At 40.3% G+C, this 57,671-nt stretch carries 42 protein-coding genes (2 of these 42 cut by a window edge); 17 read left to right on the top strand and 25 right to left on the bottom strand.

Going from position 1 to position 57,671, the window contains the following annotated elements; translation table 11 throughout:
- The 21 genes from AC59IL_RS03775 to AC59IL_RS03675 form a co-directional block, all read right to left on the bottom strand.
- Positions 1 to 405, bottom strand: the 5' end (the start) of a protein-coding gene (locus tag AC59IL_RS03775) for a DEAD/DEAH box helicase (RefSeq protein ID WP_496550746.1). It extends 2,463 nt beyond the left edge of the window; the window shows 405 of its 2,868 coding nt (coding positions 1-405); the start codon lies at positions 403 to 405; its stop codon lies beyond the left edge, outside the window.
- A gap of 102 nt (positions 406 to 507) precedes the next feature.
- On the bottom strand, positions 508 to 1,956 hold the full coding sequence (locus AC59IL_RS03770) for a TolC family protein (RefSeq protein ID WP_496550745.1): 1,449 nt from the start codon (positions 1,954 to 1,956) through the stop codon (positions 508 to 510).
- A 1-nt stretch (position 1,957) separates the two neighbouring features.
- Complete coding sequence (locus tag AC59IL_RS03765; RefSeq protein WP_496550744.1) at positions 1,958 to 5,002, bottom strand: efflux RND transporter permease subunit; 3,045 nt, start codon at positions 5,000 to 5,002, stop codon at positions 1,958 to 1,960.
- 42 nt (positions 5,003 to 5,044) lie between these two features.
- Positions 5,045 to 6,160: an efflux RND transporter periplasmic adaptor subunit gene (locus AC59IL_RS03760; RefSeq protein ID WP_496550743.1), complete on the bottom strand. Its 1,116-nt coding sequence runs from the start codon at positions 6,158 to 6,160 to the stop codon at positions 5,045 to 5,047.
- A gap of 2 nt (positions 6,161 to 6,162) precedes the next feature.
- Positions 6,163 to 8,052 (bottom strand): O-antigen ligase family protein, encoded by a 1,890-nt coding sequence (locus AC59IL_RS03755; RefSeq protein WP_496550742.1) that lies wholly within the window; start codon positions 8,050 to 8,052, stop codon positions 6,163 to 6,165.
- A 40-nt stretch (positions 8,053 to 8,092) separates the two neighbouring features.
- A complete protein-coding gene (locus tag AC59IL_RS03750; protein ID WP_496550741.1) occupies positions 8,093 to 8,497 on the bottom strand; it encodes a hypothetical protein in 405 nt (134 codons plus the stop codon).
- Between the two features lie 4 nt (positions 8,498 to 8,501).
- On the bottom strand, positions 8,502 to 9,590 hold the full coding sequence (locus AC59IL_RS03745) for a BF3164 family lipoprotein (protein ID WP_496550740.1): 1,089 nt from the start codon (positions 9,588 to 9,590) through the stop codon (positions 8,502 to 8,504).
- Positions 9,591 to 10,574: 984 nt separating this feature from the next.
- Positions 10,575 to 10,991 carry a hypothetical protein gene (locus AC59IL_RS03740; protein WP_496550739.1) on the bottom strand — a complete coding sequence of 139 codons (417 nt, stop codon included), beginning with the start codon at positions 10,989 to 10,991 and terminating at the stop codon, positions 10,575 to 10,577.
- Positions 10,988 to 11,953: a hypothetical protein gene (locus AC59IL_RS03735; protein WP_496550738.1), complete on the bottom strand. Its 966-nt coding sequence runs from the start codon at positions 11,951 to 11,953 to the stop codon at positions 10,988 to 10,990. Before AC59IL_RS03735 ends, AC59IL_RS03740 begins: the two co-directional genes overlap by 4 nt.
- A 675-nt stretch (positions 11,954 to 12,628) precedes the next feature.
- On the bottom strand, positions 12,629 to 12,877 hold the full coding sequence (locus tag AC59IL_RS03730; protein ID WP_496550737.1) for a hypothetical protein: 249 nt from the start codon (positions 12,875 to 12,877) through the stop codon (positions 12,629 to 12,631).
- A 32-nt stretch (positions 12,878 to 12,909) separates the two neighbouring features.
- Complete coding sequence (locus AC59IL_RS03725; protein WP_496550736.1) at positions 12,910 to 13,422, bottom strand: hypothetical protein; 513 nt, start codon at positions 13,420 to 13,422, stop codon at positions 12,910 to 12,912.
- A gap of 13 nt (positions 13,423 to 13,435) precedes the next feature.
- Positions 13,436 to 14,599 (bottom strand): DUF4221 family protein, encoded by a 1,164-nt coding sequence (locus AC59IL_RS03720; RefSeq protein WP_496550735.1) that lies wholly within the window; start codon positions 14,597 to 14,599, stop codon positions 13,436 to 13,438.
- 151 nt (positions 14,600 to 14,750) lie between these two features.
- Positions 14,751 to 14,975, bottom strand: a complete 225-nt coding sequence (locus AC59IL_RS03715; RefSeq protein ID WP_496550734.1) for a hypothetical protein — start codon at positions 14,973 to 14,975, stop codon at positions 14,751 to 14,753.
- A gap of 45 nt (positions 14,976 to 15,020) precedes the next feature.
- Positions 15,021 to 15,245 carry a hypothetical protein gene (locus tag AC59IL_RS03710; protein ID WP_496550733.1) on the bottom strand — a complete coding sequence of 75 codons (225 nt, stop codon included), beginning with the start codon at positions 15,243 to 15,245 and terminating at the stop codon, positions 15,021 to 15,023.
- Positions 15,246 to 15,531: 286 nt separating this feature from the next.
- Positions 15,532 to 16,236: a TlpA family protein disulfide reductase gene (locus tag AC59IL_RS03705; RefSeq protein ID WP_496550732.1), complete on the bottom strand. Its 705-nt coding sequence runs from the start codon at positions 16,234 to 16,236 to the stop codon at positions 15,532 to 15,534.
- A 174-nt stretch (positions 16,237 to 16,410) separates the two neighbouring features.
- Positions 16,411 to 16,635: a hypothetical protein gene (locus AC59IL_RS03700; RefSeq protein WP_496550731.1), complete on the bottom strand. Its 225-nt coding sequence runs from the start codon at positions 16,633 to 16,635 to the stop codon at positions 16,411 to 16,413.
- 113 nt (positions 16,636 to 16,748) lie between these two features.
- Positions 16,749 to 17,189, bottom strand: a complete 441-nt coding sequence (locus tag AC59IL_RS03695; RefSeq protein WP_496550730.1) for a hypothetical protein — start codon at positions 17,187 to 17,189, stop codon at positions 16,749 to 16,751.
- Complete coding sequence (locus AC59IL_RS03690) at positions 17,170 to 18,351, bottom strand: DUF4221 family protein (protein WP_496550729.1); 1,182 nt, start codon at positions 18,349 to 18,351, stop codon at positions 17,170 to 17,172. The genes AC59IL_RS03695 and AC59IL_RS03690 overlap by 20 nt, the downstream gene beginning before the upstream one ends.
- A 98-nt stretch (positions 18,352 to 18,449) precedes the next feature.
- Positions 18,450 to 18,668: a hypothetical protein gene (locus AC59IL_RS03685; RefSeq protein ID WP_496550728.1), complete on the bottom strand. Its 219-nt coding sequence runs from the start codon at positions 18,666 to 18,668 to the stop codon at positions 18,450 to 18,452.
- A 48-nt stretch (positions 18,669 to 18,716) separates the two neighbouring features.
- A complete protein-coding gene (locus tag AC59IL_RS03680; protein WP_496550727.1) occupies positions 18,717 to 18,938 on the bottom strand; it encodes a hypothetical protein in 222 nt (73 codons plus the stop codon).
- 165 nt (positions 18,939 to 19,103) lie between these two features.
- The gene (locus tag AC59IL_RS03675; RefSeq protein WP_496550726.1) at positions 19,104 to 21,845 is read right to left on the bottom strand and encodes a dienelactone hydrolase family protein; all 2,742 of its coding nucleotides are present in this window, start codon (positions 21,843 to 21,845) and stop codon (positions 19,104 to 19,106) included.
- Between the two features lie 178 nt (positions 21,846 to 22,023).
- On the opposite strand from AC59IL_RS03675, the gene AC59IL_RS03670 reads away from it, so the two are divergent.
- Entirely contained in the window at positions 22,024 to 25,188 is a 3,165-nt protein-coding gene (locus tag AC59IL_RS03670; RefSeq protein ID WP_496550725.1) for an efflux RND transporter permease subunit, read from the top strand.
- Positions 25,189 to 25,784: 596 nt separating this feature from the next.
- Positions 25,785 to 26,027 carry a helix-turn-helix domain-containing protein gene (locus AC59IL_RS03665; protein ID WP_496550724.1) on the top strand — a complete coding sequence of 81 codons (243 nt, stop codon included), beginning with the start codon at positions 25,785 to 25,787 and terminating at the stop codon, positions 26,025 to 26,027.
- A 10-nt stretch (positions 26,028 to 26,037) separates the two neighbouring features.
- On the opposite strand, the gene AC59IL_RS03660 is transcribed toward AC59IL_RS03665, so the two are convergent.
- A complete protein-coding gene (locus AC59IL_RS03660) occupies positions 26,038 to 27,072 on the bottom strand; it encodes a LacI family DNA-binding transcriptional regulator (RefSeq protein ID WP_496550723.1) in 1,035 nt (344 codons plus the stop codon).
- Between the two features lie 583 nt (positions 27,073 to 27,655).
- Between AC59IL_RS03660 and AC59IL_RS03655 the strand changes: the two genes are divergently transcribed.
- The 7 genes from AC59IL_RS03655 (at position 27,656) to AC59IL_RS03625 (ending at position 39,377) form a co-directional block, all read left to right on the top strand.
- Positions 27,656 to 28,705: a LacI family DNA-binding transcriptional regulator gene (locus tag AC59IL_RS03655; protein ID WP_496550722.1), complete on the top strand. Its 1,050-nt coding sequence runs from the start codon at positions 27,656 to 27,658 to the stop codon at positions 28,703 to 28,705.
- A gap of 101 nt (positions 28,706 to 28,806) precedes the next feature.
- Positions 28,807 to 31,626, top strand: coding sequence for an endo-acting ulvan lysase-like protein (locus tag AC59IL_RS03650; protein ID WP_496550721.1), 2,820 nt, complete (start codon positions 28,807 to 28,809; stop codon positions 31,624 to 31,626).
- Positions 31,627 to 31,711: 85 nt separating this feature from the next.
- Entirely contained in the window at positions 31,712 to 32,923 is a 1,212-nt protein-coding gene (locus tag AC59IL_RS03645; RefSeq protein ID WP_496550720.1) for a glycoside hydrolase family 88 protein, read from the top strand.
- Positions 32,910 to 34,835: a glycoside hydrolase family 97 protein gene (locus AC59IL_RS03640; RefSeq protein WP_496550719.1), complete on the top strand. Its 1,926-nt coding sequence runs from the start codon at positions 32,910 to 32,912 to the stop codon at positions 34,833 to 34,835. Before AC59IL_RS03645 ends, AC59IL_RS03640 begins: the two co-directional genes overlap by 14 nt.
- A 93-nt stretch (positions 34,836 to 34,928) precedes the next feature.
- Positions 34,929 to 36,335 carry a sugar porter family MFS transporter gene (locus AC59IL_RS03635; protein WP_496550718.1) on the top strand — a complete coding sequence of 469 codons (1,407 nt, stop codon included), beginning with the start codon at positions 34,929 to 34,931 and terminating at the stop codon, positions 36,333 to 36,335.
- A 235-nt stretch (positions 36,336 to 36,570) separates the two neighbouring features.
- Positions 36,571 to 37,971, top strand: coding sequence for a glycosyl hydrolase family 28 protein (locus AC59IL_RS03630; protein ID WP_496550717.1), 1,401 nt, complete (start codon positions 36,571 to 36,573; stop codon positions 37,969 to 37,971).
- A gap of 116 nt (positions 37,972 to 38,087) precedes the next feature.
- Positions 38,088 to 39,377, top strand: coding sequence for a DUF4861 domain-containing protein (locus AC59IL_RS03625; RefSeq protein ID WP_496550716.1), 1,290 nt, complete (start codon positions 38,088 to 38,090; stop codon positions 39,375 to 39,377).
- Between the two features lie 100 nt (positions 39,378 to 39,477).
- Here the strand turns inward: AC59IL_RS03625 and AC59IL_RS03620 are convergent, their stop codons facing one another.
- Both AC59IL_RS03620 and AC59IL_RS03615 read right to left on the bottom strand, forming a co-directional pair.
- On the bottom strand, positions 39,478 to 40,017 hold the full coding sequence (locus AC59IL_RS03620) for an STM3941 family protein (RefSeq protein WP_496550715.1): 540 nt from the start codon (positions 40,015 to 40,017) through the stop codon (positions 39,478 to 39,480).
- A 307-nt stretch (positions 40,018 to 40,324) separates the two neighbouring features.
- Positions 40,325 to 40,930, bottom strand: coding sequence for a hypothetical protein (locus AC59IL_RS03615; protein ID WP_496550714.1), 606 nt, complete (start codon positions 40,928 to 40,930; stop codon positions 40,325 to 40,327).
- 297 nt (positions 40,931 to 41,227) lie between these two features.
- Here AC59IL_RS03615 and AC59IL_RS03610 point away from each other — a divergent pair, with 297 nt between their 5' ends.
- From AC59IL_RS03610 to AC59IL_RS03575, 8 genes are all read left to right on the top strand, one after another.
- Entirely contained in the window at positions 41,228 to 41,800 is a 573-nt protein-coding gene (locus AC59IL_RS03610) for an RNA polymerase sigma factor (RefSeq protein WP_496550713.1), read from the top strand.
- A 63-nt stretch (positions 41,801 to 41,863) separates the two neighbouring features.
- Positions 41,864 to 42,811 (top strand): FecR family protein, encoded by a 948-nt coding sequence (locus tag AC59IL_RS03605; RefSeq protein WP_496550712.1) that lies wholly within the window; start codon positions 41,864 to 41,866, stop codon positions 42,809 to 42,811.
- 21 nt (positions 42,812 to 42,832) lie between these two features.
- Complete coding sequence (locus AC59IL_RS03600; protein ID WP_496550711.1) at positions 42,833 to 46,243, top strand: TonB-dependent receptor; 3,411 nt, start codon at positions 42,833 to 42,835, stop codon at positions 46,241 to 46,243.
- Positions 46,244 to 46,261: 18 nt separating this feature from the next.
- On the top strand, positions 46,262 to 47,779 hold the full coding sequence (locus AC59IL_RS03595; protein ID WP_496550710.1) for a RagB/SusD family nutrient uptake outer membrane protein: 1,518 nt from the start codon (positions 46,262 to 46,264) through the stop codon (positions 47,777 to 47,779).
- A gap of 298 nt (positions 47,780 to 48,077) precedes the next feature.
- Complete coding sequence (locus AC59IL_RS03590) at positions 48,078 to 49,976, top strand: alkaline phosphatase (protein ID WP_496550709.1); 1,899 nt, start codon at positions 48,078 to 48,080, stop codon at positions 49,974 to 49,976.
- A gap of 73 nt (positions 49,977 to 50,049) precedes the next feature.
- Positions 50,050 to 52,236 (top strand): alpha-N-acetylglucosaminidase, encoded by a 2,187-nt coding sequence (locus tag AC59IL_RS03585; protein WP_496550708.1) that lies wholly within the window; start codon positions 50,050 to 50,052, stop codon positions 52,234 to 52,236.
- A gap of 166 nt (positions 52,237 to 52,402) precedes the next feature.
- Positions 52,403 to 53,530 (top strand): acyltransferase family protein, encoded by a 1,128-nt coding sequence (locus AC59IL_RS03580; protein WP_496550707.1) that lies wholly within the window; start codon positions 52,403 to 52,405, stop codon positions 53,528 to 53,530.
- A 49-nt stretch (positions 53,531 to 53,579) separates the two neighbouring features.
- Positions 53,580 to 57,011: a GH92 family glycosyl hydrolase gene (locus AC59IL_RS03575; RefSeq protein ID WP_496550706.1), complete on the top strand. Its 3,432-nt coding sequence runs from the start codon at positions 53,580 to 53,582 to the stop codon at positions 57,009 to 57,011.
- A gap of 78 nt (positions 57,012 to 57,089) precedes the next feature.
- On the opposite strand, the gene AC59IL_RS03570 is transcribed toward AC59IL_RS03575, so the two are convergent.
- A protein-coding gene (locus AC59IL_RS03570; protein ID WP_496550705.1) for an FAD-binding protein crosses the window boundary here: on the bottom strand, positions 57,090 to 57,671 show its end. The gene runs 1,011 nt beyond the window's last position; 582 of the gene's 1,593 nt are visible here — the last part of the coding sequence; the start codon falls outside the window, past its right edge; its stop codon occupies positions 57,090 to 57,092.

Below are 57,671 nucleotides of genomic sequence, written 5' to 3'. Positions count from 1 at the left end.
AGCGGTTTTAAAATGACCCTTTTCGCCCGGTATTTTATGATACCATTTTACAAGGGCGGCAAATGGTTTCAGCCGTTCCATGCATTCGTGCAAACGGCGTGTGATGGCTGTTTTAAAATATACTTCGTACGAAACGCCGGCGCGTTGTAAAGTGAATTTTTTTTGAATATCATCCTTCATCACACCGATCTTTTCCTTGCTGAAACCCAGCAGGGAATCCTTTACTTCTTTGGGCAGTTTGGCAAAATTTTTATTGAGTTCCGAACTGGTCAGTTCGCTGTTCTCATATTTGGGAATACCGCCGGCTTTGGTAATTGTTAAACATTCAAGCAGGCAATGATCAGACAATAAACGATGGGGCTGTAACAATAACACATTTTTCTGCTCGTTTTTTGTGGATATCATTGATTTTTTATATGGGTAATGGACAAAAATAAGGGGGTAAGGGGTATTTGCCCGCAACAGGTTTTGCACAGGTGTGAATGACTTTTTTTGGGGCGCCTTTATTTATTGTATGGCAGTTAAAGAGGTGTTATTTTTAAAATCGTACAAAGTTATTCTTCTAAGCATGTAATAGCCATCCCAGTAAGCCCGAAGGGCGTCGATATAAGATCGGCGGGCATTGTCTTTTTCGGTTTGCGCCAGATTCAGATCGGTAACGCTCAGTTTTCCCACCTGGTACAAACTATTGGCAATAGTGAACCGTCTTTGAGCAACGGAATCGGTTTTTTGGGCAAGTGTGATATTCGATTGCAGCAATTCAATATTTTTCACGAGGGTAGTTATTTCCTGATATATGGTGGCTTCATCAAACTCATTGGTGGTTTGTGTAAGCTTTTCAATGGCTTTGGCGGTGTTGTACCTTGCTTTTCTTCTTCCCCAGTCAACTATCGGAACATTAAACCCGATACTGAATTGTTGCTGGTCGTTGGGGTGTTGATAAACGGCTCCTACATTGCTGCCAACATTATTTAAGCCGTAGCTTGCCACAAGGGTTACCTGTTGCTGGGCTGCTTTTGCCTGCGCTACATCTCTTTCGGCTTCCTGTTTTTTTCTTTCAAATGCAATAAATTCGGCCCGGTTATTTCGTGCCTGCTGAAGCGCATTGTCGAGGCTTATACTCATTACGGGAATTGATTCAGGAACAGAAAGTGAAATATCGCCATCGCCTTTAAGGCCGGTAAATGTTTTTAAAGCAAGTTGCGCTATCTGCAGATCGTATTTGGCTTTTTCGAGGTCCTGCCTGCTGCGCAGCGTTTGTAATTCGAGCTGTAATAATTTATCTTCTGTTGTGGTGCCAAGGTTTACTCTCTTTTGTTCTATTTGAAAATTGGCTTCGGTATTTTGCAAATTGCCCATTGCTATGTTCATATTACTCTGGGCCACCAGTACATCGAAATAATAACCTACGGTTTGCTGGGCAATCTGCTCCCTGTCGTGTACATATTGTTTCCGTGATTCTTCCAGTTTCAGCGGTTCAATTTTTTTCTGCCATTTTAATTCATTATAAGCAAAAAGGGGCTGGTTGAGATTTAAATACACCGGCGTTCCGCTGTACTGATGTGTTTTTTGTTTGAAGTCATCGAACCGGGTAAGTCCGGTATTGAGTGATAATTCGCCCCCGGTAAAAGGCAATTGCTGACTAAGGCTGATCCCGATATTACTGTTATGCTGACTGATGGCCTGGTATTTAATACTGCCATCGGGCTGGCGCACACTGTAATATTGCTTATTAAAAACAGGCGCACTGCCGTTTAGCGATATCTGCGGACGAAAGCCGCTTTTATAAGTAAGGTACTGGTAATAACTGATTTCTTTTTGTGTTTGCACCAGCTTTGATTTGGGCGACAGTGATTGCGCCAGCTCAATAATATCTTTCAGTGTATATGACTTTTTTTGTTGTGCTTTTACAATCAGGCAACTAACCATCAGGCAACAGATAGCAAAAGTTCTCATGTTATTTCTTTTTATTTCTCCATTTAGCCATGTACCAGTATGCTAATGGAATGAACCATGTAGTGAAAAAAGTTCCTATAGTTAAACCGCCTATGATTACAAGGGCCATGGGTTTTTGCAGGTCGTTACCTATTCCGCCCACAAAAAGCACCGGCACCAGGGCAATGCTTGTGGTTAATGAAACCATCAGCAGCGGTTTTAAACAAATATCTCCGGCTTCATGTATCATTTGTTCAAGTAGTTTTTCGTCGTGGGGTAAACCTTTTTTCCGATATTGTTTTTCGAGTCGGTTCAGTGTTTCTATTTTCAATATGGGGTCGTCGACGATCAAACCGAGAATGACAATAAAGCCAATGGCTGCCATTACGTCGAGCGTGCTTCCGGTTGCCCATAGTAAAAACATGCCACCGGTTATGCCCAGGGGAATGGTAAGCATTACAATGAACGGCTGAACAAGGCTTTCATATTGAATGGCCAGTATGAAATACAGTAAAAACAGCACGATCAGAAAAATAAAAGCCAGTTGTGTTAGTTGTTGCCTGTTTTCAAAATACTGGCCGGTAAAATCTACGCTGAAACCATAGGCTAAAGCCAGCGAAGCAATTTTGTGCTGCAGCTCATTTTCATTTTTAAAAGGTTTATCAAATGCAATTGATTTGTATTCGCCTGTTTTATCGGCCGTAATGAATTTCGGTTGTTGGCTGTTTTGAAAGGTAATAAAGTGTTTTAACGGGTAAGCAATACCCTCTCCCGTCATTATTGTGCTTTCAAGTTTTGATTCCAGTGTATTTTTATCGGTTTTTAACCTTATCACATTTAACTCTCCGAATCGCTTTATTTCAGATACGGTATATACGCCAAATTGCTGTTGCAACATATCTTCTATAGCCGATTGTTTGATGCCATACAAAGCCATTTTTTGATTATTTAATACAACTGCAATACCTGGTTCATTGATCAGGCCTGCTCCTAATGAGTAATCCTGGTATGGAATTCTTTTTAATATTTCATCTAATTTCTTCCAGCTGTTAACGGATTCAGCATCGTTAACAGGTTTGAAACGTGCTTCGAGATATGGCGTGGAAGTAGTGAATAATTGGGTAAACGCATTCGGGGCGTCTATTATCTGTAAACCAGCCTGCGGATATTGTTGTTTTATCCATTCTTTAACCCGTTGGTCTGTTGTATGTTTGGTTGCTTCGTTTTTACAGGCGAAATAAATTTCTGATTTCTGAATGGCGTTGTTATCCTGTTGTAATAAAAATTGTTTAATACCAATTTCAGCTTCTGTTACAATACAATTGCTCTGAATTGTTTTTTGAAGCGATTTCATTCGTCGCAGGTTTTCCTGCGCATCTATGGGATCATTCCAGTCAATGATCACCATGCTTTCTTTTTTTTCAATTTTGGGCAATGCACTTACCGGGATCATAGTGGCAAGCCATAAACCAGCTGGCATTAGAACAATGGTTGCCAGTAAATAAAACAATTTGTGCTTCAGAATGTGGTGGATCATCCTATGGTACCGGATGGAAAGCCACTTATAAAAAATGGTATCTTCCTTTAGTTTTTCAGGCGAAGTTTTCAGGAATAGTTTATAAAGCAAAGGGGATAATATAAATGCCACCAGCAGTGATACAGCAAGCGAAATGGTTAGTCCAATGCTTTGATCAAATACAAGCGCGCCTGCCATGCCACTTAATAAAACAAGCGGTGCATAAACAGCCACCGTAGTAAGTACCTGGCTGATCACGGGGGCTATCACTTCATTGGTGCCTTCAACGCTGCTGTCGTGCATATTCATTCCGCTTCGTCGCTTTCGCGTAATATTGTCTATTACCACAATGGAATTGTCGATCAGCATACCTATACCTAATGCCAGACCCGATAAGGAAATGATGTTAAACGAAATGCCAAACAGGTAAAAAAAAATGAAGGTAATAATAAGCGACAGCGGAATGCTGATGCTCATAAGGGTGGGGGAAGCCCAGTTACCCAGGAACATAAACAACAATATAATTGTGAGTATGCCGCCGTATATTAAATCCTGTTGCAGGTTGCCAATGCCCGCATCCAGTAAAAAAGTTTGATCCTGTGTAAGGGCAAACTGCAGTTTGGGATAATCTTTTTTAAAGAATGCAACTGCTTCTTTTACGCGTGGTACCAGCTCATTCATGCGACTTGAAGGCTGTTTTTGAATGGTAATTACCAGGCCCTCGCTACCATTATACAAATGATAACCGGTTGGTTTTTCCGGTTCCTGTTCCACTTTTGCGATGCTGCTGAGTGTGATTACTGATCCGTTTTTCAACCTTACTGGTAATTCTGCAATGGCTGATTCGTTTTCGAGAGTATTTAACAGTTTTACGAAGTAGCGGTATTGCCCGTCTTTTATGCTTAATCCTCCTAAGTCGCGATTGGCGCTTTGTATAGTTTGTATTATGATGCCGGCATCTAAACCCAGCGCCTGCAAAGCTGTGATATTTGGCGTAACTGTAATTATTCCCTGCTGTTTTCCATTGATATCAACAAGAGAAACACCTTCCAGCTGTTCAATTCTTTTTTTTAATACTTTTTCTGCAAGGGCACTCATCTGCAGATAACCTGTTCCATCTTTTGGTAAAACCTGTAATCTGATAACAGGAATGTCTGCTGTATTGATGCGCATTACCTGCGGGCGCTGCAGGTCGCGGGGTAAGGTATTGGTAAGACGATCGAGTTTTTCATTTACCTCAATATAAGCGAGATCCATTTTGGTTCCGTACTCAAATGTGAGGTAAAGCAGTCCTGTATGATTGGCCGAGCGGCTTTCAATATTTTTAAGGTTATTAATATTAACCAGGTTTTCCCGTATAGGCTTTATTACATTCTGCTCTAAAACAGTAGCAGGGGTATTAGGGTAATTAATGCGAACAACTATCTGTGGAACATCTACATTGGGTAATAATGAAACCGGTATTTTATCAATGAGAATAAACCCTGCAATGATAAGGGCTATAAAAGTCATTAAAACCGCAACCGGCCTTTGAATAAGATATTTCACCATATTTCTAAATGCCCCTTTTAAAGAGACGAACGCTACTGTTGTTTACTGATTGTTTTCTTTGTTCACTTCCTTTACCGGGGCATCATGCGCCAATTGCAGATTATTGGTTATAATAACTTTTTGCCCGGCTGTTATTCCTTCTCTGATCTCTACTTCTTTTCCGTTATCTTTTCCAACGGTAACGTAATTCCATTTTGCTTTGCCATCCTGAAGTGTAAACACTACGGCTTTACCGCTGCGCATTACTACTGCTTCTTTCGGAACAATCAACGTCAGGGATGCCGGTGCTTTGATCACTGACGTACAATTCATGCCGGGGAAAATAGCTGCGTTTTGTACGTGTGCTGTATGCGCTATTTTTAAATTTATTGTAACCATTCCGTTTTCATCTACGTAAGGATTTATATCAGCAACCAGTGCTTTATAAGTTGCATCATTCGAAACAGGCGAAACATCGGCCAATGTGCCGGGTTTTAACAGGGAAACATCAGCCTCCAGCACCTTTACTTCGAGTAATAAATTATTAGGATCATATATGCGGAATAATTGTTCAGCAGCCTTGACCTGTTGTCCCTGCTGTATTTTTACATCTGCCAATACTCCTGAAAAAGGAGCCTTAATAATCGTTTGTGTTAACTCGTAATTGGCTTCCTTAATATCCTGTTCGGCTCCGGCCAAACCGGTGCTGATTCTTAATTTTTGTTTTATATCTTCTGCTTCCTGTTGGTTTTTGCCTTTTAACAATGTTTCATATCCCAATAACTGGCTCTCGTATTCTTTTTCACTATTGAATCTGGTAAGACGGGCCCGCTCTAATTTATGCAGCACTGGTGTTGCATCCAGTTCGGCAATCAATGCTCCTTCTGAAAAAAAGGCGCTTGTGTGCGCTTTGCATACCAGCAACCTGCCTCCTGTTTCAGTAGTGATCAATTGTTCATGCAGCGATTTTATTTTTCCATTGCATTGAATGAGGTAATCAAAGGTTTTGTTCTTTGCCACTGCAGTAACTACCGGGGTAATGCTTTCAGGTGCAGGTTGAGTTGGTGTTTCAGATGCATTCTCCTTTGCTCCTGTGGCAGTGTTGCAGGACGCTATGATGCCTGCTATTAGCAGCAGACCGGTATAGTGATTTAATTTATAAGTAAGCTGTTGAATCATTTCTATTGTTCCTGTACGTTTAGCGCTTTTAAAACCAGCCGGGTGTTTTCTTTAATTTCAGAAACTTCATAAGATGGTATTTTAACCGGCATTGTTAAAATGATATTGGCAATTTGCCTGGTTTTTGCAAGGTTTCGGGATTGTTTATAAAGGTTAAGCAATTCATATTTTGCTCCAAAGCGGTTAGGCAAATAATAGCTTAGCCATTCAAAATTTTCTATTGCTTTAGGATAGTTATTGGTTCTTAAATAAGCATTTCCTGTTGCCTCTATGGTTTTTTTTGAAATAAAATAATTTTTAGCCATTTCCAATATTTCAATGGCTTTTACTGCATCGGTGCTGTCCTGTAAAAGATATTCCCCGTAGTCAGTTAAAAATTTTCCGTCGTATTGTAGTGTTGGATACAAATTGTTGTACCTGTCTTTTGTTTGTTCCGGGGTTAAAGAATATTTTTCCCGCAAATCATTCCATTCCTGTGCCGCACGCGCCTGCTTTAAACCCTTGTATGAGGTATAGCAGGAAAGAATAAATAAAAGAAAGATCAGTGGTTTAATTACAGGTATCCGATTAAAGGAAAAATGTTTAGTAGCCGGGGGTGTGTTTTCCCGAACAGTAACAGCAATGGCAAAACAAAATGCAAACAATAGCAAAAAAGGAGTTACATGCAATGGGTACGACGTAAATCCGCAGGCCAGAATTGTAACGACTGTTGCTTTTGCTGCGTTTAATAACTGTTTATGCGATGTTGATTTTGAATTGAAAAAATAAAAGAGTGCAATTGCAAACACAAAAAAACCAACAAAGCCGATTTCTTTAAATAACTGCAGGTATTCATTAAAAATTATGTAGGTTTCACCGGCACTAAGAAAAAAATCAGGGGGTGGGTTGGAATGTGTTTGAAAATACTGCGCCTGCCATTGGGGGTAGTACCATGTAAATCGCCCCAGGCCGGTGCCCAGCCAGAAATTATCTGAAATATGCTCCCATGCAACCTGCCACTTCATAACCCTGCCAATGGCTGAAAGTTTTTTCAGGTAAAACAGGTAATACGCTCCAACGACAGCCAGTGTTAAAACAATAAGCGCTATGACTGATAAAAAAGGTTTAGAAAGCGTTACTGCTTTTTTTCGTATAACATGGCCCCACTGATAAACGCAAAAAGTTAATAAAAAAGCCATCAGTGCTATAATGGCCGAACGGCTTTGAGTTTGATAAACCAGAAATAAAACCATCACTAACAACAATACAAAAAAGCCGGCTTTGCAATAAAATAATGCCCCCCGTTTAACCGGCGTTTGCATGGTTTGTTTAAATGATAAATAAAAAAAGGCATAGAGTACAAAAGGTAATTGTATTACCAGCCAGCATGCATAAATGCCGGAGTTTTGTAAATCGCCTTTAATCAGTAATGATGCGTTTTCTAAACCGGCAGCCTCAAAGTATTGTAATAATCCTGTTATTAATTGGTACAAAAACAACAGCAGGAATGATAAAATAATCGTTTTGAAAGGGAGCTGTTGGGAAAATAACACAGCTGTAGCTGACAATATAATAACTGTAGCAATGATGAAAAAGTGCTCATTGGAAAAAGAGTACCGCGACGAAAAACAGATCAATAAGAAAAAGAATAATAAAACCACATAAGCGAACAATGAACGCCAGGTAACAACTGGTGACTTTTGCAGAATGCCTGCCAGGATCATTAAAGAAAATAAAGGAAGTAACCAGGCTAAGGTGTATTGTCCGTTAAGCTCGGTTTCGAAATTGAATGAGAAAGGATATGTAAAAGTAAAATAGTATAGTAAGTAAAATGTAAGGCCAAAATAAAGGATACCGTTTGCAATCGACCCATTATTTGTAGCAATCTGTTCTTTCAGTCGAAGCCAAAGCATTCAATTCTTCTTAAATAAGTAAAAAAATATGGATTGGGAATTATGAGAAGCTTAGTGTTTCTCTGTCTTTTTTGACCACTGTAGCTTCGTTAAATTTTAAATACCGGTTATATTCATTGTTTTGTTCAATGACAATACACGATTTTATAGCAGCGCTTTTTATGTTATAGCGGAAATCGCCCGGATTATCAGTTTTGGCTATAAAAATTGCTTTCAGGTTCTTTCGTGCTTTCAGCTTCTTCTCTATTTCAATCAACTTCATAATGCAAAACGAACAATTGCCGTCGAAATAATAAACAACCAGATCGTTGTTTCTCAATTCGGGGCATTGTGCTGTAATATTATTATAAATCGATTCGTTGAGGAATGTTTTTGGTTTGTTTTTGCAACTAAAGAAAATAAGATTTATTGCTAAAAGTAAAAATGCTATTTTGATAGTTTTCATAATGCTACAGTTTGAATGTAACTATACTTCCTTCAATTTTATGTGTCAATCCATATAAAGTGCGCGTATTCCAGTCAATATCAAAAGCGAATATGGGGCTGTCTAATTTAAATATTGTTGCAGGTTTCAGATCTTTGTCAAAATGCAGCAGGCGGTCTACATGATAATCTTTTCGCTTAGCCGGGTTTCCATCGTATAATACCAACAATTCATCTTTCATTTTAGCCTGTCCGGTATATCCTAATTTAGCATTTTTCCCAAATCTCATTGCAGTTCCTCCGCTAACAGATTGTCTGAAAAGATCGGGGTCGAAATTATCAGGTCCCTGAATCCTTGTTAGCAAGTTGCCGGCAGTATCATATAAGTCTAACACATCGCATGTGTAGTAGTTAAGGATAATTTTCGATCCATCTGCTGATTGGCTCAGGCAACCCATAAAAACTTCATGTATTTCATAGGGCGCATATCTTTCTGAATGAGCGATTGTGGGATATTTTCCTTTGTAATACAAAAACTCCCCTTTCTGATTATAAAAGTTTAGTACTCCAATTGAGTCAATATTAAAGCTGGTGCGTATTTCAACAATTCGGTCGTTGTCGAGTATCAATGGTCTTCTTAAATAATTACTATATATTCCGATAGAACTAACAGGCAATGCTAAGGCAGATGTGTCTTTTAATGATTCTACAGAATAAGCAAATATCCTTTTTTTTCGAAGGTCTGAAATATATACGAGTTTTTCTTTGGCTTTGTATTGTAACGTGAGTGCAGTAAGTTGTTCTTTGGGTCCTTCCCCCTTTTTTACAAAATATTTCAGGAACCTAAGTGAATCCAACGTATAAGCTTTGGCAAGATAGTCACCTTTCATTTCTGTTATAATAAGAAGATTGTGTTCAGGGATAACCAATATGTTTGCAGGCATAATACTTTTTTCCAATGCTTTTGCATTTCCTGCAAGGGGTTTGTTTACCGGAAAGTCTTTTGCTGCAAATACTGTATGTGTTTTTGTCAGCTTGTCCTGTTCTTTACAGGAGGCTGTTAATATAATTATAAAAGTGATGGCTGTATATGAAAACGCAATATACTTTTTCATGTTAAGTTAAAATGAGAATAAAATAAGACATCTTCGAAATTACAGGCGTACGATGCACTATTTGTGCAGGGAAAAATTAAGGTGTGTTATTTCGGCTAATCAAAAACAAATGAATGCCAGGATGTATCTGGCCGCATGTATAACGTGTTGTGTATTGACCTTTACATTTTATTACCTGTTCACTTCAATTGCACAACACGTTATAATTTACAACTGTATGGGATTATTGCTTTCGCATTTGATGGCCCGTTTGTTAGCCCCTGTATCTGTAATAGCAAGTTATAGTTATGTGATTTCCATTATCATCATAACCTGAAAATTCGCAATTAAAGTTAGGGTTTTCGGAACAGGAAAAGCAGTCATAAGCACTAACATGTTCCTCGGAACCATCGGCAAAAGAAGAAAAACCTGCAAATGATAAAATTGCAATAACCGGCACAATGGCCCATTTTAATTTTCTTTTGATCATCTTTTAAAAATTATTTTTTAACAAGCTTAATTACCAGAGCCCCTTCTGTTAAGACAAATTATGACTGTGTGATTACCATTTTCGTCAACACCCGAAAATTCGCAAGTGTAATTAGGCCACATTGTACAGGTAATGCACATAGAAGAATCAACGGGCGTTTCGGAACCATCAGCAAATGAAGAGAACCCTGCAAATGCAACGGTTGCAAGCACGGGCACAATGGCCCATTTTAATTTTCTTTTGATCATTTTGTTAAGGTTAAAATTTAATAAAATAGGTATTTATTTCCCTTAAGCGCTATCGGGAAAATAGTACAACCGAAGATATCTTTGTTCGATGTACTATACATGCGGTGAACTGCTAACTGTTGATGTAGTGTTTATCGGAAATGAAAAAGGATGTGCTAAAAGCGACATCCTTTCGTAAGATAATAGTAAGCACAAAGAGGGGAGGTGTGTTCTTGTTCAACAGGCTTAAAAAAACTGCTGTGAGTCCGGCACGCCTCAATTTTTTATCTATTTAAGTGCCGTGATTTTATCAAATTTTCCTTTATCCAGTTCAAGCAAATAAGGCCCATATTTTGAACCTGTTTGGTTCGCTGCCCAGATATAAATAGTATTATTTTTTGTTAGTTTCCATACAAGATCTTTTGGTGCGATTTTTTTTAATGTTTCAAAGTTTTGAGAATTCGGATCCCCGAAAAATAAACCCAAAGCGGCATATCCTTTTTGGCTATTAATATTTCTAGCTATTTTGCTGATCAGGTAACCAGTACAACTTGAGCAATCGGTTTCACTTACAAGAAAAACCTTTGTTTTATTATTTTCAGAAGATGAAATATGGTTATCTGTAAGAAGATTGTCAACGTTATTGTTCCCTGACCTGCATGCAATAAAAGCTAACAGCACAATGCTCCAAAAAAATAGCTTCATATTTTTTTAAGTTTATAAACATAAAATACTTCACAGTCGGGGCGTTCAATATATAAGTTGTTCGTTACCCCAATGATATAATCAAGTGACTTAAAAACAGCAATTGAGTAAATGTCCTGAGGCAGTTCGATGTCGCCACCAATTTTTTTATACCCCTTAAAAATTTGTATAAAGTTCTTATTATATTTTTTAAAGTAGTTGGTATATTCTGTAGCTGATCTCATCTCATCATATTTAGCCGGTGGAATGCCTGTGCTATAACAGGTCATTATATAGTCGTCGAAAGCATTAACAGAATAATACTGGCTATTCACTCCTAATATTCGGTGTATATCTCCTGACTTCGAACTTTTAAAGGGCAATTTTTCACTTAAATTGAAATAATCTGGTTGAGTAGGTACAATAGTGTCTAAATGTACCCCTTGGTTTAGTGAATATACATACACATTATGATCAGGATTATAAAGCAGGTAAACAAGTTTTTTAGCAGAATCAACATCAAAATAATATAGGCGATTCGTATAATAATAATCAAACTTTTTGAGTACGCTACTATTTTCAAACCCAAATTCCCGGTGAGATTGTCCTTTATTCAAATTGAAAAGGGTCAACGCCTTAAATGTATTATAATATTCACGGCTGTTTCGTTGATTAAAGTCTGGGTCCTGAAAAGATGGTCTTACTGAAATCAAAAGATTTTCCGTTCCTTGTTTTAAAGGTTTAATTTTTAAAAACAATCCCGCGTTAAACGGCGCCGTTTGCTCAATCTTATTAATCAACGCGCCTTTCATTGTATAAAAGAAATAACCTTTGGGTGTAACTATTACAATCGAAGAATCTGAATAGTAACCAATATGATCAATTAGTTTTCCCATTTCTAACTCAAAATGGTCTTTCAATGAAAACTTATTTAACTTCTCTCCCTTCATCGTTACTTCAAGAACAGACAGGCTTTGTGGCATATAAACCAACAATGTGTTTTTTGTTTTATTACAATCTAAAATTGTTAGCCGTTCTGTTTCCTTTACTATTATTGAGTCAACTTTTTCTAAAGTAAATTCGGGTTTCGGATGAGCGATGTCCTGATTGGTTCTATCGCAGGAAATCAGGTAGATAGCTGTCCAAATGAGGATGTATATCAAATAATTGGAATGGTGAAACTTTAGCTTCTTGTACATCTGATTACTATCATTAAATGGCTTTCAATCAATGTTAATTTAATTAATATTAAAAGGGGGATGGATTTAAAGCTCCATTTATCCCCCCTTTATTATTTATATGCAATTGTACAGCTTCGTTTAAGGATTTGTACAACACTTTATATTCTTAAGATCATTTGGTGACGGGCAATATGTATTCTCTTGTCCATTATAAATAATCGAAAGGCCATCTTTACAAACATATCCCCAATAACACGTAGGACATTTACCTGACAGGTCTTCATCATCAGTTACATACGATGAGAGACTCACTAAAAAAATTGCAGCAACCAGGGGAACTGTATACCACCGAAGTTTTTTAAGCATAAATGTTTAATTTTTTATTAAAGTATTTGTTTCCATTTCTTAACCGGTATTAGAAATGTTATCGCAAGATTAAAACTTCATACTGCCATATTATGGCAGTATGAAAATATTTTAGTTATCTGTCGCTGAAATTGCTTTTTGAAAGCAAAAGTTAATTGAACCTTCTTCTTCATAATAATAACACTCCCTGTTTTTACAGTAAACAACAGGGGCGCCTAAGGAACGCATACAGTCGATCAGGCGAAACAAAGTTCTTTCTGAAATTTCCATTTTTTTTGCCAGCTGCCTCGGAGAGCCGGTGGCTTTAGTGCGGATCAGCCGGTCAAGGGTTTTCAGTCGGTCAAGGTGATATTTTGCCATGAGCAATGGTTAGGATTTGATTATTGATCTGACTACTTTCGTAACTCTTTATCTATATTGGAGGCATCAATAGAAACATTGTTAGTTATCATTTCATTTTTGACTTCGTATAAACGCGGCATGATGTCTGATAAACCAGAAAAAAAACACAGGTTGTTGGAGTCAATCAGAATATATTTATTACCGGTTGCAGGCAATTGGTTGTTAAAATACCAGGACAATTTCTGTAAAAATACTTTTGATGTTGAGGATGTGATTATTGATAAATAAGCCGGATCGTTTTTTTGCATGGCGAAATCGAGCGATTTTTTTATACAGCTCTCACATCCTGCATCGATAGGAATAATCAATATGTTATTCAGGCCTGCCAGCTGAATATGCTTATTGTTGGAATGGTTTAAAATTGTGAGTAAACTATCTGTTTTTTTTGTAAGCACTACATCACCCGGTGAGCTTTTGCCATTGATGCAACCTGTAAACATGACAGCGGCAACAATAAATGTGTAAATTGAGATATTTCTTTTGTGGAAAAAGTTGTTCTTCATAAAACAGGCATTATTAAAGGTTTTTCAGGGTAAATTTTTCAAATGTAAGCTGGTCTTCTTTTCCCGCTTTTCCAATAAACAAACCTTCGGCAGTAACAAAATATGAGAGGAATGAATTGGAATCAGAAATATCGGTTTCGCCTATTTTATTAAAAGATGAATCCAATATGATTAACGACTTGTTTTTCCACCATTTTCTGGCAGCATAATCAGCTTCTGAAAGAGGGGTTAAAGCAAACCTGTAATAAACATTTCTGTATTGATCAAATACGACTGGCCCGTATGAAGGATTGCGGATGTAAAATTTGGTGTATCCTTCAAAGTCCTCAGTAACTTTTGTCATAGGAGCAACTTTATCGAAATGTTTACTTCCTGCATAAAAAGTATCTACATCGTCTGTTACAGTATTATACTTATATATTAATGGATCGTTCTGAAAACTAAATACAAGGTTTGTTTTTTGATCAAAACAATTGTATGGCGTGGAATAATTCGGACCATAAATACCTTCGCGGTATAAATCAGATGGTTGTAGTTTGTATGTGTAGCTTCCTGTTCCCTTATCTAATTTCAATATGCATTGTTCATGTTTAAAATCTTTTGTTTTAAAAGCAGATAAATCCGGCGCGCAAGCTAAAAAAAAGTACTTGCCTTGTTGAAGAACGGGTTCGTTGTATTGTGAAAAATAAGGAAGTGCTGTAAACCGGTTAGATTGCTTTTTCGACATATCATACCTTCTTTTAACTATTCCTGAACTATCTACAACTGATATTCTATACCGGCAGGTTATAAAAATTGAGTCCATTGTATGTACATAGAAGTTTTCTATGTTTGGCCCTATGCCGTTTGGCCCTTCTTTTTGCAGCCTTATTTTGAAAAAAAATTTCGGGTTGTTGTAATTATAAAAATAAATGGAATTATCGTTTTGATTCAACAGGCATAAAAACCTGTTTCCGGTTTTCGTATCAATATAGTATTGTAAATGAGTTATATTGTTTGATGTTAAAGTGTCGAGCGGAATAAATAGGGAATCGTCTTTCTGCAAACCGACTTTGTTTTTATAATCCGTACTATACTTCAATCTGTTATTATCATTATTTGATGACGATCCGTTGCACGCTATGAAAAAGTACACTAAATAGAAAATAAGGGAATACTTTATCGTAAATCTAAACATGTGAATAGTTTGACATCATTAAAACATACTATAACGAGAGCGCATTCTTCATGACAGGATTTTAAAAAACCAATCATTGTGCTTATGTTATTTGGCGATCAATGATTGGTTGTATGATTGAATTTCTGTTAATAGATAAGGGATCTGTTTTTTATTTTACACATTCCGACGCTTTTGAACACATTGTGCCGTTATTTTTACAGTCCACAATTGCAGCATCGGGAGTTATAACTACCCAAACACAAGCATGATCTGGTACTGCATATGATTCGTCGTCTGATGTGTGGGCATTAGCTTTTTTTGATATTAAAGTGCTTCCAAGCGCCAAAATAAAAGCGAAGGATATGGCTGTTTTTTTTACGATGTTTTTATTCATTTTTAATGATTTTAAAATTTAAAATATTCTTTTGAATGCGGCTCGTTATTTTAATTTGCAATCAGACGCTGATGTGCACACTGTTCCAAGGCCACTACAGTCATAACTAACTTCACCCGGAGCAGGTATTACATAAACGCAACCATGTTTTCCGCCACTTCCTTCATCATCTGTTACATTTGCAGCTGCATTTTTTGACATTAAAGTACAGATAAGAGCAAGTGCTGAAAGTGTAGGGATAGCAATTTTTTTTACGATGTTTTTTTTCATTTGTCTGTAATGTTTAAGTAATTAATGTTTTTTTTACCTTAAAATGCAATCAGTTATTCCACTGCATTTTGTTCCGTTATCCCTGCATTGAACTCCGATTTGTTGGCCATTATCATTGGTAATTACACAATCGTGGTTTTTGCTTCCGCTTTCATCGTCGGTTACAAAAGATGACAAGCCGGAAACTGTTGTTGCAGCAAAAAGTGTAAGGAAAAGACCGATTTTGAACTTTTTTACATTCATAATTCTGATTTTGGGTTAACAAATAAAAAATAATTATGGTGTTTTAGTTTTGTTTCAGAAGTTCATCAATAGCATTGCTAAACTTATCATAGACTGTCGTAGTCCATGAGTTGGTGGTTTGGGATTTCTTTGTTGATGCGCCCTGGCTCACGATTTTTACAATACCGGCTTTGTCTGCAAGAAAATGTGTTGGCCAGGCGGTTATATGCCATTTATCAAATATTTCTTTTGCGTTTGGAATTACTGTTAAACTAAATTTGTTTTTTCTTACGTAGTTTCTTATCGTGATAGCATCCTCAGGAGCCATAGATATTAATACCACTTCTTTCTTTTTGTATTTTTCTTTCAACTTATTTAAGTCAGGAATTTCTGCCCTGCAGGGGCCACAGGTGGTTGTCCAGAAATTGATATATATCACTTTGCCTGCAAAGTTTCTGGAGTCAATAATATTTCCCTGTAAGTCTTTCAATTGAAAGTACTGCAATGGCTGGTTTTCTAATTTTCTGTTTTCCTCTTCGTTCTTTCTACTCTCCTTCCCGGAATAGAATGCATAAAATATAGTGTCTTTGGTAGTTTTTAACTTTACCGATATTATATCCTGCGGATCTTTTATTTTCAAACTATCAAATTCTTTTTGCGTAAAATATTTACTGGTTATTGCATTTACGTAAATTATTTCCTGAGGAGTTTGACAAAATGAAATATAACAGAGCATCAATGCCGAATAAGTAAAAAGCACTTTTTTCATCGTTCGATTGCTTTTCCAGATGTGATAAACAAATATAAATATCCTCACTGCATTATTTGTGCGCTGGAAAATTAAACCCTCGTTTGAAATACACCTCATGTGAAAAACTGAGATTTACAAAAAAGGATTCAGGAAAGCATCCTGAATCCTTAGGTAAAAAACTGCAGCCGGGTTTTAGTCAGATCCAACCCCATAACAGTTCTTATTAGCCACGTTCGTGTTTTCACACGTAAAAGTTCCGTCTGACCACTTTCCGCAAACACCGGTATTTCGGTTCGGGTCGTTTTTGCAATAAGAACTGCCACCTTCTGCATCATCTACAAAAGAAGAAAAAGTTATTATGGTAATTGCAGTCATGGCTGATATAATGAGCCTTTTTATTAATTTTTTGTTAGCCATTTTTTTAACGTTTTTAAATTATGAGTGAAGTTTTATTTCTATAAGCGCTATCAGGAAATACTGTATCAAATATAAATTCCTTCACTGCACTAATGATGCATTCGTGCTCTCTTTTACCATTTAAAATTATTTTTGTTAAAACTTCCATATTTGTAAATATGGCCTTTTTCCATATAGGCAAGTTGTGGATATATTGATGCCAGATTAGTTTCATTAACAAGGTTAATTGTGTCGATTTTTACATTTGAATAACTAAAAACATCGTTTCCTATTTTTAGCCGTAGCGTTTTGTGATCTTTGACATTGGTAAATATTACAAGTGTATTTTTGAGTTTGGTGATATTGGTTTTTACAAAGTTAGCGGCATCGCTTATACACCCCCCGCAGCCTTCCCCTGGTATTATTATAGCGCTCTTGTATTGTGCTGCTGAATTTTTTGAGATCTGGTTTATTATCTTATCTGTTTTGTTAAGATACCTGCAACCAGATAAGGCGAATAGTAAAAACAGGCAAAACAAACTGAATTTTGAATAATTATTTTTGGGTGGTTTCATTTTTTGTAAGTTTAAATACGGCAAACGGCAAATGATCTTCATTCTTTTTGTAATCAGATAATTTACTTATTAAAAGGCCGTCTTTCGTTACCAGCATCATGCCGGTAAAATATCCTTTACGCGGCAATAAATATTCGCCGATTTTTTTTAACTCATTATCCAGTATAATGATTGAAAACTCCATTGGATATTTTTCGAACATCTGCGGATCCTTGTATTCGTTTTTTGTTAAGGGATGGTTTACAAACCGGTAATAAACATTGTTGTAATGGTCATAAAAAAACGGGCCATAGCTCGGTGTGATAAAATCGTGCATCTGAGCTTTTTCTTTGTGATTGTTCAGAAAGTTGAGGCCTTCTTTTGTACTGACGCCTGCAATAGGTTTTATATCGGAATTCGAAAAATAGTCGGATTCAACTTCAATTGTTTTTATTTCAGTATGGTTGGCGTCGTATACATGCAACTTTGGATCGGCGCAAAAACTAAATACATAATTTGACATTTTATTATTAAAGGCATAATAAACCCTGTAAGGATTGAACATGCCCCAATAGCCAGTGTTGTAAAATGGCGGTCTTTTTACAGATCGAACAACTTCCGAAGTTTCGAGGTTCACGGTTATAAGTGTATTTAGTTTAGTATTATCTTCTCTTGGGTCAATCGACTGGGTCAGGATATCGAGCTTATTATCTCTTTTTTGCAAGGGATATAGGGTAGGTGCTTCGGCAAAGCCTTCCGATTCAAAAATCTTTGGATACAGATCGAATTTTTTTACCAGTTTACCCTTCTTTAAAATACATAACTGGCCTGTGTGATAATTCAGGAAGTAAGTAGTGTCGTTATTTATTAAAAAGCCTCCTCTGTTACAGGGGCCTACACCATCAGGCCCTTCTTTTTGAAGTGTATCTTTTGAAACAAGTGTTGTTTTATCATAATCATAGGCATAAATAGTGCGATTGATTTCATTTAACAGCTGGAATGTATTGGTGGCATTATCATATCTTACACAATTATAATAGAAACCCTGGGTTGTATCTAAGGGAAATGATTTAACACTGGTTTCAGTTAATGTATACGGATATTTTTTTTGCTGCAATTTCGGTTCCTCTTTGCAGGCCGTGATTGTCGCCAATGGTATTACGAATAAATGTTTTATTTTCATTATTCTATCTTCTATGATTTGATCAATCAAAAAAAATGGGCTGGCAAAATTTATTTGAGGCTAAATCGCCAACCCATTTTTTTACAACTTAAATTTTACTAGTCCTGGCCGACGCCGTAACAATCCTTATTGGCTGTTGTGGTTTTATCACAAGTTGCGCCGGTAGCCCAAACATAACATCTGCCTGTATTTTGCGATGGGTCGTTTTTGCAGAAATAACCACCGCCGCCTTCATCTGAACTTACAAAAGAACTTAATCCAAGAAATAAAGCTGTCATTGCCGACAATCCTATAAATGGTTTAATTAATTTTTTCATTTTGCCTGCATTTAATTTTTGAACAAAATCATTATAAAGTAAGTGAGGTTAATTTCCGGTTCCGTAGCAGTCTTTAACTGTATTCGCTTGCATTATCCAGCATTCAGCTACACCTGATGTGTTTTTTATACAAAGAGCGTCGTTTCTATTTGGATCATTTTTACAATAAGTCGATCCGCCTTCACTGTCAGTTACAAATGAACAAAGGCCTGTAAAAGCAATGGCGGCTATTGCTGACACAATAGTCAGTTTTAACTTTTTACTAATCATTTTTTTTAAGTTTAATTAATCAATAATGGTTTCTATTTTCCCTTAAGCGCATCGGGAAATATTGAAACGAATATATTTCTACCCGATGCACGGATAATGCAGCGACGATGTTTGTCAAAAAGAATATTTCAATTATTTATTGAAATTTCGTGCGCGCTGCCTGATTTAAAACCAATTATTATCAAAATATCCACTGGCTAATACCCGAGTGCCATTCCATACTTCATAATCAAACCACCCTTTCAAAGATAAATTTTCAAATTCGCTGAAAGGGAGTTGCCGGGACCTTGACCCAATAACCAGGATATATTTTTTAGGGTTAAGCGGATTTGGATAAACAATCATATAGCTGATATCATTACCATTGTATTTCCTTGCATGAATTTTAATCCATTGCCTTCCTGTTTTAAAAGGCAGTTTTTCCGATATTCTTTTTAAAATAAAATTGGTGTTGTTTGTTCCAAAAAGTATAAGATTATTGTTCAGAATATCTTTGTCGCAAACCTCGATATCCTTTTTTACCATAGGGTCATTTAAGTAAAAAGCCTTCCAGTTCAGGCAAAATGTATCTTCAGCATGGGAAAAAACATACCTGTCTTCGGCAGTTCCCTGCGTTCCTTTAACGACTAAAAAACTGTTCGCAAAAACGTCGCTAATTGGCCCTTCGGTTGAAGGGCATTTGAAACCTTTGGCAGGTTGATGATTATGAGTATTGAAAATCATACTATCTCTTTTCAAATAATCATCAAACTGTATTTTATTATTAACAACTACTTTCACCTTCTTTGTTTGGCTTAAACCTGGTACAGTTTTAAAATCAATTGAAAAACTGCAAATGTTATTTGAACTAACCTCTATTATATTATCTGGTTTTATTATACCGGTTATTGAAGCTACGTCTGTTGAACAACGCTGATTGATCGTTAACCAATAAGCTTTGTTGTATTTTAATTGGGCTGTAAAAAAATTAATTGTATCAGGTTGTTTCAAAACTTTATCCTTGAAAAAATCAAAAAACTTTGGCATCATAATGTCATCATGCTGAAGATTTATTTTTTGACTTTTATGGGGATTGTCAAGCGTGTCGATTATTACGTTCCCGCCATGCTGGTTTACCAGGTTAGCGAAGTTCTGTGTCAGATTAAATTCAGCTTTCCTGTCGTTTTTTGAATGTATTATAAGAATCGGTACACCGGAATAATTTTCTGTAAATTTCATAATATTATTATTCGCCAGCCACTTTTCGGGATACTTTTCAGAATCTGTATAACTAAATTCAGGGCCTTCGAGTCCTATTGCCGCAAATGTTCCCGGAAATCTGTTAGCCAACACGGCTGCAAATACCCCACCTGAGCAGGCACCATATAAGTATAGCCGCTTATCATCGATATTGTAGTCATTCTTCACTTCGTTTAATGCGGCAAACGTTTCAGTTGCCACAATTGAATTAAAGTTGTATTGTTCATAGATCCGCGTTGATGGAATTAACAGAATGATATTATATATGTCTGCCAGCCGGGCAAGTAATTCATTTCGCTCCAGGTTTGCCACATGTACACTACCATAAAAAGGATGTTTTGCACTTCCTATATAAGGCATGCTAAGCATAAGAGAAGCGGGCTTTTGGGGATTGTACTGCTGTGGAATGTAAACCATGTAATACTGCAGCGAATTGTCAATTGTTGACCGGTATCCCCGCAGGTGCCAGCCCTTCTCATTGAAACCTTTTTGTGCCGGATTTTTCGATGAGTTAAACAAGGTCCTCTGCAGTTCAAATATTACAAAGGGAACTTTCTTTGAATAAGCTATCGTGTCTTTATCTTTAGTGAATACCGAATCGATAAGTTGATATCTGTTTATCAGCGGCTGAATCTTTAAGGCTGTTTTTTCACCAGCCGTTGCCGGCTGGTAAGTGTTAACAATCCTGTTCCAAAGGTTTTTGGGGGCGCCAACAATAAAATTTTCTTCCAGTTGTATTTCATCTACCATTAAACGGCACACGTAACTACCTTCCTGAAGTTGATCTACAGGCATCGTCCATGTATAGCCTTTACCAAGGATAGTATCAATTATTTTTGAATTTTGACTATCAAAGATCTGCAGACGACAGGCTTTCTCTGCCTGCAAAAAGTCCTTGTCGAAGTTTATATTCATGTGCCCATCGCTGATTACAGGGGAAGCCAGAAAATTGGAATAAATTTTATTTACATAGAACTGATTTGCATAGTACTTTTTTGAGAACATATTTAAATGAAAATACCAATCGCCCCATATATCAGACACCTTTACTTTAATAAAGTTGTTTCCCTTTTTGAGATGTGCTTTAAAAAAATGTTTAGAACCAACCCGTTCATTAAAGAGCAATTCATTGTTTAGCCAAATCTTTCTGCCATTGGCTGTTTTTTCATAAAAAACAACATCCTGCTCTTCTTTACTGCTTATTACTGCAGCCATATAACAATCTCCCGGTAAATCATCCTGCAAAGCCTCTTTAAGGTTCGCATAATCCTCTTTTATTTCTAAAGAGGTGTTCTTTACATCTCTTATGTTATTGTTTTTATTAACTGCATTGTCGATACTGAACGAACAAAAGTTGTGTTCGTTCAGATCATTTTCCGAAACTTTCCAATAGTCATTTAATGAATTATCATCAAGCTTTATGAGTTGCCTTCCTCTGTTATTAGATGTGTCGCGGTAAATAGGACCTAAGATCTGCCATTTTTTTATGATGAAATTATTTGTTCCATTTTCAAGTAATGGTACTTCTGTAATCGGAATATTTGAACTGTTGGTGCATGTTACAAGAAAAAACAAAAGTGCAATTGTGCCAAATACTTTAAAGCATTGGTTTGTCAGCGTACATGCAAAAAGGGCTGCATCCTTTTTTTTAATCACAGTAAAATTCATGCAATCAGGTTAAAGGGAGAATTTTGTAACGAATTTATTTGCAACCGATGCACGGATAGTGCACCGAAGTTTTTTAAAAAAATAATTTAATTATATATAGTGTTTTACGTTAGATCGATAAAAAAATGTTTTCTTTACAATTAAACAGGCTGATTCTTTTATTTTTAATTTATTTCGATTGAAGCCATTATTTTCTCCGTTCCGTATTGTTTTCATTTTTGTGGCACTGGCCATAATCGGAGGGCTTATCATTCCTGCATTGAAAGTAGATCTGGTGCCTCAGGAGAAATCGTCTTCATTAACGGTATCTTACTCGCTTCCCAATAGTAGCCCCGATATTGTAGAACAACAGTTGACTTCACTGATCGAGGGAGCCTGCTCGCAGTTAAGTCAGCTTAAAAAAATAAAATCGGTTTCGGGATACAACAGCGGATCGGTACAATTGCAATTCGATAAAAGCGCCGATATGCAGCTGAAAAGGTTTGAATTGGCGGCTGTTATCAGGCAGCTACATTCTCAATTACCTGCTGGCGCTTCGTATCCTGTTATTATTGATGGAAAAAATAATAGCAGCAAAATACAAAGCCCGTTGCTTGTATATTCAATCAATGCACCGTTGCAACCATTTCGCATTAAACAGGAAGCTGAGATGGTTTTTACCAAAGCGCTAGCCAATGTAAAAGGCATTAAAGAGGCAAGTGTTTCGGGCGTAGAAAATCTGCAGCTAACCATACGGTTCAACAAAAATAAATGCGACGCCTGGAATATAGCTCCTGAAAAGATAACCAACAGCATTCAATCTTATTTTGCTACAGCTTACCCGGGGAATGTAGTGATGGCTAACGGTGAACAATATTTTTTGCAATTGATGGCGCCCGCTGCTTCTGTTGAGGTAATTGAAAATATTTTGTTGCCGGTTAGTAACGGAGAACCTCTTAAATTGAAAGATGTGGCTACCGTTTTTATTGAAGAGCAGGAACCGGGAAATTATTTTCGTATCAATGGAAAAAATTCTGTTAACCTGAAGGTTTTTGCACGCGAAGGCGAAAACCGGATTGTACTGGGCCAAAAAGTAAAAGAGATAATAAAACAGGCACAGGCTCTATTGCCTAAAGGATTTGAGCTAAGGATAAATTACGATGATACCGAATTTCTGCAAAAGGAGATTTCAAAAAATTACCGGCGGTCCTTTTTAGCCGTATCGATTCTGGCGTTGTTTATCATGCTTGCATACCGTAGCTGGCGATATCTTGTTAACCTGTTTTTAGGGTTGAGTGTAAGTCTTTGTATCACCATTATTTTTGCCTGGCTATTCCGGATCAATATTCATTTATACACAATTGCGGGGCTGGCTATTTCTTTTGGCATTATAACCGATAATGCTATTGTAATGCTTGACTATTATCACCACTGGGGCAATCGCCGCGTTTTTTCGGCTATTTTAGGCGCTTCACTTACTACCATTGCCGCATTGTGTTTGATTTTCTTTTTGTCGGAAGAAGAAAGACAAAACCTTTCTGATTTTGCGCTTATCATTGTATTGGGGCTTGTTTCGTCATTAATAACAGCCTTATGGTTTATACCCGGCCTGTATCTCGTTTTGAATAATAAAAAGCCGGCTGGTATTCACCAGTCAGTAACCAACTTAAAAATATCCGGGCTCATTCATTTAAAATTTAAAAAAAAATGGCAAAGCTGGTCGTTGATTGCATATATCAATACCATCAAACTACTGGCCCGATACCGGAAAATATTTATTCTGTTCATTATTCTTTTATTTGGATTACCGGTGTTTATGTTGCCTGAGAAATGGGACGGTAACAAATGGTATCATTCATGTTACAATGCAACAATCGGTACCAAAAACTACCAGGAAAATATCAGGCCGCATATTGATAAATGGCTGGGTGGCATGCTTCGATTATTTATATATAATTTATATGAAAAGAGCGGTTACCGTAATCCAGAAAAAACAGCATTATATGTAGATGCTGAACTGCCTTACGGTAATACGCCTGATCAGATGAATTATATCTTATCTGACTTTGAAAGGTATTTATCGGCGGTTAATGGAATTGATAAGTACGTATCCAATGTGTACAACGGGCAACATGGTAGTATAGCAATCACGTTTAAAGATGAATATGAGAATGCTGCTTTGCCATATCAGTTAAAGTCGGATTTAATTTCCCGGTCGCTCGATTGGGGCGGTGTGTCCTGGGATGTATATGGGGTAGGGCAGGGATTCAGTAATGCAGGTAATGATGAAATTCCGGGATTTCAGGTAATTATGAAAGGATATAACTATGATGAGCTTGAAAAGCAAGCAAACCGGCTGGCAACAAAATTGTTAAAGCATCCACGTATTCAAAAAGTTAATACCAATGAACGGCTAAATTATAATGAGAAACAAAGCAGTGAATATGTGTTGAATCTCGACCCTGCTAAAATGGCTTTATTTAATACCAGCAGATTTGAAATTGTTAACAAGCTGCAGAATCTTGCCAAACCTGGCAACCCATCTGCTCAGATAGTTATCAACGATCAATATTATCCTTTGATGTTAAAAGAAGAACATGCAAATGCTTACTCAAATCATGACTTAATTAATAATAGCATCCGGTTAGATTCGTCAAAAAGTATAAAAATTGATGGCATAGGCAAACTTGAACTTCAAAATACTGCCAATAGTATTCACAGAGAAGACCGGCAATATATTCGTGTTGTAGGGTTTGAATATATGGGATCGGTCGAGTTCGGTAATAAATATCTTAGAAAAGTGCTGGAAGATCTGAAAACTGAACTGCCGCCGGGTTATTCGGCAGAACAGCAAAGCTGGAATATGAATTGGGATAAGGAGAACCGGAAGTATGTACTAATTGCTGTATTGATATTGTGTATTTTTTTTATATGCAGTGTTTTGTTTGAAAGTTTGAAAACGCCATTTTATATTATTTGTGTCATCCCTGTTGCATTTGTTGGATTGTTTCTGACCTTTGGTTTGGGCGATTTTTTCTTTGATCAGGGTGGTTATGCTGCTTTTGTAATGTTGGGTGGCCTGGTATCTAATGCGGCCATTTTTATTGTGAACGATTTCAATAGCCTGCGAACCAATAAGCCGTTCATATTGTACAACCGGCTTTTAATAAAAGCTACTATCAAAAGAGCGCGAACTATATTGCTGACTACCATATCGACCTGCTGTGGCCTCATTCCTTTTTTGATGGAAGGGCAACACGAAGTGTTTTGGTTTTCATTGGCTGCCGGCACAATTGGCGGACTGCTGTTTTCTTTATTTTCTGTTTTCTTTGTATTACCCGTTTTAATGTGGAAATCCCTTTAATGGCACATTTCAGTGAACGTTAGTCTGCTTAATTTTTTGCTTAACAATAAGCCTGGTTACAGTATTGTGCAACAATGAATTGGGTTAGCATGTGACCATATATGAAAGCATACCTGCTAAAACTTTTTTTTGATATGGCTATGCATATTTCCATATTCTGCTACGGTGGAAACTAATGGGAAGTAACCCTAACACTCACCTGCCTCATCGGGGATTATGTCCAGCAAAATGTCGTTTATCCCATATGATAGTTACTTTTTCAGAGAGGGGGGCATAGAAATGACTGATTTGCCCCCTTTATTTGGTTTGGCAGCCCCCTTTTTTTCATTTTTGTATTGGCGAAATTACAAATGATTTACAGCGCATTTGTACTGATATTATGCGCAACTCTCCTGCACAAAAACCAGAATGGATGATTAATTATTGCCCGCCACGGCTTCATCCCTGATAAACCGGGAAGCAAATTTTTTACTTTAGTAGGGATGGAGGAAAATCAGACTGTAAGCGTAATTGTTAATTCAATTTAAAAATTCGTTGCTGCAATCATTGCCATATGAACTGCGGCAGTATAAATCTTAACCTTCAATTTCCTGGTTATGTCTGAAGTTTTTATCCGCCGTATTAAAAAATTTGACAGTTTTATTAGCCGGCTCGCAACCGGTACTCCCGAAGAACTTGCGCAAAAAATGCACATTTCGAAGCGATGTGTTCATAAATACATCAGTATAATGAAGAAAAGCGGGGCTCCCATAAAGTATTGTCGCAAAAACAAGACATATATGTATTACCAAACCGGCAGGTTTCAGGTTGGTTTTTATGGTGCTGAAGACGAAAAATAAAAATTGGCTTTTATTTTTTATTGCCCGTAGAATCGCGAATGATTAATTCTGTTGGTAATACTTTTCTTTCAAACGTTGTAACAGGCCGTTTGCTTTCTATTAATTGTATCAGTAAGTCGGTGGCTATTTTGCCCATTTCAAAGGCCGACTGGCGAATGGTGGTCAATGGTGGGTCGAACAACTCGGTCGCATTGAAATTGCTAAAGCCGGCCACGGCAATATCGCCGGGTATCTGCAATCCTTTTTTGCGAATGAGCGAATAAGTACCGATGGTAATACGGTCGCTGGCAGTAAGTAAGGCATCGGGTGGCTCGGGGCATTGCAACAGTTCATCAAGCGCCGATTCAATTTCTTCTATCATCATGCCGCCATGCGGGCAATATTTTATATACCGGTCGTTCACGGCTATATTATGTTCAGTCAATGCTTTTTTATAACCATCCAGTCTTTCCCTGGTAATAGAAATATGTGGCGAACTGGTAATAGTGGCTATACGTTTATATCCCCGCTTAATTAAATGGCTGGTGGCATTGTAAGCGCCGCCTACATTGTCGGTAATTACTGTGTGTGTTGGTATGGCATCGGTAACCCTATCGAAAAAAACGATCGGCAGACCCTGATCGTGCAATTGTTTAAAATGACTGAGGTCGGTTGTTTCGGTAGAAAGAGAAACCAGCAGTCCGTCGACCGAGCGCCAGGTAAGATTATCAAGATTTCTTACTTCGCGCTCATACGACTCCAGATTTTGCGTAATGATCAGCAGGTAATCTTTGTTATAAGCAATCGACTCGATGCCGCTGAGCACTTCGGCAAAGAAATTATTCGGAATACTGCACAGCACCACGCCAATGCAATGGCTTTTTTTATTCTTAAGGCTTTGCGCCATCAGGTTGGGCCGGTAATGATGCTCATCGGCATACTTCTTTACCATTTCGCGGGTTGCCTCACTTATTTTATAGCTGCCCTTCAACGCCCTCGAAACGGTTGAGTAGGAGAGATTCAGTGCTTTGGCAATGTCTTTAATCGTTATGTTTTCGGTTTTCATTCAGTTATTCTAAAAGGGAAAATAAATTACAAGGTGTAAGGTTTATGCTATAGGGCATAAGGTTCAGGTTTCAGGTTACAAGGTTCAGGGCACGAAAAGGCATTAGTGATCAACGTGCCTGCAAATAATTAGTATAATGGAAACTGAGGGCCTTGTAACCTGTACCTTGAAACTTGTAACCTGATGCTATGCCAACGTTTGCCCAAATAAAAAATGCGGTGATTGATGCAGGCAATCATTATAAACAGTTAATTTGACACTAATTTACAGTTTTTGCCTAATCGATTAACTAATCTGCCGGTTTTGCATCATAAAAAATAAAATATCTGCGCTTGCAGGCCTTTTATTGCCGGCTAAAACGACTTGTTATGCCATACATAACTGCTTTATATTGTTTTTTTTCAGCCACGCTTTTTAGTGACTATCAGAGCCTTAACCTCCATCCCGATTCACAGGGATGGTTTAAGTGGCTTTCTTTAGCTCACGCAAACACTGATTACAACCCAATCTGCAAAACTGTTGTAACCCATGAGATCCCTTCGTTTTTTAATAAGAATGCTTAATCGATTAAATTGGTCTGATCTTGAAAAAGAAAATCTCCATACATGACATAGCGAAACAGCTGAATGTATCTGCAGCAACTATTTCATTTGTACTGAATGGAAAAGCTGCGCAAAAGCGCATCAGTGAAGAACTGGAAAAAAAGATATTAAAGCATGTAAAACAATTGGGGTACCGGCCTAACAGTGTAGCCAAAAGTTTGCGCACCGGCAAAAGCATGATCATTGGTATGCTGGTAGAAGGCATTGCTGACCCGTTTTTTTCGGGCATTGCGCGCATTGTTGAAGAGCGTGCGTATAAACTTGACTATAAAATTTTTTACGCCAGTACCGAAAACGATGTGAAAATAACCAAAGATCTCATCGGCGCTTTTCGCGATACGCAGGTCGACGGATATATTATAGTACCCCCGCCTGGTGTGGAAGATGAAATAAAGGCGCTGATGGATGATAATTTGCCGGTGGTTTTGTTCGACAGATATTTTCCTGGCTTATCTACCTATAATGTAGTGGTCGATAATTTCGACGGTGTGTACAAGGCCATGCAGCATTTTTTTCTGAACGGATACAATAATATTGGTTTTGTAACCATTTCATCGTCGCAAACGCAAATGCGCGACCGGTTGAACGGTTATCTGCATACGATCAATGAAAAAAAACTGAATCCTTTTGTTAAAATGATCGGTTTTGAAGGGAGTACCGACCAGGAAAAGATTACCGATGAAATAAAACAGTTTATTGAATCGAATCCCGGCCTCGACGCCATATTATTTGCCACCAACTATCTCGCTATAAGCGGACTGGAGGCCATAAAGCAGTTACAGCTTTCTATACCCGACGACATCGCGGTAATTGGTTTCGATGATAACACTCATTTTTCCTTATTCTCTCCCTCGATAACAGCTGTTGCACAACCTGTGAAGGAAATTTCGGAACAAATCATGCAACAATTGCTGGCCTGTTTAAGCAGCAGCGAAAAGAAATCCGAGAAAAAGACCATCGTATTATCAACGCAGCTCGTTATCAGGGAAAGTTCGCAGCCTGCTACTGTAAAAGTGATAAAATCGGGATAGAACATTTTTAACATTATAGTCATGTAAATAAATTAATATCCCTGTGAAAACTTCAGGTGTGTCACGCATAGGGCGTGACATACCTTTAAAAAAAACGGGTAATGAAACGAATTGGTGTATTTATTTTTTTACTGTTTCTATTTGCATATGCCGGCGCACAGCAAATTAAAATTCCTGCTGTTGTTACGGCCGAACATCCGCGATTGCTGACCAGCAACAGTGAAAAGTCGCGGCTGCAAATGCTTATCGGTTCTGCCGGTTGGGCAAGTGCTTCTTTTGAGCAATCGAAAAAGAATATTGAGGAATATGTAAACCGGCATCAAACCGACAGCACCTGGATCGTTTCGCGTTTACAGATGTACTGGAAAACAAAATCTACCGACGTATTTATCAAAGGCGGTGTATACGACCATGCCGAAGGCGAAGCGCCTGCACCCACCATTCGCTTTACCGGCACCCGCGATGCCGTTACTTCGTTCGGCGCACCAAAGCTCGAAGACATATTGCCTTATATGGATGACCCGCGCGGATTATACTATGTAAACCGCGCTAAACCCGGTCAGCCGCTGGAGTGGGTGGAACAGGCCAAAACAGGACGAATTGTAGAAGGCATCAACCGTAATATCATGACCATGGCGCAGAATGCGGCCATCATTTATTGGTACAGCGGAGAAGAAAAATATGCAAAGTTTGCCTTTGATCTGTTCGATTCCTATATGACGGGTATTTATTACCGTAAAGAACCGTACGATCTGAACCACGGACATAATCAAACGCTGGCGGGTTTGTCGTCGTTTGAAGTTATTCATGAAGATATTCTGAATGAGTTAACGGTTTGTTACGATTTTCTGCACGATTACATACAAAAGCATGCATCCGGTAAGATGTTATTGTATGCAGATGCATTTAAAAAATGGGCCGACCTGATCATAAAAAACGGTGTACCCTTCAACAACTGGGACCTGATTGAAGCGCGTTTTGTAGCTAATATTGCATTGGTTCTTGAGAACAATAATAACTATGCCGATGGCAGAGGTTGCCAGTATTATCTTGATCAGATATTAAATCAAAATGCGGTTCGCCAGTGGTCGCTGACAGAGCTGATCAAAAAAGGCTACGATCCCAACACCTGCATCTGGTCCGAGTGCCCCGGTTATTCGGTGAATGTGATGAACGACTTCATGAACTTCGTTACCTTATTCGATCGTGTGTTGAATTTTGATTTGTTGGAACAGCTGCCCATTTTGAAAAAAGCAGTGTTGGCCACAGCACAATACCTGTTGCCCAATGGCTATGTAGTGTCGTTTGGTGATTCGCATTATTACCGGTTGTCGACCAGCCCCGCACAACAGGTGATCTTGAATGCGCAAAAGAATAATAAACCCGAACAGGAAGAGTTGTTTACGCGTTTTATTAAAATGATTAAAGCAGTCAGTGGCCCTTCAGGGGATGGGAGTGCCATAGAGAGGCGGGATTTGGTCTCTCTGGTTAGTTATGCAGATTTTTCATTAAAGGAATCAATACCTGCCGGCAGGTTGCAGGATTTTGTTAGTCCACTTTTTTACTCGCCTAATGTAAGCTGGCTGATACAACGCAATGGTTTCAATCCCGAAACTGCATTGGCGCTTTCGTTGAATGGCTCACTCGGCAATCATATGCATGCCAATGGAATTTCGCTTGAGTTGTATGGAAAAGGATTGCCGCTGGCGCCCGAAGCCGGTATCGGTACCACTTATTTTCAGCCCGATTATGCGGAGTATTATTCCAAATTCCCTGCACACAATACCGTAGTGGTAGATGGTATATCGTCGTACCCCGAAATGAGAAGCAATCATGGTTTTACGGTTCAACGTTGTTACCCAATGGCTGATATAAAAAAGAATATTTTTCCCAACATCAGTTTTGCCGATCTGTATTTTCGGGAACCTGAAACCAATGCCGATCAGCAACGCATGATGAGCATCATTCGTACCAGCGATTCAACCGGTTATTATGTTGATGTATTTCGCTCACGCAAAAAAGAAGGCGGCGATAAACTGCACGATTACTTTTATCACAATATGGGGCAGGGGATAAGTGTCAGCGATAATAGCGGCAATCCGTTAAACCTGCAGTCGGTTGACAAATTAGCTTTTGCCAACGGCGATTTATTTGCGTACGATTATTTATGGGATGAAAAATCTGTTACCACCGATAAAGATGTGAATGTCACCTTTCAGTTAAAGATGCCCGGCAGGGATTCGATCTTTATGAACATGTGGATGAAAGGTTCGTCAGGCCGCGAAATATTCTCGGTGAAATCACCCAAATCCACCGCCATCGACCGGGGCATTGTTCCAAAAGAAATTGCAGATTTGCCGTTGCCCACTATTGTGGCGCGTCAATATGGCGAAGCCTGGAAGCGTCCTTTTGTAGTGGTGTATGAACCATCATCGTCGTCGCAACCAAAATCAATTGCAGCTATTTCATCATTTTCACCCGATAAACCAGTTGAGGAGTTTTCGGGTATTGTAGTGGAAAATAAAACAGGGAGTAAGCAATATATTTTTTCATCCACCAATGCCCGGCAGGAAATTGTATATAAAGAAAAGAAGTTCAGAGGAACTTATGCGGTCATTAATGAACGTGATAATGAAGTGAGCTATTTATTTCTGGGCAATGGTCAAACCATTGCAAAAGCAGGTTATGGTATAGCCGCAAAGTCAGATAGTGTGTCGGCTGTTTTGTGCAAACAGAACAACGGGTGGTTCTTTGGTTGTTCAGCACAGGTTATACTAACCATACCGCAGGAATTAATACGTAACAGCACAAAACTTATTGCCGGTACAAAATCAATTGCAGGAAGAAAGACAACGGTGAATGGTAAAGCTGCAATAGCATTTGATTTGCCGGCAATGGAATATACACCTATAAGCTTTTAAACAAAGAAGCCCGGAATAAGCCTGTTCATATAAATCTTATTCCATAGCTCCGGCCTTCATGCCGGAGAATAGAAATGTATAAAGAATGAAAAAGGTTATTATAATTATTACACTTGGTTGGGCAATGTTTGTGGCGTGCAAATCCACATCGTTCGATGAAAAACAAAACCTCGATTATTGCCTTGCACAGACAGATAAAACATTGAAGATGGTGCCGGCTGATGCTGCACAGATACCACGCAGCATTGCGAATGGACAAACCCAATGGCGTTTGGTAAATTACCGCGACTGGACCTGTGGTTTCTGGCCCGGCATTTTATGGTATGCATACGAATACAGCAAAGATCCAACATTGAAAAAAGAAGCACAGCGTTATTCTGGTGCATTATATCCCCTGGTTGATTCTGCCGCTATTGATCACGATCTTGGCTTTCAGGTTTTTTGCAGCATTGGAAACGGGTACAGACTTACCCATGATTCAGCGTATAAAAGCATTCTGCTAAGAGCTGCCGATACCTTATCGAAATTATTCAATCCCAAAGTGGGTACTATTTTATCATGGCCCCGCGAAGTGCCCGGTGTTGACTGGCCGCTGCGCCATAACACCATTATGGACAATATGATCAATCTGGAGTTGTTGTTTTGGGCATCAAAAAACGGTGGCAGTAAAAATTTGTATGATATAGCAGTGAAGCATGCTCAAACAACCCTATTGAATCATTTCCGTTCAGATTATACATCATACCATGTGGTGGTATATGACACAGCAACCGGTAAAAAAATAAAAGGCATTACCCACCAGGGCTATAGCGACAGCAGCATGTGGGCGAGGGGACAAAGCTGGGCCATTTATGGCTATACCATGGTGTACAGGGAAACAAAGGATACACAGTTTTTGAATTTTGCGCAAAAAGTAACTGATGTATATCTTAAAAATCTGCCCGGTGACCTGATCCCGTATTGGGATTTCAATGTACCCGATATTCCAAATGCACCGAAGGATGCATCTGCCGCGGCAGTTACCGCATCGGCCTTGCTTGAGTTAAGTACCTTTGTTACAGATAGGTCAAAAGCTGATGAATACCGCCGGAAAGCAGAGCAAATGCTGATAAATCTTTCTACTGATAAATATCAAAGTCGTAATATTAACAGCGCTTTCTTATTACATTCAACTGGACATAAACCAAAAGGCGGTGAAGTAGATGCCTCGATCATTTATGCCGATTACTATTACATCGAAGCATTGTTACGGTTACAAAAATTAAAGGCAGGAAAAAGTATTTATGAAAATAGCTGACGATTGCATGAAGAATGTATTTATTATAATGATTGCCTGCATAACAGGCACGGCTATGTATGCACAGGATAGCGTGGTGCCTGGAAGCAGTGTGAACGTATCATCGCCCGATAAAAATATTACCGTTCAGTTTTACCAGAAAAAAGATGCAAACGATAAACGGACCATGTATTACCAGGTGGCTTATAAAAATCAGCCTGTGATACAGGAGTCGGTATTGGACATTCAGCTGGATAATCATCTTTCAGAAATGGCTATGGCATTAAAGGTCGACAGCCATGCCCGCTGGTGCGAAAATTTGTCTGCTAAAAATATCACGGCAACAGCCGTTGATACCAGCTGGAAACCGGTTTGTGGCGAAAACGCTATGATCAGGGATTATTACAACGCGGTTAGCATTTCATTTGTAAAGGATGATAATCCTATCTATAAAATGCAGGTGCAGATCAGGGCATATAACGAAGGGGTAGGCATCAGGTACTTCTTTCCTGAAAATCCCAAAGGCACTTATTACAGGGTGGTGGCAGAAAATACTGAATTCAGTTTGCCCGAAGGAACAAAAGCCTGGCATGCAGCCTGGGCGCAGGCGCCTTATAAATTACTTCCGTTAAACAACTGGCCAAACGAAAGTGAAAGGCCATTGACATTGCAGTTACCTAATGGATGGTATGCATGCCTTGCCGAAGCGCAGTTGGTTGATTATGCCCGTACAAAATTTAAACTGAGCAAAGAAAAACCAAATACCATTGTTACTTCAATGTACACGCCGGCTGATCTGATATCGCCCGTTGCTACACCGTGGCGTGTAATTATGGTGGCTGAAAAACCCGGTGATTTGATAGTAAACAATGGTATTCTTCTCAACCTGAATACACCTTCAAAAATTAAAGATGTTAGCTGGATAAAACCCGGTAAGATCATGCGGGTGATGACGCAAACTACAAAGGATGCTTTTGAGAATATTGACTTTGCAGCCAGGCATGGTCTGCAATACATTTTATTCGACTGGAAATGGTATGGACCTGCATTTACATTTACTTCAGATGCGACCAAGGTGGCTATTCCCGATTTTGATTTACCAGGAATTATTCAATATGGAAAAGAAAAAGGAATTGGTGTTTGGTTGTATTGTAACCTGCAGGGCTTGTATGCCCAGTCTGATTCGTTGTTCCGGGTTTACCACAATTGGGGCGTAAAAGGAGTGAAGTTTGGATTTGTTCAGGTTGGGTCACACCGCTGGACAACATGGATTGAAGAAATGATTAAAAAATGTGCAGAAAACCAGATGATGGTGAATATTCACGACGACTGGAGGCCCACCGGTGAACAACGCACCTGGCCTAACCTGATGACGGCAGAGGGCATAAGAGGCAATGAAGAAATGCCCGACGCTACCCATAACACCATTCTTCCGTTCACCCGCTTTATAGCCGGCGCGGCTGATTATACCATATGTTATTTCAACGAACGCATTAAAACAACCCATGCGCACCAGCTGGCGCTGGCAGCTGTTTATTACAGTCCTATACAAACGCTGTTCTGGTACGACAAACCTGCACAGTACGGAAATGAGCCCGAAATTGAGTTTTTTGAAAAGATACCTACCGTATGGGACGAAACCAAAGTACTGGAAGGAACACCCGGTGAATACATTACCACTGCCCGCCGCAGCGGAGATAGCTGGTTTGTGGGAACAATCACCAATAACAATGCACGTTCGTTGAAAATAAAACTCGACTTTTTACCAAAAGGGAAAAAGTATCTCGCTACCATATACAGCGATGACGATAAAGCGACAACTAAAACAAAGGTTAAATCAGAAACAAAAAAAGCCGACGCTTCAACGGTGATTAATGTAAATTTAGTGCCGTCGGGCGGCCAGGCCATATGGATCAGGCCCGCGCAACCCTGAGCGTAGTCGAAGGGCAAACCGCGACATAGCTCTGAGCGAAGTCGAAGAGCAATCGCGGCACGGTTAAATATTAAACAATTAAAACAACTGGTTATGAACATACCAATGGAAAAAAGTGCTGCTACCGGGGCTGCCATAGCGAATAATAAAGCATCCGGCTATCTTTTTAAGCTTGCTTTGATTGCTGCATTGGCCGGATTTATATTCGGCTTTGATACTGTTGTTATTTCAGGCGCCAATTTGCCTATTAAAGAATTATGGCATACATCGCCCTGGTTTCATGGATTCTTTATCATGTCGATGGCCTTGTGGGGAACCGTAGCAGGGGCAATGCTGGGTGGCTGGCCAACACAAAAATACGGCAGAAAAAAAGTGCTGATCTGGATCGGTATTTTATTTACGATTTCTGCTTTCGGTTCTGCATTGGCGCAAGACCCTTATACATTTTCTTTTTTCCGCTTCATTGGTGGTTTGGGAATAGGCGTGTCGTCGGTTGCGGCGCCAACTTATATTTCTGAAATTTCTACGCCCGCTACAAGAGGACGCCTGGTGGCCATGTACCAGTTTAATATTGTATTTGGCATATTGATCGCTTTTTTATCGAACTATTTTTTACAGGGATTTGGCGGCGTAAATGACTGGCGCTGGATGTTAGGCGTGCTGGCTATTCCATCGCTTATATATTCAATAATGGTAGTAAGCGTTCCCGAAAGTCCGCGTTGGTTGGTATCTAAAAAAAATGATATTGATGGAGCCAAAAAAGTATTGGTGAAATTAGGTGTTACCAATGTGGATGCCGAAGTATCGTCGATAACCACCAGTATACAGCACGAATCCGCTACCGGACATTCAACCGGTTTTTTCAGCCGGAAATATAACAGAATTCTGTGGCTGGCATTTTTGGTAGCCTTCTTCAACCAGTGGTCGGGCATAAATTTCATTTTGTATTATGCGCCTGAAATTCTGGAGCGCGCAGGTTTGGCGGCGAAGGAATCACTATTCAATTCAATTGCCATTGGCGGCACCAACCTCATTTTTACATTTGTTGGTTTATACCTGATTGATCGCATTGGAAGAAAAATATTGCTCATTATTGGATCTATCGGATATATTATCAGTCTGGCTATGGTGGCCTGGTCGTTTTATGCGCAGGCCGGTGCAGGTTTTCTGATGGTGTTTCTGTTGCTTTTTATTGCTGCCCACGCTATTGGTCAGGGCGCGGTGATATGGGTTTTTATTTCAGAGATATTCCCCAACAAAGTGCGTGCAATGGGGCAATCGTTCGGCGCCAGCGTGCACTGGGTATTTGCTGCCATAATAACATTAATTACACCCGTTTTCTTAGATAAAGAAAGCGGCATTTTTAAAGATAATCCCTGGCCCATCTTTGGCTTTTTTGCCTTTATGATGACCCTGCAATTGATATGGGTATTAACCAAAGTACCCGAAACAAAGGGTGTGTCGCTCGAGGAATTAGAGCGCAAGTTGGTAAAAGAATAAGGGAAGGAACAAGGCTCGGGGGTACATGAAACAGGAGGCAAGAAGTCAGAGGTCGGAAGTCGGAAGAACCCGTTGCCAATTGCCCGTTGCCTATTGTCAATTGCCCATTCCCGTTTGCCGTTTCACATTCGGCGGGCGAAGCATTGACTATTGACCCCGTCCGAACGGATCATCCGGGCGGGCATTGACCATTGACCATTCACCATTGACCATTCACCATTGACCATTCACCATCATGAATACCCGTACTGTTTTATTGGTTATTATTTTCTTTTGTACCCGTTCATACGCACAGCAACTCGTTACGTATCCTGCTCCCAAACAGGTGATTTATTCCATGCACAATGATGATTATACCGTGAAAGTACGCCGGCCCGGAGGCGAGTGGCATGATTTGTTTGAATACAAGGTAAAAGTTGATATGGATAATGTAGCGGATGCTTCGATGGTGTATTTTGATTTTTCAGGAACAGTAGAAGTGATGGTTCGGAAGAACAATGAAAATATCCGGTCTGTTAAGGTGCGGCCTGCTGCTTATGGCATAACACCTACGGTTAAAAGAAATACGATTCTGTTTACCCTGCATCAGCCACGAAAAATATCTGTTGAATTTAATGGCAATAAACTGCATAACCTGCATGTATTTGCCAATGCCATTGAAACTAATAAACCCGATAGCAACGATGCCAATGTAATGTATTTCGGTGCGGGTTTGCACACACCCGGTAACGGGCAGCCAAAAGAATATAAAATTCCCTCCGGCAAAACAGTGTATATCGCTGGTGGCGCTGTGGTGCGCGGTAAATTCGTTTGCGACAGCGTACAAAATGTTCGCATTTGCGGTCGTGGCATCGTTGATCAGCCGCAGGAGGGCGTACAGGTAACTTTTTCAAACAATGTGCATATAGAAGGCATCGTTTTCATCGACCCGCGACATTATACCATTCTTGGCGGTTCTTCAAAAAATATTACTATTCAAAATGTAAAATCGTTCAGCTATCAGGGATGGAGCGACGGCATCGATATGATGTGTTGCTCCGATGTAAAGATCGATGACGTGTTTATGCGCAATTCCGACGATTGCATTGCCCTGTACGCCCACCGGTGGAAGTTTTATGGCAATACCCGTAACTGTACAGTAACCAACTCGACCTTATGGGCCGACATTGCACATCCCATTAACATGGGTATTCACGGAAATACCAATACGGAGGGAGATACATTGGAAAATTGCCTGTTCAAAAATATCAATATCCTTGAGCAGGATGAAGACGATCCCGAATACCAGGGCTGCATGGCTATGAATGCCGGCGATGATAACCTGATCAGGAATATACGCTTTGAAAACATTCGTATAGATGATATTGAAGAAGGCCAGCTGTTTAATATCAGAGTGGTGTATAATAAACAATACAATACCGGGCCGGGGAGAGGCGTGCAAAATATTTATTTTAAGAATATCAGTTATACAGGTAATTCGGCGGGTAGCTCCATCATCAATGGGCTCGATAATACCCATATGGTGCAGGGAATAACATTCGACAATGTACTGATCAATGGTAAACGGGTTACAAATTCAGCTTCGGCCAATATCAAAACAGGAACATTTGTCAAACAGGTAGTTTTTAAAAAATGATTTGCAGAAATTTTTAATTACAATATTGTTAGTGCTCAGTAACCGAAACTAAAATCTGCCGAACCGGTTGAACAAAGTTTTTATATTTACCGCTAAAATCTGAATAACCATAAATAATGAAAGTGTTAAACACCAGAAGAGCCCTGTTGGTAGCATGTATGCTATTTATGATTAAAGTATCCAGCGGACAATCAAAACCAGCTAACTGGATAACGATTACCAATCCGTCGAAAACTGATCGTCCCAATGAACTGATCGTACTGAAAAGGGCCGACATTGAAAAAAAGACAGGCGCTGTTGCAGCCGGTAAATATGTTATACTGAAAAAAGCAACAGGGATGCCGCTTGTTGTTCAGTATGATGATCTAAACGGAGATAATAAATGGGATGAAGTTGCTTTTTTGTATTCTTTCAAACCCAATGAGCAATTACAATTGCAGCCTATAATTTCCGATGCGCCTGCTACTATAAAAGCTATGGTACGTGCTCACGTACGACATATGCGAAAAAACAGTGATAATACATTTGGCCCTGCACTCGATAAAGATACCATGCCTGTGAACGCGCAGCCTACTGATTTCTCAAAGCAGGCCCTGCCGCCTTATCTTACCGAAGGACCGGCCTGGGAAAATGATAAAGTAGGTTTTAGATTATATTTTGATGTGCGCAACGGAAATGATATCTGGGGAAAAACCACCGCCGCTATGGTGATGGATGAAGTAGGTGTTGATCCGGAAAAGAATTATCATAAGCAGGCCGATTGGGGCATGGATATTTTGAAAGTAGGCGCTTCGCTGGGCGCAGGTGCGCTGGCCATGCGTGTTCCCCTGCAAAACGGAAAAGATACGCTGGTTCGTTTAGGCGGTAAAAATATCAGCAGGGTAACTTATGAAAAAATAGCCGACGGACCAGTAAGGGCCATGTTCAAAATGACATACACCAACTGGAAAGTGGCGGATAATCTGCCTGCTGTAACGCTTACCGAAGTGATCAGCATTTGGGGCGGTGCTTATTTTTATGAAAACAAGGTAACGGTCACCAACGCGCCAGCCGGCTCAAAACTTGTAACCGGTATTGTTAATCTGCATAGCAAACAATCGCATGAAGCAACTACCGGCGGTTATAAGGCCTTATATACCTACGACGTACAATCTGAGAACAACGATAAATTAGGCATGGCCATAATAATGTCTGCCAAAGAAGTGGCTGCTATTGGTGCTACGCCCAATGCCAATACCGACGTTCAAAATACGTATACGGTTGCCGCAAATATTAAAAATAACCAGCCCATAGTTTACCGCTTTTATGCAGGATGGGAAAAAAGCGATAAGCAGTTTACTACGTCGGAAGGGTTCAAACTGTTTGTGGAAAATGAGATGATGAAATGGGCCAGGCCGATAAAGTAATAAGTAAATAAGTTGTAAGTTATAAGTAATACGCAATGCCAAATTAAGATTTGCTGGTCTTAAAACTTATTACTTAAAACTTACAACTTTATTTTCAGGGTTATCCTGTATATTCGGTTAGCTTTTTAGTGAGTAATGTTTGTAATTCATCAAAACTATATTGTAAGGCATGTGCGCTGATACAAACAGGTGTGCCGTAATTTTGATAATTCCATTCTACGCCTTTGCGTTTCAACCTGCTGGTGTGCCTGCTGATGTACATCGATGGATTTTTTACATCTATCAGTAAAAGTTTTTGTTTGGCCACTTCTATCTGGTAAATGTCTGTAATGTCGCTCCAGGGAATAAAGCCCGCAGGTACGGCACTCGAACGATCGGTAATGCCTGCTTCGCCCACGATGAGGCCTGGTTTTGATTCGAATAGTTTTTTCACCGAAACGATAAAACACAATCCAAAAAATAAAACACTTGCCACCCCAGTTGTTCTGATAATAATCAGGTTTATGGGCGTTGGTTTTTTAAATGCAGCGGGGGCAATGATAAACCAGCTGCCTAATGCAACAAAAACAAGAGAACCGGAAAGCAGCAGGAACAGTTTACGTTTACTCAGTTGGATTTCGATTTGTTGGTTGGTATTCATACAGGTTGGATTAGTAATTGGATGATAAGGCGCTACTAAATTATAAAATGCTTTGTTGAATTCACATAGCTGTATAGGCGGGGAAGATATATGTGAATTGCTTAAGTATAATATAACCGAAATCAATAATCCTTTTATGAGTATTTTTTGTAATTGATCCTGAGCGAAGTCGAAGGGCCTGATTAAAAGTCGAAGATCCCCCACCAATATTTTTATTGTATTTTCTTACTACAGTATTTGCAAAATACATTAGCACTGTTTGGCTTCATTACAAGTACAACCTGATTGGGGAAGTTTCAATCTAAATTTAACTTCTTTTATTTATTGTAATTATAGTATGTAGTTTTTCTTTGTCGTTTTTGTACGTTTCAATTTCGCCAATTCTTGAAAGAACAAAGCTTCTTAAAAAATCATTAGGCTTATCGTTATGATTGGTTTTTTTATTAGTAAGATTAGCTACAATTGCCTGTATGGTTCTGATAATGCCCCATGGAAATCCCCACCATCCCAATAAAACTGATTTTAGTAATGCATCCTTATTGGCCTTGTCTAAGGCCTCAGGACTCCCTATAACAATGTTTTTTGAATAATGGGTTATAAAAATATAGCTCTTAACTTCACAGGTAATTGTTGCATTAAGCGGCGAGTTGGTGCTGCCGGTGATAGGGCAGGGAAGTTGCTGAATGAGTTCGCAATATTTATCTATTTCTTCAACAGTATATGATTTTCGTTGAGCGGTGATCCCATTTAAAATATTGGGATCAAGATTACGTCTTTTAACTTCTTCTTTTACCACTTCTATAGCCTCCAGCGTTAATCCGGCTGCTTCCCGGGTTAGTACACGCACCACTTCATCGTCTGTCATTCTTTGATATGTTTCCCTGACAAATTCTAAATCTATTCCTGAACTCATAAGCAATAATGGTTTTGAAAAATTGGTAATGATCAAAAATACCCACGAAAATCCTGTTTTGCAATACCCGGGTGCTAAACTATGGATGATTTTTTAGCATTGTAATCATATAATAATTTCTTAATTGTTCTTTTGCTGCTAAACTGCTACTTAACTTTTTACTTTGCGCTACCATTACTCCTTAGATAATTGTGCTAAACATTTTGCAAATAGCTATCCTGGAGCTGTTTTCGAAATCGTATTCGTTTTTTTTATATTGATTATAATTCCTTTTACTAACTTAGGTATCGATAACCAATGCTGCAAGTGGGAAACGCTGATAAACAGTTATTGCAAAAAATCGCCTGTAACGACCAGCAATCATTTCAGGTATTATTTGATACCTGGTGGGAGCCATTGTTCCAGTATGCATTTAAAGTGCTGCAAAACCGGCAGGATGCAGAGGAAGTGGTACAGGATTTTTTCATTCATTTCTGGAATAAACGCAACGGATTGCCGGAAGTGCAATCCTTATCTGCATATTTATTTACTGCATTAAAGAATCGCATCCTCAATCATCTCGCAAAAAAGAAATACCCCGTAACAAGTATTGATGTGCTGCATAATGACGAAAGCGAATTTTCTGCCGCCAAAAAGCTTGAACAAAAAGAAACAGAATCCACGCTGAAATCGCTCGTTAATACACTTCCCACAAAAATGAAACAGGTATACGAAATGCACCAGTTTTCGGGCCTGTCTGTTACCGAAATCGCTTCTGCCACCGGTAATTCAGAACAAACGATTCGCAACCAGCTGAACAGCGCTGTAAAAAAACTAAGCGTTGCCTGGAAGGCAGAATTACTTACACTGATGATTGTTTATTTTTTTTAAAAAAATTTTAACCTCCGATAGTTAGGTTGTGTTTTTTTCCTGTCTTTATAAGCAAACACCTGCTTGAATCATCCGCCACATATAGAAGCATTATTAAAGAAGTTCAGAAGCAATACCTGTACTGCTGAAGAGCTGCAGGAATTGCATAGCTGGCTCGATAAAAAAGCGGCAACAGGCGAAGCGTATTCATTTAATGATGAAGAAAGAGCATTGCTGAAAGTTAAAATGCGCGAAGCCATTTTTGCAGCTGTTACAACAGGTGCATCTGTAACAGGCATAAACCGGTTACGCCCGGTAAAATATGCAGCGGCGGCGGCTGTATTATTGATTGGCGCTGCGGTTGCTTTTTATTTTATGAACCGGCCCCGTTTAATAGAAGTGGCAACTGCTCCCGGCAACATTCAAAAAACAGTTTTACCAGATGGCAGTACAGTATGGCTGAACGACAATTCGCAGATTGCTTATTACAGCAATTTTGCCGGCAAGCGCACCATTGTGCTGAAAAAAGGCGAAGCCTTTTTTGAGGTGAAAAAAGATGCAACGCATCCCTTTACCGTTCAATCAAATAACGTAAGCACCACTGTAAAAGGAACCTCTTTTTCGGTAAAAATGATCGATCGCACCAACGATATTAAAGTATCGGTAGTTACCGGAAAGGTGCTGGTACATAAACAACATGATACGCTTGGCTATTTATTACCCGGTCAGCGACTGCGTTACAAACAACACACAGCAAAAACAACCATCGATTCGGTACAGGCAGGAGAGGCGAATGCGTGGATACAGGGTGAGCAGTTTCTTCAAAACGCATCGTTACCTGAAGTGATGCAATGGTTGCACAACCACTTTAATGTTACCATCGACAACAGGCGTTCTGACTATATAGGCGAATATTATCTGCAGGTTAAAAGAGATATCACATTGCAGGAAGTTATAAAAATACTGAACCTGTTGGGAACCAAAGACCATATCCGTTTTTCGTTAAACAACCAGACAGTCATCATTCAATAATTAATCCTTAACGATTTATTTATGAGTCCTTCTGTACACAGATGGAAAGCAATCTGTTTGCTTTCACGGGCCGCTCTGTTGCTATGCCTGATAGCGCTTATAGCGCCATTAACTGCACAAACAGCTAATCCGCTTAAAAAAACAATTATTATCGATGTAGATCAGCAACCGCTTGAAAAAGTGCTGGCAGATATTTCGGCCAGTACACAGGTGAAATTTGCTTTTGATGTAAATGAAGTAAAAAAGTACACAATAACACTGCACGAAAAAAAGGAGATCACGGTAGAAGAGGCGTTAAGGAAAATATTAAAAAATACGAACCTCGATTTTGAAAGCCACGCCAACACCATTGTTATTTATAATAAAGAAAAAAGCAAAGTTGCTTCAGCAACTGGTGAAATGGCAGCGCAGGAAGGAACTGCCATCAGATCCTCTTCGGGCAACCAGGTTTTTACCGGAACGGTAGTAGATGATAACGGCCCTCTGCCGGGTGTAACGGTAACCATTAAAGGTACTGTTAGCGGCACGCAAACTGATGCTAAAGGAACGTTCAAGCTCGAAGCCGATGGTGAATCGATAACAGTAAGCATTTCGTATGTAGGATATGCTGAAAGAGAAGCTGTGCTGAAAGCCGGTGTTCCCAATATCATCCGCCTCGAACGGGAAGAAGCACAATTGAACACGGTGGTGGTAGTTGGTTATGGTACGCAAAAAAGAGCAACGGTAACCGGTGCGCAAACCGATGTAAAGCTCGATAAAGTATCGTCGCGTTCGGCGCACAACTTTACCGAAATGCTGCAGGGCAAAGCGGCAGGTGTGATTGTAACGAGCGAAGGAGGCGACCCCACTTCATTACCAAGCGTGAATATTCGTGGAATGGGTGGTCTTAATGGTGAGCGTGTTTTATATATTGTAGATGGTGTAATAGCAGGTGGAACGCCGGTGATCAATCCTTCAGAAATTGAGAATATTTCTGTTCTGAAAGATGCCTCGGCTGCTATTTACGGAGCGCGTGCGTCGGGCGGCGTTATTTTGATCACTACCAAAAAAGGCAAGGCAGGCGCTGCTTCCATTACGCTGGATGCCAAATACGGATCGCAAAAAGCCTGGCGCAAATTACAGCCGTTGAATGCAAAGGAATATGCCGATGCGATGAACCTCGCTGCAGATAATGCCGGCAAGCCCCGTTTACCCGCATTCAATGCAACCACCTATCCCGACGGACAAATTACCCGCACCAACTGGATGGATGATATTTTCAGAACCGGACAAATCAGCGACTACAATGTAAGTATCAATGGCGGTACCGAAAAGTCGAAGTATTTTATGGGTTTTGGTTATCGCAAGGCTGAAGGTACATTATTGAACACCTATACCGAAAGGTATAATTTCAGGCTCAACAGCGATCACCAGTTAAAACCCTGGCTGAAAGTAGGGGAGAACATGCAGTATACTTTTACCAATGGCAATGGCGCCAATACGCAAAGCGCTTATACCGGTGCTATCTTATCTGCCATTTTTTATCCGCCCGGTGTTGATACCTATAATCCGAATGGAACTTATGCTGGTTTGCCTGCCGCATATGCGGGTAACTATGGTGATGTAATTAATCCGGTTGCCTATTTGAACAGGCTCGATTATAAAAACCCGGTTAGCGGCATTTTGATCAATCCGTATGTTGAAATAAAATTGTTGCCGGAACTCACTTTCCGCAGCAATTTTGGATTGACCAAAAGCTTTTCTACTACCAAAGAATTCACTATGCGGGTGCTGGAAATAGGAAAGATATTTGATTATAACCAGCTCGCCATGGGTTCGTCTAATTACAGTAACCTGCTGGCTGAACAAACCCTCACCTATAGTAAAGGTTTTGGTGAACATCATGTTACTGCAGTGGCCGGTTACTCGTATCAGAATGAATTATCGGAAAGTTTTTACGCTAAAGCGCAGAACTTTACCGATGAACGGGTAGCCTATCGTTACTTTCAGAATGCCAATAGTATTTTCAAGCCGGAGAGTTATAAAACTGAGTTGGCAATGATTTCTTATTTCGGCCGTGTAAACTATGATTTTCAGGAAAAATACCTGCTTACTTTATTAGGCCGTCGCGATGGTACTTCTTTGGTTGCTTTTAAAAACAAATTCGAAAATTATTATTCTGCCTCTGCCGGTTGGGTGCTTAGCCGTGAAGAATTTATAAAGGACATCAACTGGTTAAGCAATTTAAAAATACGCGCCAGTTATGGTAAGTTGGGTAACCTGGGCAGTTTGCCGGTGAACTCGGTACTGGTACCACTTGCAGCCACTACGGCCTATCTGGGCCAGGACCCCGCGCAGGTATATGGCTATGCAGAAAATGCATTGTCGAACCCCGAACTGAAATGGGCTAATTCAACACAAAAGAATCTGGGTTTGGATGCCGCTTTCCTGAATAACCACCTGTCGGTATCAGCCGATTATTTTATTAAAACTACGGGAAGAATGATTTATAACCTGCCACCCGCCAGTACCAATGGCGTTAGCAATGGGAAGTGGGCTAACATTGGCGAAGCGCAGGATAAAGGAATTGAGCTGAGTATTAACTATAGCGGAAATTCAAAATCGGCATTTCAGTACAACGTAGGGGCAACGCTTACGAAAGTTTCGAATAAGTTACTTTCTTTAACTAATAATGTAACCACCATATCTACTTCAAATATAAATATTCGCAGTACATTAACTCCCTTATTGATGCGTGTCGGCGATCCGCTCAATTCATTTTTTGTAGTTCCTACAGCCGGCATATTTAAAACACAGGACGAAGTAAACAACTATAAAAATAAAAGCGGAACGCTTATTCAGCCAAATGCAAAACCCGGCGACCTGAAATTTGTAGATGTAAGCGGCAATGGTAAAATCGACGACAGCGACCGCGTGGTGCAAAAAGGCGCTTACCCCAATTTCACTTTTGGTTTCAGCTTTAATGCGAGCTACAAAAACTTCGACCTGAATATTTTTGTACAGGGTGTGCATGGTAACAAAATATTCAACGGGTTGAAATACCTCGCCATGCAGGCAGGTGTAAGCGGACAAAACTATAATATGCTGAGCGATGTAAAGGGCGCCTGGAGACCCGACAATCCGAATGCATCGATTCCCCGTTTATCATTAAGCGATGCGAACGGCAACTTCAGCACCACCAGCGACTGGTACCTCGAAAATGGCTCTTATACCCGTATCAAGAATATTACCCTCGGTTATACATTGCCCGGCACAATGACCAAACGGGTTGGTTTAAATACACTGCGCGTATATGTAACCGCCAATAACCTCGTAACATTTACGAACTACAGCGGTTTCGATCCTGAATTGGGAATAACAACTGGTGGCATTGATACCGGCCGCTATCCGCAGGCGCGTTCGGTATTTGTTGGTGTAAACGTTAATTTCTAAATGTATAAGTATCAAAATATGAAAAAAGTATTTAGTCGTATCATTCTTCTTTGTATAGCTGCCGGCAGCTTACACAGCTGTACAAAGAAATTAGATATTGAGCCGGAAGGATCTCCGGTAGCGCAAAACTTCTGGAAAACCTCGTCGGATGCCGTCAGCGGCGCCAATGGTATGTACGATCAGTTTGATGGTGAAGAATTTTATGGCCGTGGTTTTATGTGGTATATCAACGCCAGCGATGATATGGTTACCGGCCGTTCAAATGCCAAGGCCGAGAACGTAAAGAATTTTAACAGCGCCACCTCGGGTGTTTCCTATCTTACCGATCAGTGGAAAATGCGTTACATCGTTATTAAAAGGGCCAATGATATCATCATTCATGTGCCCGGTATTGAGATGGATGCAACGCTTAAAAGCAGAATTTTGGGCGAAGCTTATTTTTTACGCGCCCTGATGTATTTTCAGTTATCATATAGCTATGGTAATGATAAAGCAGGGGTTCCTATTGTTACCGAAGAAAACGCTTCCAGCACAGCGCCGGTTGCACGCGCTGCCAATGTAAGTGAAAATTATGCGCTCGTTGAATCTGATTTAAAGAAAGCGGCTTCGTTGTTGCCTTTCTTTGATACGTATGCAGCAACCGATTACGGCCGTCCGCATAAAACGGCTGCATGGGCTTACCTGTCGAAAATGTACCTGTATACAAAAGCCTGGGCCAATGCCGAAAAATATGCCGACTCGGTGATCAGCAGCGGAAAACATGCACTGCTGACCAATTTTGAAGATGTATTTAAGATTGCCAATAACTGGAGCAAGGAGTACATATGGAGTGCGCTCAGCACACCCAAAGGTACCGGTGGTTGGGGAAGCATTTTGCCGGGTGTAATGCTCGAGAATAAAGGCTGGGGCAAGTACAACGGCTGGGGATATTATACACCTACCAAAGAACTGTATAACGCTTTTGAAACAGGCGATCTTCGCAGAGAGGTAACCATCTTAAAGCCCGGAGATACTTTTAAATTTTTCGGTAAAGACACCATCTATGGTTCCAACAACAGCTTAAGTGGTTACCAGTTTAAAAAATATATGGAACCCTTCTCGTATGCCAGTCCCATTGGCACTTATATCAGTCCCAATGGCGATCATCCTACAACAGCCCTGAATCCGCCATTGCTGCGCTATGCCGAAGTGATACTGATCAAAGCAGAAGCCAAACTGATGCAGGGTAAAAATGCCGATGCAGAAATTAATCTGATTCGTAACCGTGCCGGTCTGGCATCTGTATCAGGCGCTGATATGACAGAACTGAAAAAACAACGCCGTTGTGAATTTGCCGGGGAATGGGCCGATCGCCATCGCGACCTCGTTCGCTGGGGAGATGCCCAGGCCACCTATGCACAACCGTTACATGGCTATGATGGTTCTGTTATATGGCCTGCCCGCACATTTAATCCTGCTGTGCATAATGTATGGCCCGTACCGTCGACCGAGATCAGCAGCAGCGGAGGTGTGATTGCGCAAAGTACAGGATGGTAAAATCAATGTGCTGATTGGGCAAATTAGCTAATTTGCTAATGAAATACACAGATCATTAATGATTTACAAATGAAAACCCTGACGGTGGTAGCTGCTTTGAAAAAGCAAGTGACCCTGTCGGGGTTTCGTATTAAGGCACAAGGTACAAGGCTCAAGGCACAACACGTTCAGTGCCGTTAAGGCACAAAATGAAGGTAAAAAAATCATGTATTAGGGAATCTGTCCCGCCTTGTTTTGCTGAAGCTTCGCGAAGGCGCAGTAGGGGACGGAACAATTACAAACTGTTATAAATTTGACGATGCATAAATTATTATTTTTCCTATCTGTTTTTTCTTTCACCGTTACATTTTCGCAACCTGCGATTTATTCTGCCGCCAATGCGCATTCGCATAACGATTACGAACAATCTGTTCCGCTGTATACCGCTTACTACGAAGGGTTCGGTTCAATAGAAGCCGATATTTTCTGGCACAACGGCGAACTGCTGGTGGCGCATACAACTGCTGAACTTTCGTTGCACCGAACGCTCGAAGAACTGTACCTGAAACCAATTCAAACATTTATCGAAAAAAATATTGGACATGTGTATGCCGACAGTTCGCTGAAGCTGCAGCTGATGATAGACATAAAAACTGAGGCTGTTACAACCCTGAATAAATTGATTGAACTGTTGCAGAAATATCCTGCACTGGTCAATTGCAACTCGCTGCAGATTGCCATCAGCGGCAACCGCCCCGATCCGGCAACGTATACATCTTATCCTTCCTTTATTGGTTTCGATGGAGAGTTGTTTAAAGAATACAATGAGGCCGCTCTGTCGCGCATTGTAATGATGAGTGATGACCTGAAAAAGTATACCAAATGGAATGGTAAAGGAAATATTCCCGCCCCTGAATTGAGTGTTCTGCAAAAATTAGTCAGCCATTCCCATGCCCTTAAAAAAACGGTTCGTTTTTGGGATGCGCCTGATTTTATTAATGCCTGGTACCAGCTGATTCACCTGCAGGTTGATTATATTAATACCGATAGCATAAAAGCATTGAGCGACTTCCTGAAAAAATTACCGGCTGATTCTTATAAAAACAATACAGGCTATAAAATCTACCAGCCCACCTATCAGAACGACGGCGTTGATAAACCGGTAAAGAATATTTTGTTATTTATCGGCGATGGCACAGGCCTTACCCAGTTTTATGCAGGCTATACTGCAAATAAAGGTGCATTGAACGTTTTTAATATCCGCAACATTGGCATTTCGAAAACCAGTTCGTATGATAATTATGTAACTGATTCTGCACCGGGTTCTACTTCTATTTCATCAGGACAAAAAACCAAGAACCGCTATGTTGGTGTTGATCACACAGGCGTTGCTTTACCCTTATTACCGGTATTTCTGAAAACAAAAAAAATAAAAACGGGTTTGGTTACATGCGGCGATATTACCGATGCAACACCCGCTGATTTTTATGCGCATCAGCCCGAAAGGGATAATGCCATTTCAATTTTACGTGAATTGAAAAATTCATCGGTCGACCTGCTGATGGGTTCGGGTAATGAAAGTTTATCGAACGTGGCATTGCTGATGGAGCCGGGCAAAGAAAAGGTTAGCAGTAGTGTAATAAAAGAATTATCGCCTGAATATTTTGTTGTACCACATATTGATAGTGTAAAGAATAATAAGCCTTCAAAATGGGTAGTGATCGAAAACAAGGCAGGATTGCCGGTGTTGAAAGGAAGGGGTGACTGGCTGGCGCATGCTTTTTCAAAAGCAGTGAAAATACTGTCGAAAAATAAGGAAGGATTTTTTTTAATGACAGAAGGCGCTCAGATCGATTACGGCGGTCATGCGAATAATATGTCGTACGTAGCCAGTGAAGTAATGGATTTCGATAAAGTGATTGGTAAAGCGCTTGAGTTTGCCGATGCCGATGGCCAAACGCTGGTGATCGTGACCGCCGATCATGAAACCGGCGGCTTGTCATTAATCGACGGAGATTATACAAAAGGATATGTTAGCGGACGCTTTGCAACCAACGATCATTCTGCCGTGCCTGTTCCCGTATTTGCCTACGGGCCTCAGTCGTACCGCTTCCGTGGCGTGTATGAGAATACGGAGTTGTTCTACAAGATTATGAAAGTGCTGAATGTTGAAGTCGGAAGTCTGAAGCCGGAAGTCGGCAATCAAAAACAGAAGTAGGATCTCAAATCAAAAACTATACTTATCTTCAATTCAACATTTAATATTCAACATTCAATATTCGATATTTAATATGAAACAATGGCTGGTTTTCTGTTTTGCGGTTTTTGTATTCATCAATACTTCCTTTTCCCAGATAGATAAATCAGCGCTTACAGCTTTTTTGCAACGTATTGTAAAAGACAAATCTTCTTCTTTTATTATTGAAGCAATACCGCAGCAAAACGGCAAAGATGTGTTTGAGTTGGAGAGTCGTAAGGGCAAAATAGTATTGCGGGGCAATAATGGTTTGTCGGTTGCTTCGGCATTGAATTATTATCTGCAGCAATATTGTAATTGCCACATCAGCTGGAACGGCGTCAACATGAACCTCCCTGCGCAGCTGCCTGTAGTTGCCAAAAAGGTATATAAAGCAACGCCGTATAAATACAGGTATTACCTGAACTACTGCACTTTTCAATATTCAATGGCCTGGTGGGATTGGGAACGCTGGCAACAGGAGATCGACTGGATGGCTTTGAATGGCATCAACATGCCGCTGGCCCTTACCGGTGAAGAAGCGGTATGGCAACAGGTGTATAAAAAAATGGGTTTTAGCGATAATGAACTGGCCGGCTTTTTTACCGGTCCTGCTTATTTTTCCTGGTTGTGGATGGGCAACATCGACGGATGGGATGGTCCTTTACCACAACACTGGATGGACCGCCAGAAAGAACTGCAAAAGAAAATATTGCAACGCGAGCGCAGTTTTGGAATGAAACCCGTGTTGCCGGCTTTTACAGGGCATGTGCCTCCTTCGTTCGGTCAAAAATTTCCCAATGCAAAAGTGAAGAAAACCAACTGGGGAGCAGGCTTTCCTGATGTATATATATTAGATCCTTCCGATGCAGCATTTGAAACACTCGGCAAACAATTCATCGAAGCGCAAACGGCCGAATTTGGCACAGATCATTTTTATAGTGCCGATACTTTTAATGAAAACGTACCGCCCACAAAAGATTCGACTTTTTTAGATGGTATGAGTAAAAAAGTATTTCAGTCAATGGCCGGCGCCGATGCTGCAGCAGTATGGGTTATGCAGGGCTGGATGTTTCATTATAATTCCGATTACTGGCAGCCCACACAGATCAAAGCGCTGTTAAATGCCGTGCCCGACGATCATATGATCATTCTTGATCTGTACAGCGAAAGCCATCCTGTCTGGAACCGTACAGAGGCCTATTATGGCAAACCCTGGATATGGAATATGCTGCACAATTTTGGCGGTAACATCAGTTTATGGGGCCGGATGGACAATGCAGCAAAGGATCCTGCCGAAGCATTGCACGATAAATCATCACGCAACATGCAGGGCATTGGTTTAACCATGGAAGGCATTGAACAAAATCCTGCGCTGTATCACCTTATGTTGGAAAATGTTTGGAGTGGGGAGGAGATAGACGTTACAAAATGGTTATCGCAATATACCCGGCAACGGTATGGTGTAAATAATGATACGATCAATAAAGCATGGGGCTTTTTACAACACTCTGTATACAATGGCGGGCTGGGTGAAGGCGGACCTGAATCGATCATTTCGGCCCGGCCTACAATCAATATGTTTTCTGACAGAGTACGAACAAAACTCGATTACGATCCTAAAGAGCTGGTGAAGGTATGGGAGTTGTTTCATGCTGCTATTCCTGCGCTGCAGCAAAGCGACGGTTTTCAATACGACCTGGTAGATGTGGTTCGGCAGGTATTGGCCAATTATGCTACGCCGCTGCAACAGAAATGGGTGCTGGCTTATCTGCAACACGATGCAGCTTCTTTCGACAAATACACCGGTGAATTTTTAGAACTGATGGATGATATGGACGAGTTACTGGCCACCCGCAAAGATTTTTTACTGGGTAAATGGATCGCCGATGCCCGCAGTTGCGGCAACGATGAAAATGAAAAAAAATTATATGAGCTGAATGCAAGAAATGTTATTACCTTATGGGGCGATAAGGAAAGTGAATTGCATGAATACTCGTGCAGGCAGTGGGCCGGATTGATAAAAGGTTTTTATAAACCACGCTGGCAACAGTTCTTTACCTACCTGCAACTGAAAATGGCAACCGGGGCCAGAATGGAAACCAACGATTTTGAAACGACAGTAAAAGCGCAGGAATGGAAATGGGTGAACAGTAATGATACTTATTCAGCTACACCCACCGGCAATCCCGTTGAAGTGGCGAAACGGTTGTATACAAAGTATATAAACAGGGTGAAGTAAAAAATATCTTTAAGCCAAATCATCCCGTTTGGGGTTTTGTGACTCTATAGAAGAAGTCGGAAAGACCGGAAGTCCGAAAGACCGAAAGAAAACTCAAATTTGAATATGATGCTTTCTGACTTTCCGACTTTTCTGACTTCCGGACTTAAAAAAACTAACACAGCACATGCAACAACAAAAACGATTTCTGGCATTGGACGTATTTCGTGGCATGACCATTTGCTTCATGATCATCGTAAATACGTCGCCCGATGAAGCCCATACCTTTGCGCCGCTACTGCATGCAAAATGGCATGGGTTTACCCCCACCGACCTGGTATTTCCGTCATTTTTATTTGCCGTAGGAAATGCCATGAGTTTTGTAATGGCTAAATGGGAAACAATCCCCACTTCAGCTGTGCTGGCAAAAATTTTCAAACGCACCCTCCTCATATTTATACTGGGGTACCTGATGTACTGGTTTCCTTTTGTGCGGTTAGATAAAGCAACAGGTCATTATGCCTTCAAAGCTTTTGAAACAACCCGTGTTTTCGGCGTGTTGCAACGTATTGCGCTGGCGTACTGCTTTGCTTCGTTAATGATATACTTTTTAAAAATTCGTACTACAGTAATCATTACTGCTTTAATACTATTATTATACTGGCCTGTATTATGGTTCTTTGGCGATGCGGCAGATCCTTTGTCATTGCTTGGCAATGCGGTTTTAAAGCTCGATCTGTGGCTGATAGGCCCCGATCATTTATACCATGGCGAAGGTGTGCCCTTTGATCCGGAAGGCTTGTTAAGCACTTTCCCTGCCATCGGTAACGTAGTGGCCGGTTATTGTGTTGGTTATTTTCTGCAAAAAAAAGGTGGTACGTACGAGGCGCTTACCAAATTAATGCTGGCTGGTTTTGCCCTCTTGGTGCTGGCGCATTTCTGGAATTATTCATTCCCCATCAATAAAAAATTGTGGACGAGTTCTTTTGTATTGCATACCGTAGGTATTGATTGTTTAATTATCGCTGCCATTGTGTATGTGGCCGATATACAACATAAAACTTCATGGACGCCCTTCTTCCAGGTGTTTGGAAAAAATCCATTGTTTATTTACCTGTTATCAGAAGTGCTGGTGATTTTGTGGAATGTGTTTCGTTTCAGCGACGGCAAAACGCTTTATAAGTGGCTGTATGAAAATATTTTTATTCATGCCAATCCCTATATCGGTTCATTTATACAGGCCGTGCTGTATATGTTGGTTTGCTGGGCTGTGGGGTATTGGATGGATAAGAAGAAAATTTATGTTAGAGTATAAATGCCGAACGCCGAACGCTCAATGCTGAACGCTAAACCTCGAATGCCGAATGCTCAACGCTAAACATAGTATTAAGTGTTGTGCTTGTATTAAGCGTTTTGCGTTTCGCGTTTCGCGTTATGCATTTAGCATTAAGCGTTTAGCGTTTGGCATTAAGCGTTTTACATTTAGCGTTAAGCATTATGCGTTTCGCGTTAAGCGTTTTGCGTTTTATTATGGGCTATGTATTACTTCTGCTGCATGGTCCCAAACGGATCCTTTACAATACGTAAATCCTTTTATTGGCACTACCCAATCGAATGTATTTACCAAATGGGGTAGTGAAGGGGGAACATATCCCGGTGCGGTAGCGCCATGGGGCGCTGTGCAGTTAACGCCCGAAACACGTGTAACGGACAGCAAAGGATACGATTACCACGACAGCAGCATTTGTTTTTTTAGCTGTGTACAGCATTTGAGCGGCTTTCCCAACGGTTCTGCAGGTAAAATATATGTGATGCCGGTAAAAGCTTCAGACCGGTTTCAATTGAACAGCTATCACAGAAATTTCAGTCACGATAACGAAAAAGCCACACCCGGTTATTACAGTGTTTTATTCAGCGATGACCATACGCTTGTGGAGGTTACGGCCGGTGAACGCACCGGGCGTTTTCGTTTTACTTTTCCGGCACAGGTAACACCCAAAATTTTTATCGGCGATGCGGGTGCATTAACCGTGAGGTCGAATAAGGAACTAAGCGGCGCTGCAATGAACACCTTATTCCGGTTCAATAAAAGCTTTACCCGTAAAGAAAATGTGCCCGGTGGCTGTATGCTTACGTTTGGCCGCTCGCTGTTGGGTAATACAGTAATTGAATTGCAGATCGGTGTATCTGCGGTAAGTGTTGATGGTGCTGTTAAAAATCTGGCTGCAGCAAACAGTGATTTCGACGAGCTGAAAAAATCAACCCAAAACAAATGGCGCAAAGCCTTGTCGGTAGTTGCTATTGATGACACCAGCGAGACCAATAAAACGGTTTTTTATTCTGCCCTGTATCATGCCTGCCTTGTTCCCTGGGTTGTTTCGGATGCTGATGGAAAATACCGGGGCGACGATAAACGCGTTTATCAAACTAAAGGCGTAAATCAATACAATGTGTTTTCGCCCTGGGATACTTTTCGCACCCTGCATCCCTTGCTTTGCCTTTTGTTTCCCGAAAGGCAGAAAGATATACTTGAGTCGATACTGGATATTTGCCGGCAAACAGGTTATCTGCCCACTGAATCCATGACAGGCAATCATGCTATACCTATTATTACCGATTCATGGCTGAAAGGAATTAAAGTGGCTGATAGTATGCTTGCCCTTATTGGTATGTTGAAATGGGCAGATGCCAGACCTTATATGCTACCCGATATGGGAATTTACCGAACGAACGGTTATATTCCTTTCTCATATCCCGAATCGGTTACACGTACTGTTGAATATGCCTACGACGATTGGGCGATTGCCCAATTTGCAGGCGTTTTGCATCGTAGCAAAGTCAGAAATAAGTTTTTGAAAGAGAGTTTTAATTACCGGAATCTTTTCAACGCCGCAGAATTGTTTCTATTGCCACGCAATGACAGCGAATTCAAATTACATCCCGGTACCTTCGGTTATAAGGAAGGCGATGCCTGGGTATATTCTTATTTTGTACCGCATAATGCCAAAGACCTGGTAAATATCATGGGCGGCGATACCTCTTTTGTATCGAAGCTCGATTCGGGATTAATCAGCAACCAACTGGTGTTTGATAATGAAACGATGTTTCATGTGCCATATCTGTTCAATTATACAAACACATCCTATAAAACACAGCAGTGGGTACAAAACATAATGCGAACGCGTTTCAGTGCTACACCCGGTGGTTTGCCGGGCAATGACGACCTGGGCTCAACCAGCAGCTGGTTTGTTTTTAGCGCCATGGGTATTTATCCGGTTTGTCCCGGCCGGCCTGTGTATGCCATCAGTGCGCCGCTTTTCAGGTCAGTCACTGTTCATATGGCGAACGGAAAACAATGGGTTATTAGGGCAAACAATACTTCACCTCAATACAAATACATTAAGTCGGTAACGGTAAATGGCACGCAGTATAACCGGCTCTGGTTATCGCATGCTTTGCTGGTACAGGGTGGCCAGATAGAATTTGATTTGGATACGGTACCGCATACCGAATGGATATTGGATAAAAGTCTGTCAGATGTTTCAGAAACAGCTGGTGATCCCTCATTTCAACTGATTGATTTTTCGGTAACAAAAAATAATGTATTACCGAATGAGCAGGTGGCCGCCCGTTTCGTTTTGCAGAACAAGGGAAGCGCCGGAACAAAGCGGGTAACCGTATATGTGAACGGTAAAGCTTACGCGGCAAAAAATTGCCTGGTGCCTGCTGATAGCACTATTACCGATTCCATATCATTTCGCCTGTATCCGTTTGGAAAAATCAGTGTACAAATTGATGGATCAACCTCTAAAGAAATTGAGGTGCTCCGTTCGCAAACCGCTACAGCTGTTCAGCCGGCTATCAGCAGGCTGGTGATAAAACCGGTTGTCCGTACAGGTGAAATGCAGCATATAGTTTATGATGTGCAGAATAACGACGGTGAATTTCATACATTTAATATTGCTATACGCCTCAACGATTCACTGTTGTGTACAGATACCATTAGTTTACAACCCGGCGCCATACAACGTATGGCGCATGCAATACCGGTTAAAAATGAAGGTTTGCAAACCTTACGTGTTAATACTTCCGCTGCTTTGTTTAAGGTGTATAGTAATAATTTGAAATCAGTATTGTTCAGCCTGTCGGCCGATGCTCTGAAGGATAGTGTGGTTACAGATGGTTCGGGGTTTGGCAATGAGGCGAAGATGATGTCCGGCCCTGAGCGTAGTCGAAGTACCAATAAAAACGATCCTTCGACTACGCTCAGGATCAATAAAGATCGTTATATAGAAGTGCCCGGCTCATTAAGCGTTGATAGCATGGGGCAAACAATGACCATGATGTTATGGGTGTTCCCTGTTGGTAAAAGCAAGGGACTGGTTGATCTGTTTACCAAAGGCGATAACCATGTATTACAGGTTGCAGGCAATAAACAACTTACATTTTTTGCCGGAGGCTGGGGCAGGGGAGAGTGTTCAGCTCCCTTACCGGCCAACTGGTTCAATAACTGGCATCATATTGCAGGAGTATGTGATGGTGCGAATTTGAAGTTATATATCGACGGACATTTAAAAGGTGAACTGCCTTTGCAGGACCGTGCTAATTTATCGGCGCCCAACAAATGGACGATCGGCCGCAATGAAGAATTTCCGGGGCAACGGATATTCGATGGATTCGTTGATAAAGTGAAGCTATATGCTGCTCCTTTGTCGGGTGATGAAGTTTTAAAGGTGGTAAATGAAGAGAAATCAGAAGTCAAAGGTCTGAAGTCAGAAGCCGGAAGTAAGAAGTAGGAAGTAGCCGTGTCACGGGTTACCCTTGCTAAGAAGCCGAACCGTGGCACGGCTTGCATGTAACCTGCAACCTGTAACTCAAACCAGCCCGCATCTTTCCATAAACTCATTGGTAAATACTTTTTGTGTGGGCTCATCGAGCAGCTTATGCCGCGCTGCCAGCCATTTATTTACAATAACATCGCCATACATTTGACGTATGCGTTGTTCTGTAAGGTTAAAATTGATCTTTCCCCAATGAAGTGTATATGGAATATTCAGTTCTTCGAACCGGTTCCAGGTGTTGTTGAAAAAGCGGCGGCTCGTAGCTGAATCAACGCCATCCATTTCAAGCACGCAGGTTTTTTCAAACCTGGTAAAGCCCAGCAGTGCCTGGGTTCCTTTAACAAAACGCAAGGCCAGTCCACCGGGGAAAGCTGTTTTTTTATTCAGTGCTACTATTTCTTCCACTGCCCGGCTGGCATTGGCCGTATCGATGGCGATGGCAGCACTGGCTGCTTTACCACGAAATTTGGTATTGGTAAATATTTCTCCAATAGTACCCGTTACCTCTTCGTTCGATGCAAAGGCCAGCGGGAATAATTTTGTTACCAGTGGAGGTACCAATTTTTGCGTTAGTTTATTTCCTAAGTTGTCGAGAACGGTTTGAATAAGGCCGAG

The organism is Niastella sp. sgz303648 (genome assembly GCF_059587045.1).
This window is presented reverse-complemented; position numbering and strand designations above follow the sequence as displayed.

Excerpts from the sequence above, each read along its gene's own strand:
- AC59IL_RS03770 (WP_496550745.1), bottom strand. The coding sequence starts at position 1,956 with ATGAGAACTTTTGCTATCTGTTGCCTGATGGTTAGTTGCCTGATTGTA.
- AC59IL_RS03765 (WP_496550744.1), bottom strand. The coding sequence starts at position 5,002 with ATGGTGAAATATCTTATTCAAAGGCCGGTTGCGGTTTTAATGACTTTT.
- AC59IL_RS03760 (WP_496550743.1), bottom strand. The coding sequence starts at position 6,160 with ATGATTCAACAGCTTACTTATAAATTAAATCACTATACCGGTCTGCTG.
- AC59IL_RS03755 (WP_496550742.1), bottom strand. The coding sequence starts at position 8,052 with ATGCTTTGGCTTCGACTGAAAGAACAGATTGCTACAAATAATGGGTCG.
- AC59IL_RS03750 (WP_496550741.1), bottom strand. The coding sequence starts at position 8,497 with ATGAAAACTATCAAAATAGCATTTTTACTTTTAGCAATAAATCTTATT.
- AC59IL_RS03745 (WP_496550740.1), bottom strand. The coding sequence starts at position 9,590 with ATGAAAAAGTATATTGCGTTTTCATATACAGCCATCACTTTTATAATT.
- AC59IL_RS03740 (WP_496550739.1), bottom strand. The coding sequence starts at position 10,991 with ATGAAGCTATTTTTTTGGAGCATTGTGCTGTTAGCTTTTATTGCATGC.
- AC59IL_RS03735 (WP_496550738.1), bottom strand. The coding sequence starts at position 11,953 with ATGCCACAAAGCCTGTCTGTTCTTGAAGTAACGATGAAGGGAGAGAAG.
- AC59IL_RS03730 (WP_496550737.1), bottom strand. The coding sequence starts at position 12,877 with ATGGCAAAATATCACCTTGACCGACTGAAAACCCTTGACCGGCTGATC.
- AC59IL_RS03725 (WP_496550736.1), bottom strand. The coding sequence starts at position 13,422 with ATGAAGAACAACTTTTTCCACAAAAGAAATATCTCAATTTACACATTT.
- AC59IL_RS03720 (WP_496550735.1), bottom strand. The coding sequence starts at position 14,599 with ATGTTTAGATTTACGATAAAGTATTCCCTTATTTTCTATTTAGTGTAC.
- AC59IL_RS03715 (WP_496550734.1), bottom strand. The coding sequence starts at position 14,975 with ATGAATAAAAACATCGTAAAAAAAACAGCCATATCCTTCGCTTTTATT.
- AC59IL_RS03710 (WP_496550733.1), bottom strand. The coding sequence starts at position 15,245 with ATGAAAAAAAACATCGTAAAAAAAATTGCTATCCCTACACTTTCAGCA.
- AC59IL_RS03705 (WP_496550732.1), bottom strand. The coding sequence starts at position 16,236 with ATGAAAAAAGTGCTTTTTACTTATTCGGCATTGATGCTCTGTTATATT.
- AC59IL_RS03700 (WP_496550731.1), bottom strand. The coding sequence starts at position 16,635 with ATGGCTAACAAAAAATTAATAAAAAGGCTCATTATATCAGCCATGACT.
- AC59IL_RS03695 (WP_496550730.1), bottom strand. The coding sequence starts at position 17,189 with ATGAAACCACCCAAAAATAATTATTCAAAATTCAGTTTGTTTTGCCTG.
- AC59IL_RS03690 (WP_496550729.1), bottom strand. The coding sequence starts at position 18,351 with ATGAAAATAAAACATTTATTCGTAATACCATTGGCGACAATCACGGCC.
- AC59IL_RS03685 (WP_496550728.1), bottom strand. The coding sequence starts at position 18,668 with ATGAAAAAATTAATTAAACCATTTATAGGATTGTCGGCAATGACAGCT.
- AC59IL_RS03680 (WP_496550727.1), bottom strand. The coding sequence starts at position 18,938 with ATGATTAGTAAAAAGTTAAAACTGACTATTGTGTCAGCAATAGCCGCC.
- AC59IL_RS03675 (WP_496550726.1), bottom strand. The coding sequence starts at position 21,845 with ATGAATTTTACTGTGATTAAAAAAAAGGATGCAGCCCTTTTTGCATGT.
- AC59IL_RS03665 (WP_496550724.1), top strand. The coding sequence starts at position 25,785 with ATGTCTGAAGTTTTTATCCGCCGTATTAAAAAATTTGACAGTTTTATT.
- AC59IL_RS03660 (WP_496550723.1), bottom strand. The coding sequence starts at position 27,072 with ATGAAAACCGAAAACATAACGATTAAAGACATTGCCAAAGCACTGAAT.
- AC59IL_RS03650 (WP_496550721.1), top strand. The coding sequence starts at position 28,807 with ATGAAACGAATTGGTGTATTTATTTTTTTACTGTTTCTATTTGCATAT.
- AC59IL_RS03645 (WP_496550720.1), top strand. The coding sequence starts at position 31,712 with ATGAAAAAGGTTATTATAATTATTACACTTGGTTGGGCAATGTTTGTG.
- AC59IL_RS03640 (WP_496550719.1), top strand. The coding sequence starts at position 32,910 with ATGAAAATAGCTGACGATTGCATGAAGAATGTATTTATTATAATGATT.
- AC59IL_RS03635 (WP_496550718.1), top strand. The coding sequence starts at position 34,929 with ATGAACATACCAATGGAAAAAAGTGCTGCTACCGGGGCTGCCATAGCG.
- AC59IL_RS03630 (WP_496550717.1), top strand. The coding sequence starts at position 36,571 with ATGAATACCCGTACTGTTTTATTGGTTATTATTTTCTTTTGTACCCGT.
- AC59IL_RS03625 (WP_496550716.1), top strand. The coding sequence starts at position 38,088 with ATGAAAGTGTTAAACACCAGAAGAGCCCTGTTGGTAGCATGTATGCTA.
- AC59IL_RS03620 (WP_496550715.1), bottom strand. The coding sequence starts at position 40,017 with ATGAATACCAACCAACAAATCGAAATCCAACTGAGTAAACGTAAACTG.
- AC59IL_RS03615 (WP_496550714.1), bottom strand. The coding sequence starts at position 40,930 with ATGAGTTCAGGAATAGATTTAGAATTTGTCAGGGAAACATATCAAAGA.
- AC59IL_RS03610 (WP_496550713.1), top strand. The coding sequence starts at position 41,228 with ATGCTGCAAGTGGGAAACGCTGATAAACAGTTATTGCAAAAAATCGCC.
- AC59IL_RS03600 (WP_496550711.1), top strand. The coding sequence starts at position 42,833 with ATGAGTCCTTCTGTACACAGATGGAAAGCAATCTGTTTGCTTTCACGG.
- AC59IL_RS03595 (WP_496550710.1), top strand. The coding sequence starts at position 46,262 with ATGAAAAAAGTATTTAGTCGTATCATTCTTCTTTGTATAGCTGCCGGC.
- AC59IL_RS03590 (WP_496550709.1), top strand. The coding sequence starts at position 48,078 with ATGCATAAATTATTATTTTTCCTATCTGTTTTTTCTTTCACCGTTACA.
- AC59IL_RS03585 (WP_496550708.1), top strand. The coding sequence starts at position 50,050 with ATGAAACAATGGCTGGTTTTCTGTTTTGCGGTTTTTGTATTCATCAAT.
- AC59IL_RS03580 (WP_496550707.1), top strand. The coding sequence starts at position 52,403 with ATGCAACAACAAAAACGATTTCTGGCATTGGACGTATTTCGTGGCATG.
- AC59IL_RS03575 (WP_496550706.1), top strand. The coding sequence starts at position 53,580 with ATGCTCAACGCTAAACATAGTATTAAGTGTTGTGCTTGTATTAAGCGT.